Origin of the sequence: Nocardia sp. 2TAF39 (genome assembly GCF_052114905.1) — a bacterium.
GTDB lineage: Bacteria > Actinomycetota > Actinomycetes > Mycobacteriales > Mycobacteriaceae > Nocardia.
Genome location: NZ_JBFRFQ010000034.1, coordinates 1 through 56,958, shown reverse-complemented (window position 1 = coordinate 56,958; position 56,958 = coordinate 1). Strand labels below are relative to the sequence as shown.

Below are 56,958 nucleotides of genomic sequence, written 5' to 3'. Positions count from 1 at the left end.
AGTAGCTGAGGGTATTTCGCACGAATGGCCCCGACGAAGGGGATCACGCGCCTGGTCTCCTCGACCGCGTCGACCAGCGCACCCGGCCCTGCCTTCACGCCACCGATGTCGACCAGGTCGGCTCCCTCGTCCACCGCGCGGGCCACAGCGTCCATGGCCGCGGCGTCGGTGAAGGTGGCGCCCCGGTCGTAAAAGGAGTCCGGCGTGCGATTCACGATCGCCATCACCAGCGCACGATCCGTCGCCACCGGCTTGCCGCACAGCGTGGAAAGCGGCACCGCGGTCGAGCTGAACATGTCCACGACTGTAGCCAGTCCTCTCCCCCGCCTCTGCGCGCACTTCGGCCGTACTAGTCGGGTGACGCGAGAATTGCGTTCAGGTCCTGCGCTTAATGCCCCTTCAGTTCTGGCGTGCCCGACGAGTTACCCATGTGCTCACGAAATCCGTTGTTGCTCTCCGGCGGCGTCTGACCGAATCGTCGCAGGTTGGCTTCACCGCCGCCGGGCTGTCGAATTCGGCGCCCGACTCACCGTCGAGCGGGTGTCGGTGCTCCCGTCTTCAGCTCTCCGCATCAGGCGGTACGCGGCGCCTCCAGGGCCGCGAACGCGGACGCGAGATCGGTCACCACCGTAATCCGGGACAAGGCTGTCCGGGGCACGAACTTTCGGTCGTACAGCTCGTCCAGCCAGGAGAACAACCCGGCGAAGAATCCATGGGGATCCAGCACGACAACGGGCTTCTCGTGCTGTCCCAGATAGCCACCGGTCCAGGTCTCGAAGAACTCCTCGAGGGTGCCGATACCGCCCGGCAGCGTGAGGAAGGCGTCGGCGCGATCCTCCATGACCTGCTTGCGCTGGCGCATGGTGTCGGTGACCACCAGCTCGTCGGCGTCGACGTCGGCGACCTCCCGGTGCACCAGGTGTTTCGGGATCACGCCGATGGTGTTCGCGCCGCCGGCGCGGGCCGCGGTCGCCACCGCCCCCATCATCGAGACGTGACCACCGCCGGAGACCAATTGCCAACCGCGCCGGGCGATTTCGGTACCGACCCGGGCGGCCAGCGAGAGGTAATCGGGGTGCATGGTGCTCGCCGAGCAGTAAACGCAGACGGCAAAGGGCTGTTCGCTCACCACTGGTCCTCCGTGCCGATCGCGTCCTCGGCGGCGCCCGCCTCCGCGTTGGCCTGGATGATGCCGACAACGTCTTCGACGCTGTCGGTCACGTACAGCAGGCTGAGATCACCCGCGGAGATCTTGCCGGAGCCGCCGAGCGAATCGCGCAGCCAGTCGACCAGCCCGGACCAGTACCTGCTGCCGAACAGAATGATCGGGAAGCGGGTGATCTTGCGGGTCTGCACCAGGGTGAGCGCCTCGAACAATTCGTCGAGCGTGCCGAAACCGCCGGGCAGACAGACGAATGCTTGTGAATACTTCACGAACATCGTCTTACGGACGAAGAAGTAGCGGAAGTTGATGCCCAGATCGACCCACTCGTTGAGGCTCTGCTCGAACGGCAGCTCGATACCGAGGCCGATCGAGTAGCCGCCCGCCTCGCAGGCGCCGCGGTTGGCCGCCTCCATCGCGCCGGGCCCGCCACCGGTGATCACCGCGAACCCCGCCCGAGCCAGCGCCGCGCCGATAGCCCGGCCCGCCTGATACTCGGGGTGGTCGGCGGATGTGCGCGCGGAACCGAAGACGGTCACCGCGCGCGGCACCTCGGCGAGCGCGCCGAAACCCTCGACGAACTCGGCTTGGATGCGCAGCACGCGCCACGGGTCGGTGTGTACCCAATCGGTGTCGCCGCGCTGGTCCAGCAGATGCCGGTCGGCGGTACCGAGGCCGTCCTTGCGGTCGCGGCGGAACATTATCGGTCCGCGGAACTTCGCTGTCGACTTCGGCTTGTTGGCGACCTCACGGTCGGCGGCGTCGGTGGACATACGCTCCACGCTACCGTCCGGCGGCGCGCACACCGGGTTGACGCGAGAAGTCGTCCGATGTTCAGCCCGCGGCGCCGGTGAGATAGTTGCGCAGTATCGCGGTGACGTCGGTGATCTGGTCGACCGGGACGTGCTCGTCGCGCTTGTGGGCGAGGTTGGGGTCGCCGGGTCCGAAGTTGACAGCGGGGATACCGCGGGCGGCGAAACGGGAGACGTCCGTCCAGCCGTACTTGGCACGCACACCGCCGCCGCCGTGACGGTGTACCGAGGCGACGAGGTCCTTGGCGGCCGGGGCGGTCAGGCCGGGGAGTGCGCCGGGCGCGAAGTCGAATACCTCGAAGGAGATGTCGAGGCCGGCGAAGACTTCGCGGACGTGATCGATGGCCTGGTCCACGGTGCGGTCGGGCGCGAAGCGGAAGTTGACGTCGACCTCGGCCAGGTCCGGCACCACATTGCCCGCCACGCCGCCCGAGACGCGGACGCCGGACAGCCCCTCGCGATAGACACAGCCGTCTATGTCGACCTCGCGCGCCCGGTAATCCGCCAGCCGCTGCAGGATCGGGGCCAGTCGGTGAATCGCGTTGTCGCCCAGCCACGCTCGCGCCGAATGCGCACGGACGCCGGATGTGCTCAGCCGAACCCGCAACGTTCCTTGGCAACCTGCCTCGATCCAGCCGCCGGACGGTTCGCCGAGCACAGCGAGATCACCGGCCAGCCAGCCGGGGTGGTCGCGTTCGATGTGGCCGAGCCCGTTGAACTCCGCGGCGATCTCCTCGCAGTCGTAGAAGATCAACGTCAGATCGTGCACCGGCTCGGCGATGGTCGCGGCCAAGTGCAGGAACACCGCGTCACCGGATTTCATGTCCACCGAGCCGCATCCGTAGAGCACCCGCTCGCCCGCCGGACCGACAGCGAAGTGGCCCGGCACATTATCGGCGATCGGTACGGTGTCCAGGTGCCCGGCCAGGATCACCCGGGTCGGCAATCCGCGATTCGTCCGCGCCAACACCACGTTCCCGTGCCGCAGCACCTCGAACCCGGTCGTCTGCTCCCGCAGTGCCCGCTCGATCCTGTCAGTGATCGCCGCCTCACCCTGGGAGACGCTCGGGATGTCGACGAGCGCGGCGGTCAGCGTGATCGGGTCGGCATGCAGGTCGATGGTCACGCCCTTCACCCTACGACCGCCGCCACCCGCACCCGCGCACCCCAACCGCGACGAACAAACTTCGAGTCGACGACATCCAGGAAACGCCGCTCGGCACACCCACGCACGGTCCGCCGACCGCACTCAGTAATCTTTTGTGACGTGAGCATCGAGGGAGCAGCAGCAGTCGGTATCGCCAACGTGACCGCGGACGGGACCGTACTGGACACGTGGTATCCGAATCCGCGGCTGGGCGAGTTCGCCGAGACCGGCACCAAGCGGTTGGATGAGGCGCCCGCCGAGTACGCGGCGCTGCTCGGGTTCGACGAGGCGCGCGGGGTCGACGTGGTCGCCGTGCGCACGACGATCGCCGACCTGTCCGCTGCCCCGGTCGACGCGCACGACGTCTACCTGCGCCTGCACCTGCTGTCCCACCGCCTGGTCAAGCCGCACGAAGTGAGCCTGGAGGGCCAGTTCGGGTTGCTGAGCAATGTCGTGTGGACCAACCACGGCCCCGCCGCGGTGGAGGGGTTCGAGATCACCCGAGCGAAGCTGCGCGCCCGCGGACCCGTCACGGTGTACAGCATCGACAAATTCCCGCGCATGGTCGACTACGTGATTCCCTCGGGTGTGCGCATCGGCGACGCTGACCGGGTTCGCCTCGGCGCGCACCTGGCCTCGGGCACCACGGTCATGCACGAGGGCTTCGTGAACTTCGACGCGGGCACCCTCGGTTCGTCCATGGTCGAGGGCCGTATCTCCGCGGGTGTCGTGGTCGGCGACGGCTCCGACATCGGCGGCGGCGCGTCCATCATGGGCACGCTGTCCGGCGGCGGCACGACGGTGGTCGCTATCGGCGAACGCTCGCTGCTCGGCGCCAACTCCGGGCTCGGCATCCCACTCGGCGACGATTGCGTCCTGGAGGCCGGCCTCTACCTGACCGCGGGCACCAAGGTCACCACCCCCGACGGCGCCGTGGTCAAAGCCGCCGAATTCAGCAGCCGCGACAACCTGCTGTTCCGCCGAAACTCCACCACCGGCGCGGTCGAGGTCGTCCCCCGCAAGGGCACCGGCATCGAACTCAACGCCGCCCTGCACGCCAACGACTGAGCTGTTCCGCCTCTCCGGGGCTTCAGGCCGTACTAGTCGAGTGGGGCGGGATTTGCGTTCAGGTCCGGCGTTGGGTGCCGCTCGGGTTCTGGGCGTTCCCGGTGAGTTACCCATGTGCTTACGAAATCAGTTGGTGCGTTGGGATTGCCGATCGATCCGCGCACGAGACGGTGCTTCATCACAGATCCGCGCCAACCGCACGCCGGTGCCAGGTGAATCGGACGGCTACCTCGCGTTCACCTGGCCCGGCGCAGGTGGGGACGGGCTAACAACTTGTGCCCACTATGCGGCGTCGGGGACGAGGCCGAAAGCGATGATGCGGTGGGGGTGGATGCGGATCATTTCGCGGGAGACGCCGGTGATGTAGGGGTCTACGTCGGTGAGCGCTTCGGCGCTGCCGCGGATTTCGAGACAGCGGACGCGCCAGGGTTGGATCGAGGCGACGTCGTCGACGACGAAGGCGACATGGTCATTGGTGGCGAGATTGCGAAACTTCCAAGAGGAGCCCCTATTCCAGCCCGCGATGTCGATGGTTCCGAGCTCTGCGCTGTAGCGGAAACCGACCGGGTTGTTCTGCGGTGTGCCGTCGGTCCTGACGGTGGCCAGGCGGCCGAGGCGCTGGGTGTGCAGGTAATCGATCTGTTCGGGCGTGAAGGTCGATGTCATACCGCAACCGTAGAACCTCGACCTAACTCGAGGTCAATCCCGCGGTGAATGCTCAGCCGAGCAGCTTCTTCTGCACCTTGCCCATCGCGTTGCGCGGCAGCGCGTCGACCATCCGAATCTCGCGCGGACGCTTGTGTACCGAAAGCTGTTCGGCGACATGGTCGATCAGTTCGCGTTCGGTGGCGCCGTCGCGCAGCACGACGAAGGCGGTGATGCGCTGGCCGAGGTCGTCGTCGGGCAGCCCCACCACCGCGACCTCCGCGACCGCGGGGTGTCCGAGCAGCACCGTCTCCACCTCGCCCGCGCCGACGCGATAGCCGCCGGACTTGATGAGGTCCACCGATTCCCGGCCGACAATGCGATGAAAGCCGTCCGGATCGATGGTGGCGACGTCACCGGTCTTGAACCAGCCGTCGTCGGTCCAACTATCAGCAGTAGCCTCCGGCCGGTTCAGATAGCCGTCGAACAGCATGGGGCCGTGCACCTGGAGGCCGCCGATGCTCTGGCCGTCGTGCGGCACCGCAGCGCCGGCCTCGTCTCTGAGCCGGGTCCGCACGCCGTGCACCGGCGTGCCGACCCATCCGGGTCTGCGCTCGCCGTCGGCCCGGGTGGACAGCGTGATCATGGTTTCGCTCATGCCGTAGCGCTCGATCGGCGCGTGCCCGGTGAGTTCGCGCAGCCGCTCGAAGACCGGCACCGGCAGCGGTGCGCTGCCGGAGACCAGCAGCCTGGCGCCGGCCAATTGCTTTGCCGCGTCCGGGTCGTCGACCATCCGCGACCACACGGTGGGCACGCCGAAGTAGAGCGATCCCTTGGCGGCGGCGTAGGCCGCCGGGGTCGGTTTGCCGGTGTGCACCAGCGGGCTGCCCACGCGCAGCGGGCCGAGCACGCCGAGAATCAACCCGTGCACGTGAAACAACGGAAGACCATGCACCAGAACGTCTTTCGCAGTCCACGCCCAGGCGTCGGCGAGCGCGTCCAGACCCGCTGCGACGGCGCCGCGATTGAGCACGACCCCCTTGGGAAGGCCGGTGGTTCCCGAGGTGTAGAGCACGAAAGCCGGTGTGGCGGGATCAGGTTCGAGGTAAGTGTGCCAAGACCTGGCATGCCGCCGCACCGGAACCACGGGCAGCTCGGTGTTCTCCGGCCCCTTTCCGAGCCATACCTGCGCGCCCGAGTCGGCGAGAATGTGCGCCAACTCGGCGGTGCCCGAGTCCGGCGGCACCGGTACCACCGGCACGCCCGCGATCAGGCAGCCGACCACCGCGAGCACGGTGGTGACGGTCGGCTCGGCCAGCACCGCCACCCGCTCCGCCCTGGCGACGCGCTCGGCCACCGAGGTCGCCGCGCCGAGCAGGTCGCTGCGCGACAGTGTCGTCCCGTCGATCGTCACGGCGTCGGGGATGTCCGCTCCGCCTGCGACGGCGAGCGGATTCAGGGAACTGAGCAGCAGCGGCGGACCGAACGACATTCGACCACGCTACTTCGCCGGGCCGCGCGTGCCGTCGCGACATCCGGCCGAGCACCACGCGCGACCTACAACTGTGACGGTTGACACATCACCCTGCGCATGTTGCCACGCCCCGCGCACGTTCGGCTGCCCACACCGCTTCTTCGTTGCCGGCCTGCTCCCCCAGCATCTGGGCGACCAAACGGGCCTCTATCTGGACCGAGCGCGACGACCGCGCCCTCGACCGCATCCTGCGCCTGCTCGGCGTGCCGAGGCCAGGCTGCCCCGCCCGTCCGCCTGTTCCCGTTCAACGCCTATCTGCTGGACATGCGCATCCGGCGACGACTCGGCCCGCACCCGGTCTGACGGCCCGGCCGCAGCGCACCCCACGGGGCGCCACCCCAGACATTCGTTCGACATCCGCGTGTCGCGCCTCAGATTGTGCCTGCACCGGTGTTATCTCGAATCACACCGACCGGTACCGCACCGAAACGAGCCAGGAGGTAACGATGGGCTGTCGATTGACGGCGACTGCGCTTTTGGCGGTAGGCACTTGCCTCGCATTTGTCGCGCCGGTCGCGAGCGCGGAACCCAACGAGGTCGCCATGCCGACCCGCACGGCGATCTCCGTGCGTACGATCGTCGGCGTCGGATGGGGTAGCGCGAACGAGCACGAGCCGCGTTCGGCCCTGTCCCTGGTCAAGCTCTTTCTGGCGGACTACGCGTTGCGCCACGGCGACGGATCGGCGGGCGACCGCGACCTCGCCGAACGGATGATCCGCTATTCCGATGACAGCGCGGCGAGCCTGATGGCCGCCAAGTATCCGGATGCAGTCGGCGCCATCGCGGACGAATACCGCCTCACCGCGACCCGGCCCGGTGCGGACTGGGGCGCCGCGACGACAAGCGCCGCGGACGTGTCCGACTTCCTCGCGGCCAAACTGCGCACCGATCCCGGCTCGCCGATCTTCGACTGGATGGCGGCCGCGGGCTCGACCGCACACGACGGCACCCAACAGGGGTGGGGCACGGCACAATTCCCATTCGTGCTCGGGACCAAGTGGGGCTGGTCCGATGCCGGTGAGCCCGAGGTCGCTTCGGCGTCCTATGGTCCAGGTTTCTCGGTTACTGCGCACACGCACGGCACCGCGGCCGAGCAGAACGCCGACGTCCTCGCCGCACTGCCAGCAATCGCCGTTGGGCTGATGGGCTTCCGCTGAGCGGATCGACCTGCAAGGCGCAGTCCGCGACGACAGCGGCCGAGCCCCTAGGAGCCGCTAGCGGACCCGGAACGACACCACGATATGGTCCCGAGCGAACTGCCGGATCGCCGCGTCGTCGCCGAGCGGGATCACGGTCTGCGGCGTCAACGCCAGCGAAAGCGCTGTGCGGGCGATCATTTCGGCCAAGGGCTCCGGATCGTATTCCGGCAGCTTGCCTTCCCGCTGCAGACGCGCGATGAATTCGGCGACATAGTCCCGGCCGAGTTCGATGACCGGGGCGCCCTCGGTGGTCAGGTAGGGCAGCACGAGTTCGGGCTCAGTCGCCAGCAGCCGGTGGATCAGCTGGTTGCCGCGCAGCCCGGTGATGAACGCGGCGAACAGCTCGACGATCTGATCCTCCGCTCTGGCATCCCTATCGACCTGACGTTGCAGCGCGGCGTCGACCTCGTCGATGAACTCGCGGGTCTGTCGCAGCCCGAGGGCCTTGATCAGATCGGACTTGCTTGCGAAGCGCCGGTACAGCGTGGCCAGTGACAACCCGCAGCGGCGGGCGACCTCGACCATGCTGGTGCGCTTGATGCCGAAATCCAGAAATGCCAGCAGCGCCGCATCCAGCACCCGTGCCTGATTGCGGTCCTCCGGAGCCGCGCTGCGCACCAGCGGCAGCAGTCTGGTCAGCCTCGCCATGCCTCCACCCTATCCGCATCGGCGAAGCGATGATATGACGAGCATCGCATACCATCACCGCGGTTGACACCCCTTCGAAGCAATGAGAAGGTGGCTTAGCAATCTTCTCACCGTCCACTCCGCGGCGAGCGGGCGGATACAGAAAGACGAGGTCGACGATGACCGCCCCGCTGCCCGCATCCGAGAACGACCCGGATCAGAGCCAGACCCTCACCCCGGAAACCGTTCGAGAGTATGTGGACGGAATCGCCTCCTTCCTCGGCGGCACCGCCAATGTGATCCTGCAGCTGAGTCTGCGGCCGGTCGGACGCGGCGTCCTGGAGAGCACCGTCGACAGCGGCAAGGTCACCCTGCACCCGATCAAGCGGCTGCGCACCACGCTGACCTACATCGCGGTCGCGCTGATGGGTTCGGACGAGGAACGCGCCGCCTACCGCGACGCGGTCAACATGTCGCACCGCCCGGTGCACTCCACCGCTGCGAGCCCGGTGAAATACAACGCCTTCGACCCGGACTTGCAACTGTGGGTCGCCGCCTGCCTGTACTGGGGCATCGACGACCTCTACACCCGAATGCACGGCCCGATGGACCCCACCACCGCCGACGCCTTCTACCACTATTGCGCGCGGTTCGGGACAACGCTGCAAATGCGGCCCGAGATGTGGCCCGCGAATCGTGCTGAGTTCCAGCGGTATTGGGACGAGAACCTGGCACAGCGCAGCATCGAGCCCGCGCTCCGGGACTACTTCGACGGTCTGATCGATCTGAAGATGGTGCCGCGCCCGGTCCGGTTCGCCTTCGCGAGGCTGCAGCGCTTCTTCGTCACCGGCCTTCTCCCACAACACTTGCGCGACGAGATGGGCATGTCCTGGACCGAACGCGACCAGCACCGATTCGATCGGGCGCTGCGGGCAATCACTGCCATACAGACCCGTTTGCCCAAACAGGCACGGATGTTCCCGCTGAACGCGTATCTTTTCGACCTACGAAGGCGTCTGCGCCTAGGTAGACCACTGGTGTAGAAAATTCGGATACGTTACACCAGAGGGTAGGTGGGCAGGGCACGCGCCCTGCCCACTTTCCGGTGCTGTCACGAATTGCGAATCACGGCGCGCAGGAAGAACCTGAGATTCGCGGGCCGTTCCGCCAGCCGTCGAGTCAGATGGCCATACCACCGCCGACCGCGCCTGCGTCCGATCAGTGGTGTTCTCGCCGAGAAGGTCCACGCTGGCCATCCGGCCACCGGCCAGCAATGCGGCAGCGACACCGAGAAGTTCACTCCTCGTCTCACCCGCCACGAAGCGGCGCACGATCTCCGCGGTGACCGGGAATCCGGTGAGCAGCCGTTTCCTCCGCGGCGCTGACGACGCGGCCAGGATCACCGGCCGCAACGGATTCACCGCGCGGCCCGCCGACGCGCCGCGCATCAGGTCCGCATGTGCGGGTAGCGGTAGTCCACCGCAGGAACGAAGGTTTCCTTGATCGTGCGCGGCGCGACCCAGCGCAGTAGGTTCAGCGGCGAGCCGGCCTTGTCGTCGGTGCCGGAGGCGCGCGCACCGCCGAACGGCTGCTGACCCACCACCGCACCGGTCGGCTTGTCGTTGACGTAGAAATTGCCCGCCGCGAATCGCAGTGCGGCGTCGGCCTGTTCGATCGCGTACCGGTCCTGCGCGAACACCGCGCCGGTCAGCGCGTACGGCGCCGCCGACTCGACCTCGGCGAGAATTGCGCTATAAGAGCCGGGTTCGGCGTCGTCGTAGACGTATACCGCGAGGATCGGTCCAAAATACTCGGTGGCGAACGACTCATCGTGCGGATCGTCGACCACCAGCACAGTCGGCCGGACGAACCAGCCTTCGCTGTCATCGTAGGTGCCACCGATCGGGATGGTGATGCCCGCATCCCTGGCCCGCCGGATGGCCGCCGCATTCTTGTCGAACGCGCGCCGATCGATCAGGGCCCCACCGAAATTGGACAGATCTGCGACGTCGCCATAGCGCAGCTGGTCGGTCTGGTGCAGGAAGTCGTCACCGATCTCGCGCCAGACCGAACGTGCGATGTAGGCGCGCGAGGCCGCCGAACACTTCTGGCCCTGATACTCGTAAGCCCCGCGAATCAAGGCGGTGCGCAACGCGTCCGGGTCGGCGGAGGAGTGGGCGACGATGAAGTCCTTGCCACCGGTCTCCCCGACCAAGCGCGGATAACCACGGTAGCGGCCGATATTCGCGCCGACCTGCTGCCACAGGTACTGGAATGTCCTGGTGGAACCAGTGAAGTGGATGCCTGCCAGCCGGGGGTCGGCCAGCGCCACCTCGGACAGCTGCACACCGTCGCCGGTCACCATGTTGATCACGCCGGGAGGCAGGCCCGCAGCCTCCAGCAACCGCATCGTGTAGAACGCCGACAACGTCTGCGTGGGCGAAGGTTTCCACACCACCGTGTTACCCATCAGCGCGGGTGCGGTCGGCAGGTTCCCGGCGATCGCGGTGAAGTTGAACGGCGTGATGGCGTAGACGAACCCCTCGAGCGGCCGATAGTCCATGCGGTTCCACACCCCGGCGCTGGACTGCGGCTGCTGCTCCAAGATTCCGCGCGCGAAAGCGACATTGAATCGCCAGAAGTCGACCAGCTCACAGGGCGCGTCGATCTCGGCCTGCTGGATTGATTTCGACTGGCCGAGCATGGTGGCCGCGGCGACGGTCTCCCGCCACGGTCCGGCCAGCAGGTCGGCCGCACGCAACAGGACCGCGGCGCGTTCCTCGAACGGCATCGTCCGCCAACCGGGTGCGGCCGCCATCGCGGCATCGATGGCTCCATGGGCCTCCGAGTGTGTGGTGTCGGTGTAGGTCCCCAGCACATGCCTGCGGCGATGCGGCGCGACGATGTCGTGCCGTTCGCCGATCCCCGGCCGGTGCTTGCCGCCGATCACCAGCGGCACATCGACGGTTTCGGCGGACAGCTCGGCTAGTTTGCCGAGCAATAGCTCCCGCTCGGGGCTTCCCGGCGCGTAGGAGTGCACCGGCTCGTTGCCGGGCGTGGGGACAACCGTGACAGCGTCCATACTTCAGGCTAACTCTCCCGAAGCGGCGTGGGGGGGAGTCAGTGGCTGTTCGTGTGCTCGGCCTTCAGCCCGCGGTGAGCCGCTCGGCGGCCGTGGCGATACGCTCGTCGGTCGCGGTCAGCGCGATCCGCACGTGCGCGCCTGAGCTGGGGCCGTAGAAGTCGCCGGGTGCGGCGAGGATACCGCGGTCGGCCAGCCAATCCAGCGTGGTCCGGCACGGCTCGCCGCGGGTCGACCACAGATACAGGCCCGCCTCCGAGTGATCGATCTGGAAACCGGCCTCCACCAGCGCCTTTCGCAACACGTCGCGGCGTGCCCGATACCGCTCGCGCTGCTGCGCCTCGTGCGCGTCGTCACTGAGCGCGGCCGTCATCGCCGCCTGGATCGGGAACGGCATCATCATGCCTGCGTGTTTGCGCACCTCGAGCAGTTCGGCGACCAGGGCGGGATCGCCCGCCACGAAACCGGCGCGGTAGCTGGCCAGGTTGGAGGTCTTGGACAGCGAATGCACCGCGAGCAGGTTGGTGTGGTCGCCGTCGGACACCTCGGGGTCCAGGAGGGATACGGCACGGCCCTCCCAGGCCAGGCCCAGGTAGCACTCGTCGGATGCCACGATCGCGCCGCGCTCACGGGCGAAGGCCACTACTTTGCGTAGGTGGTCGACACCGAGCACGCGGCCGGTCGGGTTGGACGGGGAGTTCACGAAGATCAGCGCGGGCGTCTGCGGTCCGAGCCGGGTCAGTCCGTCGGCGCGCAGCACCTGCGCGCCCGCCAGCAGCGCACCCACCTCGTAGGTGGGGTAGGCGACCTCGGGGATGACCACCAGGTCGCCCGCGCCGAAACCGAGCAGCCGGGGCATTCCCGCGATCAGCTCCTTGGTGCCGATCACGGGCAGCACCGCCGCCGGGTCGAGACCGGTGATCCCGAAACGCCGCTTCAGGGCGTCGACCGCGGCCGCCCGGAGTTCGGGTGTGCCGTGCGTGGTCGGATACCCGGGCACCTCGGCGACCGAACTCAATGCCGCCCGGATCACCGGGGCGACGGGGTCGACGGGGGTACCGACGGACAGATCGACGATCCCGCCGGGATGAGCCGCCGCCTTCACCTTCACCGAAGCGATGGTGTCCCAGGGAAAATCGGGCAGCAGACTGCTGACCCGGCCACGCGGTGACACGTCAGGTCTCATTCACTCGCCATCGGAGGCAGTTCCTTGATGAACGGCGGGTCGTAATCCACCTTGCCGACCTTCGTCGCGCCGCCCGGCGAGCCCAGCTCGTCGAAGAAGTCGACGTTGGCGTTCACGTATCCGCTCCACTGGTCGGGGGTGTCGTCTTCATAGAAGATTGCCTCCACCGGGCACACCGGCTCACATGCACCACAGTCCACGCACTCGTCGGGATGGATGTACAGCATGCGACCGCCCTCGTAGATGCAATCCACAGGGCATTCCTCGATGCATGCCTTGTCCTTCACGTCAACGCACGGTTCAGCGATGATGTACGGCACTGCCGCTCTCCTAGTCTGTCCTCGCCTGCGGGATAGTCCGCCCGCCCAAACCCTATCCCGGCACCTCACGCTACTACTGGTCGGCCTGCCCTAGTCGGTTCAGCCTGCCCTAATCGGGGTGGACCGCCATCATCGACGGGGGGCACTCCAAGGGCTCCCAGCGCAACAAGTGATTTCGTGAGCACATGGGTAACTCACCGGGTACGCCCAGAACTCGAGCGACGCTCAACGCAGGACCTGAACGCAAATCCCGCGCCACCCAACTAGTACGGCCTGAAGACCCGGAGAGGCGGAACAGCCTGTTCGCGCTATCCCACGGTCAACGGTAGTGCCGACATCTTGTGCTTCGGCACGCCATAGGTGGTGGTCCGCTCGCGGGCCGGACGCCCGATACCCGAGGCGATCTCGACCAGGTCGGCGACGGTCTTTGCCGACCCATGCTGCGAGCCGGCCATCCTGGAGATGGTTTCCTCCATCAGCGTACCGCCGAGATCGTTGGCGCCGCTGTTGAGCATGACCCTGGTACCGGTCGTGCCGAGCTTGACCCAACTGGTCTGGATGTTGTGGATTCGACCGTGCAGCATGATCCGCGAGAGTGCGTGCGCTGCCCGATTGTCCCGGTTCGTCGGCCCTGGCCGCGCGGCGCCCGCCAGATATAGCGGCGCACTCTGGTGCACGAACGGCAGCAGCACGAACTCGGTGAAACCGCCGGTCTCGTCCTGGATTCCGCACAGTACACGCAGGTGGCCGACCCAGTGCTTCGGGTTGTCCACGTGGCCGTACATCATCGTGGAGCTGGAGCGCAGACCCACCTGGTGGGCGGTGGTGATCACCTCGATCCAGGCCGAGGAGGGCAGTTTGCCCTTGGTGAGCACCCAGCGCACCTCGTCGTCCAGGATCTCCGCGGCGGTGCCGGGGATGGTGTCCAGTCCGGCTTCCTTCAGCGCGACCAACCAGTCGCGGATACTCTGCCCGCCGCGGGCGGCGCCGTTCACGATCTCCATCGGGCTGAACGCGTGCACGTGCATCGACGGCACCCGCCGCTTGACCGCCCGCACCAGATCGGCATACCCGGTGACCGGCAGGTCCGGGTCGATGCCACCCTGCATGCACACCTCGGTGGCACCGTCGACATGCGCCTCCCATGCTCGATCGGCGACTTCGTCCATGCTGAGGGTGAATGCGTCCGCATCGCCCTTGCGCTGGGCGAACGCGCAGAACCGGCAGCCGGTGTAGCAGATGTTGGTGAAGTTGATGTTCCGGTTCACCACGTAAGTGACCTCGTCACCCACGGTGTCGCGACGCAGCTGATCGGCCAGCGCGGCCACCGCGTCGAGTTCGCGACCCTCGGCCGTGGCCAAAGCCAGATACTGGGCGTCGGTCAGTCCCGCCGGATCCCGCTCGGCCGCACGCAGCGCGGCGAGCACATCGGCGTCCAGCCGCTGCGGCGTCGCGGCCGCGAGATCACGCGCCTGCTCGCGGATCGTGTCCCAGTCACCGAAAGCGCCGACGACGTCAGTTTCCGATCGGCGGTCTGCACGGGTCCCTTCGTGGTTACGCAGGCTGCCGCCTCCGGGCCCGTCGCTCACACCGCTGTGTCGATCAGCGGCGTTCGCGGGCCCTCCGTGGTCACGCAGGCTGCCGCCTCCGGGCCCGTCGCTCACACCGCTGTGACCGAGCGCGGAATCACTGCGGCTTTCGGTACTGCGGCCCTCGGTGTCGATCGAGGTGTTCAGGTCGACGCGTCCGGCCGACTCCCAGGACTCGTCCGGCTCCTGCCAGGGCAGGCCGACCGGCATCGCCTCCGGGTTCGCCAGCCCGGTCGCCGGATCGGTCAGCGCCGCGACGTGCGCGCCGATGCGCGGATCGACCCATGGGTTGCCCGCGCGCACATACTTCGGATGCGCTGAGGTCCGCTCGACCAGCTGATAGCCCGCCGCCTCGGTGATCTCGCGCAGCGTGTCCAGATTCGGCCACGGCCGCTCCGGGTTCACGTGATCCGGCGTCACCGGCGACACACCACCCCAGTCATCGATGCCCGCATCGATCAGCGCACGGCACTCGGCGTGCGATACGAGATTCGGCGGCGCCTGCACCGGCACATCTGGGCCCAGCAGGATTCGGGTGACGGCGACGGTGGCCAAGAACTCGTCGATGCCCGCGTCCGGCACGTCCCGCATCGCGGTGTCGTCCTTGGCGCGGAAGTTCTGGATGATGACTTCCTGGATGTGCCCGAAAGCCTTGTGCTGCTTACGGATCGCCATGATCGACTCGGCCCGCTCCGCCATCGTCTCGCCGATGCCGACGAGGATGCCGGTGGTGTAGGGCACGGAAAGCCGGCCCGCATCGGTGATGGCGCGCAACCGCACCGCGGGATCCTTGTCCGGGCTGCCGTAATGGCAGTTGCCCTTCTCGGTGAACAGCCGGGTGGCGGTGGTCTCGAGCATCATGCCCATCGACTGCGCCACCGGCTTGAGCCGCGAGATCTCCTCCCACGACAGCACGCCCGGGTTCAGATGCGGCAGCAGGCCGGTCTCCTCCAGCACCATGATCGACACGGCGCGCAGGTAGTCCAGCGTGGAGTCGTACCCGCGCTCGTCCAGCCACTGCGCGGCCTCCGGCCAGCGATCCTCGGGCCGGTCACCGAGCGTGAACAGCGCCTCCTTGCAACCCAATGCCGCACCTCGGCGCGCGATGTCGAGGACCTCCTCGGGCTCGAGGAACATGCCCTCGCCCGCGGCGCGCAACTTGCCCGGCACGGTGACGAACGTGCAGTAGTGACACTTGTCGCGGCAGAGGCGGGTCAGCGGGATGAAGACGTTGCGCGAATAGCTGATCGTCCTCGGACGACCCGCCGATGCCAGCCCCGCATCACGCACCCGCGCGGCGCTGTGGCACAGGTCCAACAGGTCATCGCCGGTCGCGTGCAGCAGCACCGCGGCCTCGTCCACGTTCAATGTGACACCGTCACGGGCTCGTCGCAGCGCCCGGCGCATGGCCGACGTAGTGGGCGGTGCGGACGGGACGCTCGGGTTCGGTAGGTCGGTCACGCCCTCGATCATGCGCTACACATCCGGAACTGTCTCCCTCCAGTGCTTGTGAGTGACGCGGAGCCGACGAACCACTGGGTCGACGGACCCGCTCACAACGGAGCCCGAGCGGGACGCGAGGCACCGTTGAGCGTTGACAACTGTGCGGCAGCGACGGCTATTCCGAGGGCCCCGCACCGGGTCGGCCGGAGGGCACGGTGCGGTCGGCCCTCGACACTCGGCTGGGCGAGCACTACTCCGGGGACCGTTGCCATACTGTGGCGTCGGTCGTCCGTGCCGTCCGAGGTGATCCATTCCATGCGACGAGCCCGCCTGTCAGGCAAATCCGTTGCCGTACAGCGAAACAGACATCGACGATGACGGGCAGCGCTCCCTCGCCGAGTGGGACGCACACCGCCGCGCTGACCTGTCGATGTTTGCGCGCGCCAACCAGCGCGTGGTCGTGCAACCATGGCAGTTATGTCGCAGTCGCGCACGATCATGGCCGATCCGGCCTGGCGCCCCAGCCCGAAGGCGAAGCTCCTGTGGACGGTGCAGGCCGCGCTGGCTTGGGCGGTTCCGTTCGCGGCGCAGATCATCTGGGCGTTGGTCGACTCCGGGCATCGGGGTTGGCAACTCGGGGTCTTGCTGGTAACCCTTGCGCTGGCCGCGCTGAATGTCGGCGTGGTGCCCTGGTGGCGGTACGCGGTGCACCGCTGGGAGGTCACCGACGAGGCCGTGTACACCCGGGTCGGCTGGCTCACCCAGGAGAACCGGGTTGCGCCGATCTCCCGGGTGCAGACCGTCGACACCGAACGCGGCCCGCTGGAACGCCTGCTCGGACTGGCGACGGTCACCGTGACCACCGCCTCCTCCGCGGGCGCCGTGCAGATCAGCGCCCTCGACCTCGCCGTCGCCGAGGAGACCGTGACGCGCCTGACCAGGATCGCCGCCCAGCACCGCGGGGATGCGACGTGAGCGAGGCGCAGACGTGAGCGAGCGTCAGCGAGCGAACCATGGGCACAGCCGAGCATCGCTCGGTCACGACGGAGCCGAGCGTCAGCGAGGCGCAGTCGTGACCGAGCGGACCAACCAGCCATGGCTGCGGCTGGACAAGCGGATGCTGCTGGTCCATCCGGTCACCGAGGTGGTGAAATTCATCCCGGTGCTGATCGGTTCGGTGATCCTTGGCACCAGCAGCGGCAATCACGTGTGGAGCATCATCCCGATAACGCTGATCGTGGGGTTCGCGCTCACCCGCTGGTTCACCACGACATATCGGGTCGGACCGACTCACGTCGAGCTGCGCACCGGGTTGGTGCAGCGCAAGAAGCTGTCCGTGCCGAGATCGCGGATCCGGTCGGTGGACATCGAGGCCGATCTGCTGCATCGGGTGTTGGGGCTGGCCGTGCTGGCGATCGGGACCGGGCAGCGGGCGGATTCGGGAGAGAAGTTCAAGCTCGACGCCCTCAACGCGCGGGTGGTCCCGCAGCTGCGCACAGCTCTGCTCGCGCACACCGCGGAGTCGGCGGTGCAGGGGGAGGAACGAAGCGAACTGCCGGCGAACGCGGCCGGCGGTTTCGTGACGGCAAGGACCCGTGGGCGCGAGATCGGACACTGGAAGCCGGGATGGGTGCGGTACGCGCCGCTGTCACTGACCGGGTTCGCGATCATCGCGCCGATCGTGGGCGTAGCGTTCCAGTACGGGCTCGGCGAAATGGTGTTCCGGTCGGACGCGGTGCAGAACGTGGAGAACGGCAGCGCCCTCGTGCTGGCGATTGCCGGTGCCGCGCTGTTGCTCACCGTCGTCATCGTGGTCAGCGTCTCGTCCTGCGCGCACTATCTGGCCACCTATTTCGGGCTCCGCGTCACCGACAACGGAAAGACCATGCAACTACGCCACGGTCTGTTCACCACCCGGCAGATCACGCTCGACCTGGCCCGGCTGCGCGGCGCAACAGTGAAGGAGCCGCTGCTGCTGCGCTTGGCCGGGGCCGCCGAGCTGGAGGCGATCATGACCGGCGAGAACCCGCGGCAGAAGATCCTGCCCCAGGCCCCGCGCGGCGCCGTCGAGCACACCCTGAGCCACCTGCTCGCCCCGAATGAACTGCGGGACAATGATTTTCCGACCACGTCGCAAACAACAGCAAGCGGTACACGGCAGTTCGGCTCGCCTTCGTCCGATCCGGCCACCGACGCGGAGGCACGGTCGGATGCGGCGCCGAACGCCCCGACAACCGCAGGAACGCCATCAGACAAGGCACCCAACGGTCCGACAACCGGCACAGAAGCGCAATCGAATGCCGGACCGAAGAACCCGGCGGCCGGCACGGAAGCGCTATCCGAGGCAGCACTGGACATCCCCGCACAACCCCCTTTCACCACCCGAGACGCACAATCTCACAACGCGCCCGGTAGCGCGCCGCTGATGTCGCACGGCCCTGCCGCGCGGCGCCGGCGATATACCCGCGCGCTCCTTCCGGTCGTCGTAGCGGCACTCGTGCTGATCGGCTTTTCCCTTGCGGGAATCGGCTATTCACCCTGGTGGTGGCTGGTGCCCGGCCTGCCCCTTCCGATCGCCATCGCGCTGGCGGAGGACCGCTACCGTGGTCTCGGGCACACCGTCCTGCCCCGCACGGCGACCACCCCCACCTGGTTGATCACCCGCTCCGGATCGCTCGACCGGGATCGGGACTGCTTGGAGGCGCCCGGCGTGATCGGCTGGACCGTACGGCAGACCTTCTTCCAGCGGCGCACCGGACTCGCCACGGTGGTCGCGGCGACTGCCGCGGGCAAGAAGCGCTATTCGGTGGTCGACATTCCGTTCGACGCGGCATGGGAACTCATCGAGGCCGTCACGCCGGGACGGCTCGGCACGCGCTGACCCACCGGGACGGCTCGGCACCCGCGGATCCGCCGGGGCCATGGGCACGGCCGACGCCTGGGCGACTCGGTGTCGCTGATCGATTGCTGAACCGGGTCAGCGTTCAATGAAGGTCGTGGTGACAACGACCAAGACGCACCCGCCCGAGCCACGCATCGCGGATCGCCGGATCCGGCGGACCCAGCGCGGTGACAAGTTCCGATTGACCGCCGTCGGCGGGCTGGCGGCGCTCTCGCTGGACGCGCTGTCCAGCGTGGCGTACGGCCCCGAGGCGATCGTGCTTGTGCTCGTCGCGGCGGGAGCGGCGGCCGTTTCGTGGACGCTACCGGTGGCCTGTGCGATCACCACCCTCTTGCTGGTGCTGACGCTTTCCTACCGGCAGGTGATCGCGGTGCATCCAGACGGCGGCGGCGCGTACGCGGTAGCGAAGAAGCAGCTCGGCCGGTGGGCCTCACTGCTCGCGGCCGCGAGCCTGGTGGTGGACTACGTGCTGACCGTCGCCGTGAGCCTCGCCGCGGGCGCAGCCAGCCTGGCCAGCGCGTTCCCCACGCTGGCCGACGAGTTGCTGCCGATGACGCTGATCGGGCTCGCGGCGCTGACCGTGATCAACCTGATCGGCGTGGCGGAATCGGCGAAGGTCCTGATGGGCCCGACGATCGTGTTCGTCGTCCTGATCCTCGGCGTCATCGTCGTCGGACTGCTGCGACCCGACCCGGTCGCCGTGATCGGCGTCGATCGCGGTCCGATCGATCCGGTCGAGGCGATCAGCATAGTCCTGCTGCTCAAAGCGTTCGCCGCAGGGTGTTCGTCACTGACGGGTATCGAGGCGATCGCCAACGCGGTGCCGGCGTTCCGAACGCCGGCCGTGCGCCGCGCCCAGCACACCGAGGTCGCCCTCGGCGGCCTGCTCGGCACGATGTTGCTCGGGCTCGCGCTGCTGATCCGGGAGCACCATGTGGTGCCGCGTGGGGATGTGACGATCCTCGCGCAGCTGTCAGCGGCGGCGTTCGGCACCGGCTGGCTGTTCTACGTCACCAACCTCGCGGTGACCGCGGTGCTGGTGCTCGCGGCGAACACCAGCTTCGGCGGGCTCCCCGTCCTGCTCTCGCTGCTGGCCAAGGACCGAAGGGCCCCGTCGCTGTTCGCGCTGCGTTCCGAGCGCCCGGTGTTCCGCTACGGCGTCACCGCGCTGGCGGTGCTCGCGGCCATGGTGCTCATGCTGGTCGGCGCCGAAACCCACCGCCTGCTGCCGGTTTTCGCGATCGGCGTCTTCATCGGCTTCACCGTCAGCCAGACCGGGCTGGTCCTGCACTGGCTGCGGGAACGCGGTAAGGGCTGGCTTCCGCGCGCTCTGCTCAACGGGTTCGGCGCCGCGCTCACCGCGATCGCGGGCGTGGTTCTGCTCGCGGAGAAGTTCACCGAGGGCGCCTGGCTGCTGCTGATCATCGTCCCGATGCTGGTGATCAACTTCGCGCGGACCGAGGACCACTACCGCGACGTGGCGCGGCAGCTCCGGCTCGGCCAGATCCAGCCGCGACTGGAACCGCCACCGGAGACAGCGGCGTTGGTCGTCGTCCCGGTGGTCACCATGAGCACAGTGACCTATCGCGCCCTTGAAGCCGCCCTGCGCATGCGTGGCGAGATCGTCGCCGTCGCCGCGGAAATCGAACCCGCATCGGTCAAACGCCTGAGCGCCCAGTGGAAGGAGTGGGACCCAGGGGTTCCGCTCGTCGTCCTTCCCTGCCCGCACCACAGCCTGGTGTCCACGCTCGTCGGTTACGTCCGGAAACAGACCGCGAATGGACGGCTGGTCACCGTTCTGCTCGCGCACGTGGAAGTCAACCGCTGGTGGCATCGCCCCCTGCACAATCCCCGCGGACCGGTGCTGACCGCCGCCCTGCGCGCCCGCACCGACGCCGTAGTCGCCACCCTCGCGGTCCGGCTCGGCTGAATTCCCGGAAGCCGCTGCTCAGCTCTCACAAAATACGAAACAGACCCGAGTTCACCCGGAAGTAGATGTACGCCAGGGGCGGCACCAGCCCGCAGAACAGCAGAAGCACGGTGCGCCAGTCACTGCCGAGCATGATGTCGCCGCCGGGACCGGTGCTCGCGCATATCAGGAAGCCGAGCGTCCACGCGAGCAGCGGAAGGAACATGGCCGCGGTGCGGTGGGAGACCGAGCGTGCCCCCAGGACGAGCAGGAGGTTGACCACGCCGGCTAGGACGCCGGAGAGCGGAAAGGCGATGGCTCCGAGATAGGTCGGCAGGTACAAGACCTCGAGAAACAGGGTGATCAGGGCGTTCAGAGCCAGGAGAACCAGGACCACCGGCGTCAGCGCGACCAGGATTCGACCCGCACCTGATTCCACGGCGGCGTGATCACCTGCGAAATCGTCGACCTTCGCTGTCACGGTACCGGCGGGTAGCCGAGGAGGGTCAGTAGGTAGCTTTGCATGTCGACGAAGCCGTACAGCACTGTCATATACAGGTCGTGCTGCGCCGGCCAGTGCGGCTTCATGCTGTCGACGAACGCCACAATCGCGTCCTGGAGCTGCCAGTTGTACATAGGGCCGAGTCTATTCCGGCGTTTCCATGCGCACGATCAGTTCTCGCCGTCCACCGGGATGTTCGCGACGACCGGGAACTCTCCGGTGTAGCCGGCTCGCTGCTCGGCAATTGCCAACACCCGCTTGCGGGCAGCGAACCAGCCGACGATCAGTGCCGGGATGATCAGCGCCAGGGTCGCGACTGTCCAGGTCCCCACCGGATAGTCGAATCCGGTGAGCACGACGACGAGGAGCAGGAACAGCAGGGTGAGCAGGCCGGTGTAGGGCGCGCCGAACATCCGGAACGCGGGCCGCTCGATGCGTCCCTGTGTCGACCAGCGCCAGAGCTGCAGCTGACATAGCACGATGGTGGCCCAGGACGCGACGATGCCCAGCGAGGCCATGTTCAGCACGATCTCGAAAGCACTGTCCGGGACGACGCCGTTGAGTGCGATGCCGACCAACGCGATCAGACTGGTGAGCAGGATGCCGCCGTAGGGAACTCCGTTACGGCCCATCACGCCGGTGAACTTCGGCGCGCTGCCGTTCATCGACATCGAGCGCAGGATGCGTCCGGTCGAGTACAGGCCGGCGTTCAGACTGGAGAACGCGGCGGTCAGGACGACGAGGTTCATCACGCTGCCGATGCCGGGCACGCCGAGCATGGTGAAGAAGGTGACGAACGGGCTCTCCTTGGCGGTGTACTTCGTGTACGGCAGCAGCAGCGCGAGCAGCACCAGCGAACCGACGTAGAAGACCGCGATCCGGGCGATCACCGAGTTGATGGCACGCGGCATGATCTTGGCCGGGTTCTCCGTCTCACCCGCCGCGGTGCCGACCAGTTCGACGGCGGCATAGGCGAACACGACACCGGAGACCACTACGACCAGCGGCATGATGCCGGTCGGTAGCAGGCCGCCGTGGCCGGTGATCACGCTCGGGCCGGTCGGGTTGCCCTGCACGGTGAACCGGCCGAGCAGGAAGACCGTGCCGACGATCAGGAACGCGCTGAGCGCGAACACCTTCACCAGTGCGGCCCAGAACTCCATCTCGCCGAACCACTTCACCGAGATCAGGTTGACACCGAGCACGAGGACCAGCGCGATCAGCGCGAGCACCCACTGCGGGATGTGGCCGAACCCGGACCAGTAATGGAAGTACTGTGCGATCGCGGTGGTGTCGGCGATACCGGTCATCGACCAGTTCAAGAAGTACATCCAGCCAGCCACGAACGCGGCCTTCTCGCCGAAGAATTCGCGTGCGTAGGAGACGAACGAGCCGGAAGAAGGCCGGTGCAGCACCAGCTCACCGAGCGCCCGCAGAATGAGGAAAGCGAATAACCCGCACACTCCGTAGACCAGGAACAGTCCTGGTCCGGCATTGGCGAGCCGTCCACCCGCGCCGAGGAACAAGCCGGTGCCGATGGCGCCGCCGATCGCGATCATCTGTAGCTGCCGCGGCTTGAGACTCTTGTGGTATCCGTGATCCTCGATGCTGAGGTGAGCCTTGTCGCCGACCGCTGTCATGAAGTTGAACCTTCCACATCGATATCGCGAGATCACGGGAACGGTACCCGTCGCGTGGGTCCGCCGCGACAGCAACCCGCAAAGTGCGAATCCCGCGCAGGTCAGCGGTGCTTCAGAAAGCTAGGTGGATTATCCGGAGAGAAGGTGGAACTCACGCCACTCACTCGGCGGAATTCGGTCAGTCCAAGCCCGCGAACAGGTCGTGCTCACGACTGTCGGGCCCGACCGGACCACGCCGGCCGCGCACGAGGATGAAATGCTCTTCGGGCAGCACCGGCTGAGCGACCTGGTTGGACAGTGCGAACTCGCGCCCGGACGGCGCGACGGCGACCTGGGTGGCGTGCGCCCGCAGCGCGGCGCGTTTGGCCGCAAGCACATCGGAGACATCGATCGTCGTGGTCACGGTGTGGCTCGGCACGCTCGCGAGTTCCCCGTCCGCGGGCAGCCGCCAACCAGGCGGCAGGCCGCCGGGCAACCCGTCGACCGTGCGCTTGGCCAGCGCGGCGGTGTGCAGGCGCAGGATGTCGGCGTCGGTGACGGTCCAGTAGAACTTCGGGGTGTTCCAGCCCGCGTCCGCCGCGGCGAGCACGGCGGCCGTGGTGATCTCATGGGCCCGAATGTGGTCGGGGTGGCCGTAGCCGCCGTTCGGGTCGTAGCCGACCACCACCCGCGGCCGCACTTCCAGCACCACCTCCGTGAGGGCCCGCACCGCCTCGTCGCCGGACCGCACGAACACTCTCGGTTTGTTCGCTGCGGCGGTGCCTGCCATGCCGGAATCGCGCCAGCGCCCTGCACCGCCGAGGAACCGCGGGGGCGCAGCGTGCAGGGCGGACAGCGCACGGCTCAGCTCCAGGATCCGATATCCGCCGAGCTGATCGGCGTGCTCGGCGGCCAGCTGCACCCACTCGTCACCGATCACTTCGCCCTCTTCACCGAGGGTGCAGGTCACGACGGTGACCGGCACACCATGGCGGCGATAGTGCGCGATCGTGCCTCCGGTGGTGATGGATTCGTCGTCCGGGTGGGCGTGCACCAGCAGTAGCCCGCCCGTCGCCGCGGCGGTCATGGAATTCTGCGCCACATCGAGGCGTCGCCGAAGATGCCGACCTGGATGGCGCCGCTGAGCGAGGCGCCGTCCACCCGCGGCCCGGACACCGCGACGGCGTTGTCCTGCACGATCGGCAGTACCGTGGCCATGGCCCACAGCTTGGGCTCGGCATCGGCGAGCACCCGGCCCACCTCGACACCGCGCAGCGCTTCGTCGAACGCGGGCTGCAGGGTCGGATCGCACACACCGGAGAGGTTGCTCGGCGCTCGCGCGGCGGCCTCGGCGATGGCCTGCGCGATACCGGTGAGTTCCGGCAGCGCGGGCGGTGGACAGCCGTAGCGGGAGGCCAGGACGGTCGCCGGATCGGAACCGGCGACTTCCCAGCCGACGATCGCGTCGACCGTGCCATCGATCAATTCCTTGCCGTACAACTCGTCGGCGGCGACACTGCGCACCGTCGCATCGATTCCGGCGCTACGCAATTGGTCGGCGGCGGTATTGGCCACCGCGAGCGCGGTGGCGTCCTTGTCGGCGGCGCCGATCCGCACCGAGAGCGGCTTGCCGTCCTTGCCGATCGTTCTCGGCTGCGGGGCGGGCGAGGTCGGCGACATCACCGGTGGCGGCTCCGGCGCCCGCCCGAAACCCGCGGCAGCGAGCAAAGCGAAGGCCTCGTCCGCGGACGGCCTCGGCGGAGCGGTCGGGACGTACCCGGGGTCGGACGGTGCGAGCACCTGGGCGCGGGCCGGTTCCACCCAGTTACCGGTCTGCGCACCGACCGCCGCCAGCAGCGCGGGGTCCAGCAACGCGAGCACCCCGGTCCGGACCCGCGGATCGCCGAGCTCACCTCTGCGTCCGTTGAGCACCAGTTGCAGGACCCGCGACTGCGGCATGATGGCGGTCCGCACCGACGGAATCGCACCGAGTTGAGCTCGAGTCGCCACGCCGCCGTGGACCAGCGCCATCTGGACATCGCCGGTGCGGAGCGAGCCCGCCAGCTGAGCGGTCGTGCCGCCGCGGCGCAGCAGAATCTGGCCGGGCATGGCCGGGGTGCCCCAGAAGCGGTCGTTGCGCTCCAGCAGCATCTCGTCCCGTCCGGGGTCGGCGGTTCGGATCCCGAACGGCCCTCCGGACACTCGAACGCCGCTCACCTGGCCGTTCATCCCACGGGCGAACCCACCCGGAGCATCCTTCAACAGATGCGAGGGCAGCAGATCTGTGAACAGCTCGCGCCAGCCTGGATATGGTTGCGACATCACGACGGTCACCGTCTTGCCACCAGCCGACGAGTTCACATCCGAGATGAGCCGATAGGCCGCCGGATCGACGACCCCCGGTTCCGAGATCATCTCCTGCCACAGATATCGGAAGTCCTCGGCCGCGATCGGCGCCCCGTCGGACCAGGACGCTTCGTTGCGCAGCCGATAGGTGATCGTGAACGGTTCCTGCGCGGTGACATCGGCGGAAGCCAGCAAAGACGAGTCCGGCACCCACGCCGTCGTCCCCGGCGTGGTCGGACTGGGGACCGGCCGGAACGGGCTCGGCAGTACCAGCGAGGCGATCGCCGAGGTGGCGGCCGACTGGTCGGACCGCAGATGCGGATTGAAGGCTGTTCCGATGGTGTCCAGGGCGACGACCACCGTCGTCTCCGCGGGTTTCACCGGCGTGGTCTTCGGGCTGTCGGTGCTCTCGATGGGCGGCGGGGGGTTCGCCGCGCAGCTGCTGATCAGCATCAGCACTGCCACGGTCGGCAACAACGTGCGCCACGCTGTGCGTTTTCCTGCGCCCACTTTCACGCTCGGGAACTCTACCGCACGTTCGAGTCCACGCGCAGAATCACGGCTTCGCAGCCGACGGAACCGCGATACCGGTCCGATATATATCCTTTGCCGAACAGCGCACTCACCGCAGACCGGGTTCCGCCCGGCAACTATTGCACCTTAATCCTCGGGCAAATTTTCGGCTTACTATCCAGTGCCTCATACGTTATTCGACACCCATAGATTCGCGGGAACCAAGGAGCAATGGTGGAGCGGCGCGCGCACATACCAGGCCACGCGATGATATTCAGCATCGAGCGAGTACGTCCAGATTTGCCGAACTGGAGAGAAAGTATGCATACTCGCACAGGTCGACCTCCTCGGTGATCGTCATCGCGGCCTTGTCGCGATCGGATCCCCTGCGTGAGCACAGCATTTCCTTGTTGGAACATGCCACCACATCAACCGGTCGTCGCACAATGCAAACGAAGATCTTTCATCCTGAAGGCAGCATACTGCGGTCGACATCGGGAATTCGATTTCCGATCACGGATGAGAACCTCCGACAAATTTTTGCGAAAGCAAATTCTGACTGCGCATACACCGGGCTCGACTGCATTCATCGAAAGTTATCGCGCAGCATATTTCAGATTCATGCCCATGACCCGGAGCATCTGAAACCCTCCTGGATTGTGTTACCAACCGACTCATTCGTATTTGCATGTCATGGACCGGACCATCTATTCCTGATGTTTCGACCGCCGCCATCGGATCATTCTGTCCATCACCTTTTCGGCAACGTACGATGAGGATTCTCGGAGCGCAACAAATTCCGACCCGCAATCCATACGATGGATTCGAGACCGTCCGAGACGAGGGCTCGCCAACCGCGGATCCTCGTGATCCCCGCCCTGCCCCCATCCGTGATTCGGGCAGGAAGATCCGGCGCCTCACAATGACGCCGGATTCCTTATGCGACAAGCAATTACAGCGCCGCGCGATCTCTCGCCTTGCGCCGAGACGTTTCCCGCGCGCGCTCGTTCTGGCCGAGGATCACCTTGCGCACCCGGACCACCTCCGGGGTGACCTCCACGCATTCGTCGGCGGCGCAGAACTCCATCGCGCCTTCCAGATCCAGCTGCAGCGGCTTGGCCAGGGTCTCCATCACGTCGGCGGTGGAGCTGCGCATGTTGGTCAGCTTCTTCTCGCGGGTGACGTTGATGTCGAGATCCTCGGCGCGTGGGTTGATCCCGACGACCATGCCCTCGTAGGTGTCCGCGCCCGGCTCGACGAAGAACTGGCCGCGGTCGGCCAGCTGGATCATGGCGAACGGAGTCACCGAGCCCGCGCGGTCGGAAACCAGCGAGCCGGTGTGCCTGGCCCGGATCTCACCGGCCCACGGCGCGTAGCCGTGCGAGACCGCGTTGGCGATGCCGGTGCCTCGGGTCTCGGTGAGGAAGTCGGTACGGAAGCCGATCAGACCGCGCGAGGGGACGATGAACTCCATCCGAACCCAGCCCGCGGCGTGGTTGCTCATCTGCACCATCTTGCCCTTGCGCGCGGCGAGCAACTGGGTGATGGCGCCGAGGTACTCGTCGGGGCAGTCGATGGTCAGCTCTTCGTACGGCTCGTGCACCTTGCCGTCGACCTGCTTGGTGACCACCTGCGGCTTGCCGACAGTCAGCTCGAAGCCCTCGCGGCGCATGGTCTCGACCAGGATGGCCAGCGCCAGTTCGCCGCGGCCCTGCACCTCCCAGGCATCCGGTCGACCGATGTCGAGCACGCGCAGCGACACGTTGCCGACCAATTCCTGGTCCAGCCGTGCCTTCACCATGCGCGCGGTCAGCTTGTGGCCCTGCACCCTGCCGACCAGCGGCGAGGTATTGGTGCCGATGGTGACCGAGATGGCGGGCTCGTCGACCGTGATGCGCGGCAGCGCGGCGGGCTCGTCGATGTCCGCGAGGGTGTCACCGATCATGATGTCGGGGATCCCCGCGATGGCGACGATGTCGCCTGCCACCGCGACCTCGCCTGGCTGCCGCTCCACGCCGACGGTCTGCAGCAACTCGGTGATCTTCACCTGCTTGACGCCATCCGCGTGCATCCACGCGACATTCTGGCCTTTGCGCAGCTCGCCGTTGTGGATGCGGACCAGCGCGAGGCGGCCGAGAAACGCGGAGGCATCCAGGTTGGTGACGTGTGCCTGCAGCGGCGCGGCCGGATCGCCCTTCGGCGCCGGGATGTTCTCCAGCAGCACGTCGAACAACGCGTCGAGGTTCTCCGCGTCCGGCGCGTTGCCGTTCTCCGGGCGCTCCTTGGACGCCTTGCCCTCACGGCCCGACGCGTACAGCACCGGCAGGTCGAGCGCGAGCTCGGCGGCCTCGGCGGCGGCGTCGTCCAGATCGGAGGCCAGGTCGAGCAGCAGGTCGTGGCTCTCTTCGACGACCTCCTCGATGCGGGCATCGGGACGGTCGGTCTTGTTCACGACCAAGATCACCGGCAACGACGCGGCCAGCGCCTTGCGCAACACGAACCGGGTCTGTGGCAGCGGCCCTTCGGACGCGTCGACCAGGAGCACGACGCCGTCGACCATGGACAGGCCGCGCTCCACCTCACCACCGAAGTCGGCGTGGCCCGGGGTGTCGATCACGTTGATCACGGTGACCGAGCCGTCCTGGTGGTGGCGGTGCACCGCCGTGTTCTTGGCGAGAATGGTGATGCCCTTCTCGCGTTCCAGGTCGCCGGAGTCCATCACACGATCGACGGGCTCGGCCCGCTCGGCGAAGGCGCCGGACTGGCGCAGCATGGCGTCGACCAGGGTCGTCTTGCCGTGGTCGACGTGGGCCACGATGGCGACGTTGCGAAAATCGCGTGCAGACGACACGCCTGAATCCTCCTGCTGTTAGGTGTTGGTGCCGGCCGACCCCTGCAAACAGGTGGAGAATCGAAACTCACCGGGCATTGCGGCCGGCTCCACCCTACCGGCAGCCCGGTTCCCGCTGCGTTTCAGGCTTTGTACTTAGGGTAAGCTAACTGCCGTGGGCAAGGTCAAAGCCAAGAAGGTTTCGAGCCTGAAACCGAAGAAGAAGTGCTGTCGCAAGAAGACGCGCTGCTTGAAGTGCCCGGTCGTCATCATGCGTATGAAGAAGTGCGAAGCCGCTGGTATCTGCGGTAAAGATCTGAAGAAGGCACTCAAGCAGGCCCGCGCCGCCTGACCACATCCGGTTGCCCTTTTCGATGCGGTCGGAAGCGGGTAGTAAGGAGATATGGCGCAGCAGACACTGCTCTCCGACATCGAAATCGCCGACGCGCTCACCGAGCTGACGGGCTGGGCTCGATCGGGAGACAGCCTCACCCGCACCGTCAAGGCGCCCACTTTTCCGGCGGGCATCGAGCTGGTGCGGCAGGTCGCCGAGGTTGCCGAGGAGGCGAACCACCACCCGGACATCGATATCCGTTGGCGCAAGGTCACCTTCACGCTGTCCACCCACTCGGCGGGCGGGCTCACCGCCCTGGACGTCGCGCTGGCTCGCGAGATCGATCGTCTTGTGGCGCGATCCGGCTGAGCTGTGTTTTCGGCCGCGCGGGCACGGCGGGTTCGCGGCCCAGTGGCTCGTGTCCGGGCCGCGAACGGGCAATGCTCGGTCTCGCTACGCGCGGAAACGGGGGTTGAGCCGGGATGTTACGTTGAGCTGACCCGAATGTTTTCGCGGCCCCTGAAGCTCACGCCGGCTGACCGCATTGGGCTATGTCTATGCGCCGCGTGCGGCGCCCTCGACGGTCACGCGCGCCCCCTCCTCCTTGCCTGACCGCTGGCGCCCCGACCGGATCACCCACAGATAGAACACCACGACACCGAGCACGTCGACGGCGCCGAGCCAGGCGAGCACGCCAGGACGCGAGATGGTCCAGATCGAATCCTGGAAGAACGACAGCACCCACGGCACGCCGACGAGCATGGTCACCAGCCAGTATCCCGCCATGATCCGCGCGCAGGGCGCGGCACGCAGCGGCCCGTAGACCAGCCACAGCACCGTCGGCAGCAGCCACACCCAGTGGTGGGACCACGAGATGGGCGAAACCATCAGCCCGAACAGCTGCACCACGATCAGCGTGCCGAGCCGGTCGTCGGGTCCGAGCGCGCGCCATGCCAGAAACGCCAGCGCCGCGACCACCAGCACCGCCGCGATCCACCACGGTCCGGATTCCACGTCGTCGCCGAGGATCCGGCTCAGCGCGCCGCGCAGTGACTGATTCCACACCGAGCCCACCGGCCCGATCCGGTCGGCGTCCCCGAGCAGCGTTCCGAAGTACTGCCGCGCTTCGTTGGGCGCGATCAAGAAGCTCACGCCCACCGTCGCACCGAAAACCAGCGCCGAGGTGAGCACGGTCGTCCAGCGCCGCCGCGCGACGAAATACAGCCCGGTGATCGCGGGTGTCAGCTTGATCCCGGCGACGATGCCGACCAGCCCGCCGGAGATCCACCACCGCGAACTGCGCACCGCGAGCATTCCTCCGAGCACCAGGAACACATTGACCTGTCCGTAGTCGATCGTGGTCCGCACGGGTTCCAGCCACATACCCACCGCGGTCCACGCGACCGTCGCCGCCCGCCACTGCGGCGTGTGCAGCGCCTCCGTGCCGAGCATGAGCTCGAAACTGATGTGCACAACCGCATACAGCGCTGCGGCGATGGCCAGCAGCCACGCCACCGCGACCACGGTGAATGGCAGATAGTGCAGCGGAAAGAACACCAGCGCCGCGAACGGCGGGTAGGTGAACGGCAGCGGGAAGTCCGGGGTCTTCTCCGCATAGGTGAAGTCGTAGAGGTGATCGGTCAGCAGCGCGGCCGATCCGCCGACGTAGACGTGCAGGTCGACGAGGTTCATTCCGTTCTCGGACAGCAACATCCAGAGCAACCGCGCCAGCACGGAAAGTCCGAGCACCGACACAGCCCATCGAAGGTGACGATTCAAAGCGCTGGCTTTCGGCTAGGGTGCGGTGCGTCGGTTCGGCACGCCCGGAGTTCCGGGGTCCGGCGACAGGGCGGACGGCACGATTAGATTAACCGCAGCGCACATCATCCGTTCCACCCCCGAACCATTGATAACATTTGCATCAACTTTCACACGGGCAACTCCTCGGTGCGCTAACTTTCTGCTAACACTGATCGTCCACAGCGCCTTTCGGGCACCCAGCTGTACACACAGCCGTGATGTCCCTAGAGTGACCCCCGAAACGATGGCTTTTAGCAATCGGACCCAGATGTACCCGAGGTAAGGACGGCTAGACCAGTGCTTCGCACCCGAGGATCGCGGATCGCATTGTCCGCACTCGCCATCGCGGCGAGTGCCACGCTCGCCGCGCCGACGACCGCAGTCGCGGTCCCCGCGCCCGCATCCGCGGCGACTACGAATAGCGTTCCAATGGTCCCCGAGGGCGTTCCGGTGGATGTGCTGGCCGCGCTCGCCCCCGCCATCGTGGGCTCCATCGCTGGTCCCGCCGATATCGCCGGCCCGCAGTCGGCGATTCTGGACCAGGCGCGCAGGCTGCTCGCCACGCTGAATCTGCCGCCGCAGATCAAGTCGACGCTCGAGCGGATCATCACCTTCCTCGACGGCAGCGGCGGCGGTGGCCCCGAAGTGCCGAAGGACGGTCCGACAATCGCGCAGTTCCTGTACCCGACCATCGGCAAGGGCTGCATCGGCCCGACCGCCGACTCGGTCGGTACCGCGCTGGCCGTGCCCGGCCCGGCCACCCTGCCGCCACCGGGACCGAAGGCCGGTCAGACCGGATTCGTGTTCACCGCGCTCGGCACCAAGTCGCCGACACCGGTACAGAACCCGCCCATGACGGTGCAGTGGCTGAACCTGGACACCCGCCAGGGCGGTACCCTGCCGCTGACCGACGACGCCAAGATCAACCCGGGCGGCCCGGCCACGCTGTCCGCGATCGCCGACACCGGCTCGGGCCGCGTCGTCGCGGTCATCGGCGGCTCACTGACCACCAAGGCCGACGACGCCGACCCGCGGACCTGCTCGTTCCTGCCGACGCTCGGTTTCTTCGTCGTATAAGGAAAAAGGGTCTGCCGCGATGTCGCATGAGTCTACGAAGACTGTGGTACACCCCTAACTATGGCGACCATTGATCGTTCGACACAGCCAGGTCACTCGATTCGGAGCAGGCGTTCGCACCGCTCGATTCTGTCGATCCGCTCGGAGGGTTCCATCCTGTCGATCGGCTCGGCGTACTCGATCCTATCCATCGGCAGCGTCGGCTCGATTCTGTCGATCGGCTCTGTCGGGTCGTTCGGGTCGGCGATCTCGTCGTTCTCGTTCACCAGCCTCGGTTCGGCGTTCTCCGGTCTGTCCCGGTGGTCGCTGTTCTCCTGGCTCGGTGACCACGAGGCGCCGGACAGCCGTCCGACGCTGCGGGTCGTCCCGGACGACGAGCCCGACCTACGCGTGACACCGGCCAGCCACTGCCAAACCTAGCGCACCGTCGGGGTGAGCCGATCACCCTGCTGCTCGCATCTGACGAACGACCGCGAACACTCCACATCGGCCGCCTGACGCAACCCCCTGCCGGCTCAACTCCCGCTTCCGAGCGCAGCGAGACCTAGCATTCCCCGTTCGCGGCCCGGCTCGTGTCCGAGCGGCCGATGCGTCCGCGACGAAGTCGCCAGCGTCGGCCGCTCGGACACGAGCCACCAGGGGGCCGCGAACCCGCCGCGCCCGCGCGGCCAACAAACACAGCTCACCACTGTCCGTACTCGGCGGCGAGCACGTTGTTCAGGTCGATGGCTACCCCGTCGATGGACCGCTTGTCGATTTCGCATTGGTGCAGGTGCGCCGCGGGGTGCACGAAACCTGTCGGCGTGCCCCAATCATGCTGCCAGTACCAGGAACACAGTCCCGCCGCGGTAGCGAGCCCGATGGTCGGCGCGTTCGCGTAGACGCCGGTGTTCTCTTGGCCGAGCACGGACTGCCAGCCCAGAAGATATGGCGCGATCATGGTGGCGAAGTCGACCGGCGACGGGTTGTCATCGATGGACGCGTAGATCGGCACGTCATCCGGGCCGCCCGCCGCACGGTGCAACTCGAGCCCGCGCTCCGCGTGCCTCTTCCCCGCCTCCAGTCCACCGCGCCAGTCCGCGGTCGGCCCTTTGCCGAACTGGTAGCAGGAGACGATCTTCAGACCCGCCCCGTTCAGCTGCTCGACCTCACTGGCGCGCAGCGGCTTACCCGCCATCCACTCGGCGCCAGGCCTGCGATCGGAGACGTAGCGGATCACGCCGAGGTGGCCCGCGTCCTTGATCGCCGCGGCGGAGGGAACACCGCCCGCGTAATCGATCAAGGTGCCGTGCGAGGTTCTGGTAGCGGAAGCCGGGGTTGCCGCCGCGGTCACACCGAGCGCGGCCGCCGCGGCCGCGTAAGCGAAAAGCTCGCGCCGGGACACCGAATTGGAACGCATCGTGGACTCCTTCGCGCAACCCGACATGGATGGCAGCGTGCCCGGCGCACCTTCCCCTATCCGATGTGCGCCGGGAGCCTCGAACGTGGACTCATTTCACCATATTCACATTGGAACCGCTAGACCCACAGGACACACAGTTCACATTCGCCACAGCCGCTAGGCCACACCGTCGATACGCGCGGCGACATCGATGGTTCGGCCCGCAGGATCGGCGAGTTCCTTACCGACCACCCTGGCTACCTGCGCCACGACCTGCTTCTTGATACCCGCCAGCGCACCGAGGGCGGCCGCGCGCATGCCGTGCGCCGTGAACTCCATCCGAATGTCGACGAGGTCCGGCCGTGGCACGTCGATCACGAGCAGCAGCGGGTCGGCGGCCCGTGCGGTCAGCACCAGCGGCACCTCGACGTCGGCGCGGTAGTGGTTGGCCTTCAGCACGTCGACGGTGATGTCCAGACTCACCGGAAGCGTCAGATCGAACGCCACCAGTTCCGCCGATCGGTCCACCAGCCGCGGCACCCGGACGGATCCGCGGACCATCACCGTTGCGGCGTCGCGCGGGCCGGTCGACATCGGCCCGACCTCGATGGGCCGCCCCGCCAGCCGCTCCACCACCTCGAACACGCGGTCCCTCGTCACGACGCGCGAGAAAAACCGGTCGCCGAACTCGTCGTAGCCGATCCAGTCGAACTCGGCCTTGTCCCGATGCTGCGACCGGGTTCCGCCGACCATGGCTTCGACATCGAAGACCAGGCCGCGACGCGTATGCGGATCGGCAAGCATGGCGTTGACCCGGGACGCGACCTCGCGCTGCACCACGCCCGCGATCGGGTCGAGCAGCCACTCCCAGGCCGACTCCACTGCCTGGGCGCGCAGCACGAAGCTGATATCGCGCTGGGTGATCGGCGGAATATCGATGACGATGAGCAGCGGATCGGCAGTGTGGGCGTCCAGCGTCAGATCGATCTCGACCCTGGCCTCCAGCCGCAGCTTCTTGCCGCCGATCAGCACCTTCACTACGAGCGACACGGGAATGGTGACCTCGAACGTCAAGTGCGGTCCACTGTGCAGGACGACCGGTGCGCCCACCTTGCCCTCAGCGACGAAACCGGCGAGTCCGGCCGGACCGATCGAGACCGGACCGATCGCCATGCCACGGCCTGTCATGCCGGACACCGCGGCCTCGATTCGGGCAGCGGTCACGGCATGCCTGACGAAACGCTCGCCGAACTCGGCATAGTCGATCCAGGCCGGCTCACTACTCGATTCGTCGGTCGGCTGCATCAATAGTTCCGAAACCCCTCACCGTTCGATGGACAACCGACACGGTACGCGACAGATATGCGGCTGCCTCGCCTTCGCTCGGCCCGGCGCAGGCTGATGGCGGACAGAGCCCGACTGCGCCCGATATGCGGCTGCCTCGCCTTCGCTCGGCCCGGCGCAGGCTGATGGCGGACAGAGCCCGACTGCGCCCGATACGGCGTCGAATCCGGACGTGTCTCAGCTAGAGATCCCCGTCCTGCCGATGAGGGGGAGGCAGGGCGGGGACCGGCGACGGCGCTGCCGGGCGCCGCCGATTACATCGTAGGACTATCCGCCAGGCGGATTCACGCGCATATCGGGCCATCTGAGCAGCAACGGTCGTCACAGTCGCCCGAACCCGACCACACCGGGCACGTCGGTCAGCGTGAATCGGTGGATGCGGACGTCGCCGAATTCGTTGCCGCCGATCGTTGTCACCTCGCCGACGTCAGCCCGCAACACGATGTTCGTGTGCTGGCCGAACGGACTGGATTCCCGGTACAGCAGCACGTCACCGGTGCGCGGGCGGTAGCCGGACCCGATCGGGGCGAACCGGCCCTCGCCTTCGTAGTACTCCTGCAGCGTGTCCACGCCGGGGATCCGCCATGCGCCCGAGTTGGGATTGACCAGCGGCGTGCCCGCCTCGCGCATCACCCAGCTGACGAAGTCAGCGCACCACGCCTCGTCGATCCCCTCGGCATATTTCGTGCCCGCGCCCGGACTGCCGAACTCGCGCTCGGCCACCGCGACAATGCTGGCCTGTTTCGGATCGAGCGCCGCGCGATCGAGGGCCGGGAACTCGGTGCGGCGCTCGCCGGCAATGGCCTGGCCGTTCGATCGTTCCTCCCACCAGCGAACGCCTGCGATCCCGGAGACGGCGAAAGCGAACAGCACCAGGCCGAGCACGATCCACCGACCTGTTCGGCGCAAGCCGAGCTGCTCTCGAGTCATCGCTACTTCCCAATTCGTTCTCGCGGCGCCGACTTTCGGGCCTTATGGAGTTCGACGATAGAACGGAGTCAATGGTTCCTCGCCAGACCGAATGGTTTCGATCACCGAGCTGCGGGGCAACCATTACGAGCCGGGATCCCATCCGGCCGCGCGGAATCGCGTCAGTCTCCGAGGAAACCAGGCGATGGGGAGGTCCGGCCCTGGACACGCTGTGGACATTCGTCGTACACCGACGACACCAGTTGCTCGTCGACTCCTACCTGCACGTCTCGGCGGTGGTGCAATCGGTCCTGCTGGCCACGGCCGTGTCGGTGCTGATCGGAATTCTGGTGTACCGCAGCCCGCTCGGTTCCTCGATAGCGACCGCGGTGGCCAGCGCGGTGCTCACCGTTCCGTCGTTCGCACTGCTCGGCCTGCTGATCCCGGTCCTCGGTCTCGGCGTCGCACCGACAATCAGCGCACTCGTGGTCTACGCGTTGCTCCCGATCATGCGCAACACCATCCTCGGACTGGCCTCGGTGGATCCCGCCGTCACCGACGCGGCACGCGGCGTCGGGATGAATCGGCTCCGCATGCTCACCAGCATCGAGCTTCCGCTCGCCTGGCCCGCGATCCTGGCCGGAATGCGGGTGAGCACGCAGATGATCATGGGCATCCTCGCGATCGCCGCGTACGCCAAGGGCCCTGGTCTCGGCAACCTGATCTTCTCCGGACTCGCACGGCTCGGCAGCCCGAACGCCGTGCCGCAGGCCCTGGTCGGCACGATCCTCATCGTCGTGCTCGCACTCGTTCTCGACGGGATCTACGTCCTGGTCGGACGGCTCACCACCTCGAGGGGAATTCGTGACTGACACCGAAACTCACACCGACACTGCCGCATCGGCTGTGTCCGGCGTCGAGATCGTGCTCGACTCGGTCACCAAACACTATCCTGGCCAACGAGACCCCGCCGTGGACAGCGTCTCGCTGACCATCCCGGCGGGTGAGATCGTGGTCCTGGTCGGGCCGTCCGGCTGCGGCAAGACGACCACCATGCGGATGATCAACCGGCTGATCGAGCCCACCTCGGGCACCATCACGATCGGCGGACGCGACGCATCCTCGATGAATCCCGACCGGCTGCGGCGTGGCATCGGCTATTCGATTCAGCAAGCCGGGCTCTTCCCACACCTGACCGTGGCGAAGAACGTGGCGACCGTTCCCGGCCTGATCGGCTGGGACCGCAAGCGAATCGGAGCACGGGTCGACGAAATGCTCGAGCTGGTCGGCCTCGACCCGGACACCTACCGCGGCCGCTACCCGCGCCAGCTGTCCGGCGGCCAACAGCAGCGCGTCGGGGTAGCGCGGGCGCTGGCGGCCGACCCGCCCGTGCTGCTGATGGACGAGCCGTTCGGCGCTGTCGACCCGATCACCCGGGGTCTGCTGCAGGACGAGTTGCTGCGCCTCCAAAGCGAACTGGGGAAGACCATCGTGTTCGTGACCCACGATTTTACCGAGGCGGTCAAGCTCGGCGATCGAATCGCGGTGCTGGGCAACCAGTCCCGGATTCTGCAATACGACACACCTGCCGCGATCCTGGCTGATCCCGCCGGGGAGACGGTCGCCGGTTTCGTCGGCGCGGACGCCTCGCTCAAGCAGCTCACGCTGACCCGCGTCCGGGATGTCGAACTCGGCCAGTGCCCCACCGCCGCCGAGCAAGACCCGGCCGACGATCTGCGCAACATGCTCGCCAACCGGGACTGGCCGTGGGCGCTGGTGCTCGACGGCCACCACCGCCCGCAGCGTTGGGTGTCGGCCGAGCAGCTGACACACGCGAACTCGTTGCGCGACATCGGATCACCGATCGGCACGACGTTGTCGCTGAAGTCGACCCTGCAGGACGCTCTCGAAGCGCTGCTCGCCGAACAGACCGCGACCGCGGTGGTCACCGGAACGCGCGGCGAATACGTCGGGCTGATCACGATCGACACCCTCGTCGCACACCTGTCAGCCCTGCGCGCGGAACACGGAGCGGACCGCGTCGCAACGGACGGCACATCATGACGGCCACCACCGCCACGACGTCACCCGCCGCCCAGCGCCGGGCCGAGCGTATCCGGTTGTTCGTCCAGCCCGTGCTCGTTCTCGTGCTCGCCGCGGGCGTGCTGGTGTGGGCGTTCGCACGCGACCTCACCACCACACAGCAGGCCAGCCTCAACGCCGCCAATGTCGCGACCGTCACGTGGCAGCACGTATTGATCACCGCGACGGTGGTGCTGATCGTCATCGCGGTGGCGGTCCCGCTCGGCACGCTGCTCACGAGGCCCGGGTTTCGCCGTCTCGGACCGTTCTTCGTCGGCATCGCCAATATCGGCGCGGCCGCGCCCGCTATCGGCCTGATCGTGCTGTGCTACCTCGCCACCCGCACGACCGGCTTCTGGATCGGCGTCGCGCCGATCGCGTTCTATTCACTGCTTCCGGTGCTGCGCAACACGATCTTGGGCTACGACCAGGTGGACCGGACACTGATCGATGCGGGGCGCGGGCAGGGGATGTCGGCGGCCACGGTGCTGCGTCGCATCGAATTCCCGCTTGCCGTGCCCTACATTCTGGCTGGATTGCGCACCTCGCTGGTGCTGGCGGTCGGCACCGCGACACTGTCGTTCCTGGTGAGCGCGGGTGGTCTCGGCATCCTGATCGATACCGGCTACAAGCTGCGCGACAACGTCACCCTGGTGGTCGGGGCCGTGCTCGCGGTATCGCTGGCGCTGCTGGTCGACTGGCTCGGCGCGCTCGCCGAAGAGTTTCTCGGGCCGAGGGGGCTGAGATGAGCCGGGTCTGGCGCACCGTCGCGCTCGCGCTCGGCCTGGCGCTGGTCGGCGCCTGCGGGCTGCAATCCGGCGGTGTGGTGCCGCTGCGGGTCGGCCCAGGCAGTATCGAGCCGGTGCCCGAACTCGAGGGCGTGCGCGTCATCGTCGGTTCCAAGGACTTCACCGAGCAGAACATCCTCGGGTATCTCATCGAGTTCGCCATGTCGGCGGCGGGCGCGGACGTGCGCGACCTGACGAACATCCAAGGTTCCAACAGCATGCGGGACGCCCAGCTGCACGGGCAGATCGACGTCGCCTACGACTACACCGGCACCGGCTGGGTCAACTATCTCGGCAACGAGACGCCGGTACCGGACGAGGTCGGCCAGTTCGAGACGGTCCGCGACGCCGACCTCGCCGCGCACGGCATGGTGTGGGCAGACATGGCGCCGATGAACAACACCTACGCGCTGGCCATGAGCTCCCGGACCGCGCAGGAGACCGGGGTGCGCACACTGTCGGACTACGCCAGGCTGGTCGACTCCGACCCAGCCACGGCCGCCATCTGCGTGGGCACCGAATTCAACGTCCGGCAGGACGGTTTCCCCGGCCTGACCCGCAAGTACGAGATCGACCCAGGCAAGGTGCGCAAGCAGATCGTCCAGGACGCTGTGGTCTACCAGGCCACCGCCGACGGAAAGCAGTGCCGCTTCGGTTCCGTCGCCGCCACCGACGGCCGCATATCCGCGTTGAATCTCGTTCTGCTGCAAGATGATCGCCGCTTCTTCCCGAAGTACAACGCGGCGCTGGTGATTCGCAAGGAGTTCGCCGACGCACATCCCCGGGTAGCCACCGTCATGGCGCCGATCTCCCAGCGCCTCACCAACGAAGCCATCACCGAACTCAACCGGCAGGTCGACGTCGACGGGCGCGAGCCCGCCGAGGTGGCGCGGGACTGGATGGTCGCCCAGGGATTCGTCACCGCGCGCTGAGTCGACGCGTCCTCAGATACCGTGGCCAGGCACGCGGAATCGCCGCCCAGGAGACGCGGCCCCCGCCCGGGTTCGCGACCTGGGCAGCGCACACAGACGCGTAAACCGCGCGGTCGGACCGATCGCGGCCGATGCCGCTGCCATCGCGATGAGGATGTGTACGTGACATATGGCGTGTATCCCGCACAATTTGATATCGACGTGATGCACGCGACATAGTGTCGCCATGTCCGATTCCGGTCTCGCCGACAGCACAGCGCTCACTCGCCTGGCCTTCGAGCTGTCGCTACTGGCCAGGCACTTCCCCGCCGCCCTGCCGCGCCGCCCCGGCTTCCAGCTGGACCGATCGGCCTATCTGATCCTGACCCGGCTCGAGCTCGACGCCCCGCTGAGCCTGCGCGAGCTGTCCGAGGCGTTTCAGCTCGACATCTCGACAATCAACCGCCAGGTCGGGGCAATGCTCAAACAAGGACTGGTCGACCGGGTGCCCGACCCCGACGGCGGCATCGCCCGCAAGATCCGCGCCAGCGCCAAGGGCCTGGAACTGCTGGCCGCGGATCGAGCACAGAGCCGCCAGGGCATCGGCTCGGTTGTGGCCGACTGGGCCGACGCCGACGTCGATCAATTGAGCAGGCTCATCGCGCGATTCAACCAATCAGTCGAGCACATTGAAGACAACCCCTGGCCGCGGCCGCCGGACCTGCGCTGACACTTCGGCCGTTGGCTCCACACCCGTCCGGCCTCCCAAGCGCTGGTGCGACTCAGGCGGTGGACCGTACTCGGTAAAGTTTGACCCGCAACCACGACGGCGCCAAGCCGCAGGCCAGAAGGAGAACAGCCACGACGGCGGCGGTCGCGACCGTCACGGGTGTAATCGCCTCAGTCCCTTCCTCGGTGAACGTCACCCAGGGGTACATGGCCACCCAGACCATCGCGAGCATGCCAACCAGTTGTGCGAGCAGAACGGCCACCGCCGTCCGTGCTCGCATCCCCTGCAGTGTGGCCGCCGGCGCGCTACCCGCGAACACCGCGCGCACCCGACGCCAGCCCGACCAATTCAGCAGCAGCGCGACGATGTCGAAACCCAACGAGACAAGCGCGATCACCATCGGCGCGGGCGGAGCGAGCAAGGACGGGTCAGGCATCACCGGGTTGCCGGTAGTGGCCAAGCCGACGGCCAGCACCACCCCGACCAACGCCGCCCCGAGCCAGAACACCGACCAGCGCAGCTTGGACTGCGCGAGAGAGAGGGTCGCTCGACGTTGCTCGGGTGACCACGCCTCGTACCAGCCGGGTGCACCAACGGGAATCGTCATGAGCTCCCTCTCGTCCCAGGGACCGGTGCAGTCAGAGTATCGAAAATCGTTGTGCGACGGATGAATCAGACCTACCCGCCACACTCTGTGCCGCGACCGGCGACATGTCGACGGCCCCGATTTCACCTGGTTTGCGCTGATCACCGTGGAGATGGCCGATTCGCACCCTTCCCAGCGCTGGGTTGATCGACCCCAGCGCTCGAGCGAGTTCACCGATAGGCACGACCTCTTACGGCCTATCCGCGACCGCGTCGACGTCGACGTCGATCATCCACCCCTCGACCACCAAGGTGTGCACTGTGGGCCAGCCCGATGCCCACCGCACCCATCCACCGACGGCCAGAACCGGGCGGTCATGCCGACCCCCCTACTACTCGAACCGCGTTCTCCGCCGCCGCACCGTCGAGCAGTTTTCGCCGAAGGAAATGCAGTTGGTGCTCAACGACCGGTTCGAAGAATTCTCTACCGGCGAAAACGTCGAAATGGTCGCAGGGATAGTGACGGACCTCGGCACGCGCCTTGAACGCCGCTTTCGCCGCCGCCTGCGGTGGCGCCGCTCGATCGAAATCGGCGATCTGGACCAGCACCGGTGCGCCGATACGGTCCACCCGCCGGTCGGCGCGGTAACTGCCGAGTTCGACGCCGACGGAAGCATCGACCTCGTTGCGCCAGGACGGACCAGCCAGCGAGAGATAGCTCTCGTAGTAACCGTCGGCCGTCAGCGCGGCCTGCTCACCCGGCAGGCCGATCAGTGGGGTCATGGTCCGAGGTCGGCCCACCCGACCGGCGAGCGCACTGCGCACACTCGCGACCGTCGACCTCGCGACCGCACCCACACCGACCTGCGTCAGCGCGTACCGCCCAGCCACCAAGCCGTTGACCAGCGGGACAACGGCGATGACCGCGCACACATCCGTACGGTCGGCGGCGACCATCATGGCGTGCCCCCCGGATAGCGAAATACCCCACAAAACAATGCGATTCGGGTCGACCCCTGGCTGCCGCGCGGCCGCTGCGACAGCGGCTCGATAGTCCTCGACCTGCCCGGACATCGACACCTTCTGCCGCACCTCTCCCGCCGAGGTGCCGAATCCGCGGTAGTCGAAGGCGAAGACGGCCAGACCGGCATCGGAGAAGCGTTGAGCGAAGGGCTCGAGACCGGAATCCTTTGTGCCGCCGAAACCGTGGGCCATGACTACCACGGGTCGGCCCGTCGACCGCTCGAACCGGCTCACCGATTGGTCGGTGAAATACCATGCGTCACAATTGGTCCCGTTCGAATCGAAGCTCAACTGCCGATAGCTCGTATTCACTGCCGAACCCCCGTATTCACGTCGAGCGCTTCAGCCACCCGCGCCCACTCCGGTGGACCTTGGGTGCGGGCACGGTGCGCCCCGGCCGGTATCTCACGCACCCGCATGTCGTGTTCATAGAGGAAGTAGTCGACCTGTTGGGTGTGCCGAGGCCGATCCAGCATGTGCCCGGTGTAGCGCTGCTGGTCGGCGACTATGACGCGGTGCATCTCGTCCGGTGCCGGCAACCGGTACCGGCCGACGGCGTAGGCGCCGATCAGGCGGGCTTGACATTCCACGAACGGGAACAGGGTCGGCGTCGCCTGGGCGAAGCCGGCGAAGACCAGATCGTCGATCCCGGGCGCGAACATCCGCTTATACAGGTCGATTCGGTTGTTCGGGGCGCTGATGAAGTCCGGGTCGAAGAACGGGAAGCTGATGTTGTATCCGGTGGCGTAGATGATGACGTCGAAGTCGTCGGAGGTCCCGTCTGCGAAGTGCACGGTTTCCCCGTCCAGCCGGGCAATATCGGGCTTGGGGATCACGTCGCCCGAGCCGAGCCGTAGCGGAAGTTCCACCGATTGCGTCGGATGCGCCTCGAAAAACTTGTGATTGGGCGTGGGTAGTCCGTACATCTCCGGCCGTCCCGCGGTGAGTGGCTGACCCCATTGCGCGATCTTGCGCTGCCAGGAGAACGGAATGTAGGGACTGGTGCGGTAGTACTTGTCGGCCGGGCGGCCCGCGATGTACTTCGGCACGATCCAGGCGCCGGACCGGGTCGATAGCGTCAGCTTGGTACCGAGCGCCTTCGACGAGAGTTCGACCGCGATATCGGCGGCACTGTTACCGAGTCCCACCACGAGGATTCGCTGGTCGGTGAAGTCCAGCGGAGTCCGCGGATCGATGTAGTGGTGCGCGTGGAGCGTCTCGCCGGTGAACTCACCCGGGAAGTCGGGATAGCGCGGGTCCCAGTGGTGGCCGTTGGCAACCACCAGCAGGTCGAAGCGCCGGACCTCGCCGCGCTCGGTCTCGAGTTCCCACCCACCGCGGGGAAGGCGACGGGCCTGCTCGACACTGTTCTCGAATTCGATGGCCCTCGTGAGATCGAACGCCGAGCAGTAGTCGTCGAGGTACTGCTTTATCTGTGTATGGTGCGGGAAGTCCGGATAGTCCGCTGGCATCGGGAAGTCCCGGAAAGACAACTGATGCTTGGAGGTGTCGATGTGCAGCGAGCGGTAGGCGCTGCTGCGCCCATTCGGGTTTCCGAATGCCCAGTTGCCGCCGACCCGGTCGGACGATTCGAAGCACACATATGGCACGCCGTAGTCGTTGAGCATCTTGCCCGCGGTCAAACCGCTGATGCCGGCCCCGATGACCGCGGTCCGCGGTTGATACATCCTCAATCCCTTCGCGCCGGTGTAGACAGATTGCACATTCTGTCTACGAATAGTCAGATTCTCAGATCTGTCCACTATTTGCTACGGTTTTCGCAAAACCCGGTGGTTCCGACGCTCTACCGAAAGCGAGGCGCGTGACCGAGGCACCGACGGCCACAGTGGTGGATCGACTACTCGACGCCGCCCAGAAGCTACTGGCCGGCAAGGGAATCCGCGCCACCACCGTCGTCGAGGTCGCCGAGGAGGCGGGCGTCTCACGCGCATGGCTGTACCGGCATTTCCCGGACAAGGTGTCACTGCTCGGTGCGGCGATCGTGCGGCTGACCGACACGTTCTGGAGCGACGCGAGGGCCGAACTCGACACCATCGGCACGTTCGCCGAGCAAGTCGCCGCAGGCGTCCGCATCGGGCGCGGCGCCTACGACGACCCCGGCGCGCTGCTCATGCGGCTGCGCATCTCCGAACCGGAGGAGTTCGCGGCGTGCGCGGGCGCCGGTGTCTCCGGCCTCGTGCCCGATCTCGCCGCCTTCTGGCGACCCTACGTCGAAGCCGCGGCGGCCCGCGGCGAGATCCACCCCGGCCATGACCTCGCCGAGGCCTCCGAGTGGGTGGCTCGGTTCCTGATCAGCCTCGGCACGGTGCCTGGCGAGACGATCGACCCCGACGACACCGCGGCAGTCCTGCGCTACGTGCGGCGTTACGTTCTACCTGCGCTGCAGGCAAACCCGACGCTGCCAGACAATCCGTCGACCGACCGACCTGAGACCGGATAACGGACCGAATCGCCGTCGGTTCGGATGGCAACCGCCACGCAATGGCTGCCCGTTCCCACCGCATCAGCAACAATGGCTATCCGGCCTGCCCCTCGATGATCACCAGTGGGATGTCGGGGCTGGTTTTCGCCTCGTAGGAATCATAGAGCGGGAAGATCGATGTCATCCGTGGCCACAGTGGAAATGACCGGCGATCCCGCCCGGGTGCGGCTCGGTCTCTTCCTCCATCGCCTCGAATACCGTGTCGACCCACTGTCTTTGTCGCTGCCTGTCGATGCCGTCGAACTCGACGCCGACCACGACGATGCACCCGGGATCGACGAATCCTCGCGCATATTGCTGCGATACAGCCGATACTCGGTCGGCTCGACGCCGGTGACGCCAGCGACGTACTTCCGGTCCGCACGGGCACTCGACCATTGCGTGTAGGTCAGTACGGTCGTGTCATCGGTGCTGACGAAGGCGCTGATCGAGATCAGCCCGCTCGGCCACGGGACACGTTCCAACTCGGCGAACTTCTCCGCCAACGCATCCGGGTGGCGTGCGGATGATTCGGTGATCAGGACGTCGAGACCGTTGTTCGCCGGCCGGCGGGCGAGGCCAGGTTCCCGAGCGACGTCCGACTTCGGGACCTCGCGCACTGCCCTCGGCTGCGGGCAGGTCGGGTGACCGTCCGAAGCAGCCTTGCCGCCTCGTTCACACGCGGCGCGCAGTGCTTCCGCGCATGAGGTTGGTGAGCCAGACAGGAGAGACCGCGGAGGGCGTGGCAGGCTCGTCATCCGTGATCGGGACATGGTTGTCGCCGACGTAGTCCACGTGGTGCGCGGCGAGCCGCCCGTGGTCGCTTCCCTGCTCAGGCAATTCGTGATCGGCGATCGGATGCGCGGGTTCGGGCTCGTCGGCCGGGTGCTGCGCGGGCGCGGCGGGGGTGGGGTCTCCGGTTTCGCGCCCGATCGGTGAGGTGTCTTCGGCCGCGATCGGTGCGGCCTGCTCCGCACGCGGCACGCGATCGGTTTCGCTCGCGGTCAGTGCGCGTTCGTCGGCCGCGCGCGTCGGCTCTCGCACGGCGCGCGCGATCGGCTCGGGGTGCAGCTCTGCTGTCTCCGCGCGCACGACATGCTCGTCTTCTGCCGCTGAGGAAGCAGGCGCACTGCGTTCGTGCTCTACAGAATCGGAGCGCTCCGCCGGATGCACGATCGGCGCCGGCGGCGCCTGCCCACTGATCTGTATATGGGCGAGCGTCTGGCGTAACGCCGCCTCCAAACGCGCATCCAGCTGAGCCTCACCCGCATCGGCGACAGACGCTTCCCGACCGCTCGGGCTCGCCCCGGGAACCGGCTCGGCCGCTGAGGTCGGCGTTGTGGCCAGCACCAGCTCGGTGATCATCTGCTCGGACATCGCGGCAGCGGGATCGGCGGTGGGGTGCTCCGCGGTGGCAGCTGGAGTGCTCCGTTCGCGCCCGACAGCATCGGCGGGCTGCCGCACCAGAAGCGCCTGTTCCGCGGAGACCTCCGTAGCGTCGGCGGGGTGCTCTGCAGCACCAGCGGCGTGCTCCGTAGCGCGGCGAGCGGTCGTGGGCTGCGGGGTGAGGATACTCGGCAGGATCTGGTTCCCGGCGCCGCCGACCTGTGTGAGCGCCGCGAGCCGGGCCTGGAGGTCTTCATGGTCGGGCACGGCAGCAGTCGCCTGCTCGATCGCGCGTCCGTATCGCTCGGCGACGAGCCGGTGGGTGACGAGCGCGACGCCGATCATGATCGGCGCGATCGCGTGGATCCCGATACCGGTCACGTCGCCTATCTTGATGTAGGGGAAGGTATTCAGCGCGATGCTCGCTGTCAGCAGAACGCCCTCGACGGTGTAGATCTGCCATAGTCTGTCGATCACACCCCACTCGGCGGTATCGCCGGTGGACAGCATCAGCGCGACAAGTACCGCGCTGATCAAGGCTTCCAGGCCGTAGGACAACCACCACATCGGGTTGGTCATGCCGCCGGTCGGCGCGATGTTCTGCTGCACGGTGACCGCGGAGAACAGCATCGAAAACGCCACGACACCGGCGAGCAGGCCCAGCACACGCGGTTTACGCTGGTGCAGACGGGCCACTTTCGCGTGCGGACTGCTGCTGCGTCGCTGCTCCCCGATCGCCTCAGCGGCGCGCAGTAGGTCCGCGGCTTCGCGTTCGGCCAAGGCGGCCGCCGTGCGGCGCACTCGCTCCGCGGCATCAGCGGCCGCCTGGATACGTGCCCGGTGCTCGTAGCGTTCGTGGTCACGCACGAGCTCGGCCAACTCGCGGGAGGCGGCGAGCTCACGCTCCGACAACGCTTCCAGCAGCGCCGGATCGTCCTGGTGCGCCAACCGCTCATGCGCGATCTGCACCCGGTCCGGCAGCGCGCCGGCCACCAAATCGTCCACCGGCGGCGCCGCGGCGGACGCGAGGGTCGTGAAACGACGGATCATCAGCAAGAACCTTTCCGATGATGGAGTGTTCCAGACTCAGCGAGCCAGAACGACATCCGGCCGTCGACGTCTATCCATCGAGCGCAACGACCCACCTCAGCCGCGACCGAGGATGCCGCTCAATTAGAACAGCGCCGCCGGGGAAGAGCACGCCGACCGCGAATCCGGCGGCGATGACAACAGAAGCTGTTGGCGACGGAGCGGACCGGATCCCCTTCCCGGTCGCGGTGGTGTCGATCGAACCGGCAGGGCTATGCGGTGTTATGCGGTGTAGTGGGAGGCTCGCGCGTCGATATCTACCGTTCCATGTGGCCAGGCTCACACCGACCTCGACGATTGCGCACAAGTGTCAGAGCGGACTACGCGACGAGTGCGAGGGAAGTGTCCTCGCCGGTACCGCTTGCTCGTGTCACCAGGCGAGCGATGGCCTCGGCAACCTGACTCGGCTGCTCGAGTATCACCGAGTGACCGGCGCCTTCGACCATCACGAAATCCGCGTACTCGACGGCGGCGGCCATCGCAACGGATTGTGATGGGGGCGTCATCAGGTCGGCGGAGCCGCACAGCACCAACGTCGGGATCTTCGAGAGAACAGCAAGCGCGTCGGTTTGGTCATAGACCATGAAGGCACTCAAGAAGCTCGCCATCGTCACGATCGGCGTCTCGTTGTGCATCGCGTTGGCCAGGGCGAGCACGCGAGCGCTGACCTTGCGGTCGCCGAATTCGGCGGTATGGACGATTGGGGCGAAGACCTTGCAGGCCACGAGCTTTGCGTGGTGCATAACACCCGGAGCACGTCGGACGGCAGCCTGGAATACCGAAACGACCGGGTTGCGCAGGAGGCGGCCGAAGCCGGTGTCGGCGAGCCCGCTCGCGGCGGTCGCGATGAGTGCGACGCCGACGATGCGAGTGCCGATCTCGTGCGGGTTCTGGCTGGCGTAGGTCAGCGCGGTCATGCCGCCCATCGAGTGGCCGACGAGGACGACCGGTCCGGTGGGTGCGACAGCGTCGAGAACATCGCGCAGGTCGTAGCCGAGCTGCTCGAGGTTGTAGGTTTGCCGGGACGCTGCGGAGGAGTCGCCGTGGCCGCGGTGGTCATAGCAGACAACCCGGGCGCCGTCGTAGCGGCGCAGCAGCGCGTCGCGGACGTAGATCCAGGACTCGGTGCGCAGGCAGTGTCCGTGCAAGAGCACGACGGTGAGGTCGGCATTTAGTGGGCCGTATTCGCGAACCGCAAGTGCCACACCGTCTTCGGTCGAGACCGTGGCACGACGTTCTGCCGAGGTGACGGTGGTGCTGGAGATCGACATCGGAGGCTCCGGTTCGCTGGCGGTGACTTGTCCAACTATCCGCCGTATTCGTCGCCGGTATCAGGCCCCCGAGTGCTGAGGTCGGCTCCCCAAGGGGTGAGCAAAACACCACCAAGGGTGAGACCTGTCTGCCGATGTCGCACACGACCGCATGACACGTTCGAGTCCTCTCGCGCGACAGTTGCGACCACTGACATGACAGGATTCGGACGAAGATGGAATCACATTCGGGCGGTGCGAGTGGGCTGCGGTCGTCTGAAACTTCCACGTGCAGCCAGGGAAAATGGGGAAATCTCACAACAGCGTGAACCATCGTGTGGTGCAGAGCGTGACTCTTGGTAAGCCCTCACCAGTAGGGATTCGGCGTAGACGTTGGTTTGTAGCGTCGAGCGTCGTTCGAAGATCTTGTGCTACCCGCGTAGCGCGAGACTGCACGTCAAGAGGAAGAGGTCTCTCATGATCAATGTCAAGAAGGCAGTTGCTTTGTGCGCGAGCGTAATCGGAATCACTGCCGGGTTGACGGTATTCCTCCCCGCGACCGCGTCCGCGGCAACCTACGGTGGGCAGTGCGGCAAGGGATATGAGGTGATCGATTCGCACGCCCTCGACGGCGCCACCGCGTTCCTCACCTACAACGGTAAGACGAATTGCGTTGTCACCGTCCGGAACCAGCCAGGGCAACCCGTGCGGATGGGCGCCGGGCTGCGGCCGTCACGGGATCATAGCGACGTGGTCATCGACGACGCCAAATACACCGAGTTCGCGGGTCCGGTGAAAGTCGAGGCAAAGGGCGAATGCATCGACTGGGGCGGCCTCATCGGTAACGACAAGTGGCAGGTATTCAAAGTGCACTGCGGCTGAATGGCGTACTCACGCGCCGGATCGGGCTGAGCTACGAGGTGGGCAGCTGGTCTCGCTGTTTCGCGAGGCCATGACCTGCCGCCCACGGCACGCGAGCGAATTCCGACGCTCACTCGTTCGCCCAGCGAATACTCCCCCTGCGCCCGGCGAAAGCGCAAGGGGGAGTATTCCAAGCTCAGAACCTCTGTAGAACAGCGACTCTGATCTCCGACCAGGAGCACGGCACCAATACGCCCCATTCCGAACGATAGGCTGCTACTCCCCGGTAGAAGGTATCCCGCTCCGAGACACCGACAGCGCGGCAGCAATGGACGCGGGCGTCCCTCGGCCAGCGGCGAGAAATCGGTCGAGTCCGGCGTCCACAGTGGCGAACCTTCGGAGTTCTGTGCGGGACGCGTCGGCATCGATCACAATCGAGCGATGCCGAGGAGGGTGAGAGCTGTCGGCGCGAAAGCGCGCAAGACAACGACCGCGCTGCGTGCGCGGATAGGTAAGAGCAACAAGACAATCAGCCGACGCGCGGGACGGCTCGGACTGTTCCCGGCCGTCGGCTCGGCGCTCGGCGCCGGCCTGGCTGTCGCCGTCGCAGCCTACGGGTTCCTGCACCGGATCGTGCCCGCTAGCGAAGCAGAGGCCGCGCCGATCGATATCACCCGTGTCTCGTTGACCATCGTTGCCGGGATCGGCGGAGTCGTCGCGCTGGTGATCGCCTACCGCCGCCAGCGTGACATCGAGCAGAGCAGGTTCGTAAGACGCTTCGGTGCCGCGGCCGGCCAGCTCGGGGCGACCGATGTCGCGGTCCGGATCGCCGGGGTGTACGCGATGGCCGGTGCCGCCGACGAATGCGACGGCCTGCGCCGCCAGCAATGCATCGACGTCCTTTGCGGCTATCTACGCCTGCCCTACGACCCCGGCCATGGCAGCAGCGGCCGCACCAAACTCGTGACCACCATCCCCGATGTTGACGGCGGCGAAACCGAAGAGCACATCGAGTACCGGCAGAACGACCGCGAAGTCCGTCGAACCATTGTCCGCGTCATCGCCGATCGTCTGCAGCCTGAGGTCGAATACTGCTGGTCGACAAGCAATTTCGACTTTCGCGGCGCTCAATTGGAGGAGACCACCTTCACCGCCGCTACCTTTTCCGGCCTCACCTGGTTCGACCAGGCAACATTCAACGACACTGCGGGGTTCGACAAAGCGACGTTCAACGGACCCGTCGGGTTCGACGGGGCAACGTTCAACGGCCCCGCCGCATTCGATGACGCGGCCTTCAACGGCCGCGCTCGGTTCAGCGAGATCACGTTCAACGACAGCGCCGCGTTCCAAGGAACCACATTCAATGGCGACGCTGGATTCTACCGGGCGACGTTCAACGGCCACGCCGGGTTCGAAGGAGCGACGTTCAACGATGCCGGGTTCTACCGGGCGACGTTCAACGGCCACGCCCGATTCGACAACGCGACTTTCAATGGCGACATCGTATTCCGCGGGGCGACATTCAACGGCCGCGCCGAGTTCCAAGAGGCGACGTTCAACGACGTCGCTGGGTTCGGCAAGGCGACGTTCAACGGCCACGCCGGGTTCCAAGAAGTGACGTTCAACGGCGACGCGCGGTTCGCCGAGGCGACGTTCAACGGCCCCACTGGGTTCAGCAGAGTGACGTTCACCAGTCCGGCCACTTTCGCGAACACCGACTTCGGTTCCGAGCGCGTCGTTTTCGACGGCCCCCTACGGTGGGGCCCACCTGCACCGGAATTCGACTGGGATCAGAACGTCGCGGAGAGGCCGGCGAATGTCGAGCCGCAGAACTGGCCACCTGCCCCAGTATCAGCATGAAGTCGCCCACAGCTGAGCCCTGTCCGGCACCCGGATGAGTTCTGCCGGTCCACGAGCTGGTGGGGCACCTCGCGCTATTCTTCCCTGCGCGGCACACTGGATCACCGGATTCACCGCGATGCGTAAGGCTCGCGCGATCACCGCAATTCAGCCTGCTTTCCAAGGCCGTAGTTTCTCCGGGTTGCGGATTGCCCAGATGCGAGTGATCCGACCGTCGGCGATGTCGAAGGCGTAGACCGACACGATGGTGTCGGCGAGCTGTGCCACCAGGCCGGGTTGGCCGTTTACCGTGCGCTCGACCAGCGTCACCTCGGGGGCTCGGGCGGCGATTTCGATCCAGGCGCGGGCAATCTGCTCGCCGCCGGTGATCGGGTGGCGGAAAGCCGGAGCAAGGCCGCCGCTGTCGGCGGTCGCGGTCGCCTTCGGATCGAGCAGACCGATCAGCGCCTCGATATTTCCTGTCTCCCAGGCCAGTTTGAAGTCCCTGACCACGTCGGCCCGCTGGGTGCGCGACGGACCCTGCGATGTGCGGATGCGGCGGCGGGCAGAGGAGGCGAGCTGGCGGCAGGCCGCAGGGGTACGCCCGACTACGTCGGCGATCTCGGCGAAGGAGTAGCGGAAGACGTCGTGCAGGACGAATGCCACCCGCTCGGCCGGCGTCATGGAATCCAGCACGACGAGGAAGGCCATACTGATCGACTCGTCGAGGGTGACCCGATCGGCGGGATCGGCGGGGGCGGGACCACCGAGCCATTCGGAACGGTCGGGTACCGGCTCCGGAATCCATTCGCCCACGTAGCGTTCCCGCCTGGCTCGCGCCGAGCCGAGCAGATCGAAGCAGATGCGGCCCGCGACCGTCGTCAGCCAAGCGCCGGGCGCCGCCACATCCTGCCGCTGCCGCTCGGATAGCGCGTACCAGCGCGCGTAGGTCTCCTGCACCACATCCTCGGCTTCGGCCAGCGAGCCGAGCAGCCGGTAGGCGAGATTGATCAGCTGCCGGCGTTCGCTGACCATCGAGCGCAGTTGCGGGTCGGTCATGATGTTCGACTCCTTCGATCGATGAGACACCTCACTTGATTGACGAAACAGCGACCCGAACTGTGAGACGGCCTGACATTCCGGCCGGCTGCGTCGTCGGAAGGTCGTGACACTTTCAGCAGAGCAGGAGTCCCGGACATGATCAGAATCGGCATCATCCTCGGCAGTACCCGACCCAACCGCAACGGCCCGCAGGTCGCCCGGTGGGTTCTGGACACGGCATCACGTCGCGGCGACGCCGAGTTCGAACTGATCGACCTGCGCGACCACCCGCTACCGCACCTCGACGAGCCGGTGGCGCCGATGCACGGCCCGTCGGTGCATGCGCACACCCGCGCCTGGGCCGAGCGGATCGCCCCGTTCGACGGCTTCGTGGTGGTGACCCCGGAGTACAACGGCGGCGCCCCCGGGGTGCTGAAGAACGCCATCGACCACCTGTGCGCGGAATGGACCGACAAGGCGGTCGGATTCGTCTCCTACGGCGCGGGCGGCGGCGCCCGCGCGGTGGTGCAGCTACGGATGGTCTGCAGCACGCTGGGTATGGCCGACGTGAGCCGTCAGGTGGAGATCTCAGTGCTCACCGATTTCGAGAACTACACCGTCTTCCAACCCGGCGACCGCCACGCCACAGCCCTGAACACGCTGCTGGAGCAGGTTGTCGCATGGAGCACCGCACTCGCGCCGCTGCGGCAGGCCGGCGCCGAAATCACTCTCATCAATTCCTGAGGAGCCAATCATGCTGACACCACATGACTTTCGTTCACTCGCCGACCGTGTCGAGATCGAAGCGCTCGGCGGTGAATTCACCGACGCGGTGATGATGCGCGACTTCGACCGCCTGGCATCACTGTTCACCGACGACGCCGTACTACGCATCCCCGACGCAGGTATCGAACTCGCCGGCCGCACCGAATTCCAGACCAAAATGCGGCTGATGCAGGACGCCTGGGACTATTTCGTTCAGCACACCCATCCCGGCGCGATCGAAATCGACGGCGACGCCGCCACCGGCCGCGCCCACATCTGTGAACTCGGGCGGTTGAAAAGCGGCAGTTCGCATGTGAACTACGCGATCTACCACGATCGCTACCGGCGAACAGCCGACGGCTGGAAGTTCACCGAACGGGTCTACGAGATCCGATACCTCGACAACTCGCCGCTGGCGGGCTCGCCGCCGGGAGAGAACGGACTGGGTGTGGACGTATCCGCTGTGCAGCTACACGGGTGATCGTGCGCTGCCCACGGGGCCGCGCAACCACAAGCAGCCCCGTGAGCAGCATCGCGTCCCGCCAGCCGCGTCGGCGGTAACTCGACCCGGTCTCCCCTCCGCGGCGACCTCCGGCCTTCCAGATGAGCCGGAAGCCCCGAGGACCCGGCAGCGCGACCGATCACAATCGCTACGCATGTGCCGGACTCGGGGCTTCTTTCCGAGCCCGACAGCCATTCGCGGCACGCTGTGGTTCGCGAGTCAACGCACTGCTCGACCCGTCCTCAGCATGTTCTCTATAGGACTGTCCCAAGTAGAACAGGAAGACATGCCCACGTGATATCAAGCCCTGATAAGGACTTATGCTGAGAGGGGCACGCGAGGATAGGCGGCCAAATGCCGGCGAAGTACGAGCTGATCGCAGATCAGCTGAGAGAGCACATTCAACGCGGAGAGCTACAACCCGGAGACCGCGTGCCCGGAGAGGCCGCGCTGACCGAGCAATTCAAAGTGAGCGTCCCAACCGTTCGGCAGGCATTGGCGGTACTACGGCATGAGGGTCTCATCGAAGCGCGGCATGGTGTCGGCACGTACGTCAGAACGCCACGCGTCAAGGTCCGCCGGACCGATGAGCGGTACCAGTGGGAGAAGAACCGAGTCCGTGAGCCGGAGTCAGTTCGCAGGTCAACGGGCGCGACGGAGCACGACACAGGGTTCTCGATGCCGGATCTCGTGTTCAGTGCGCGCTACACGACCATTGAAGCTAGCGACGATCTCGCGGACGCATTTGCTGTACCGCCAGGTACCACGCTGCTTCAGCGCACATATCGAACCCGGCACCGCTCCGAGGACTTGCCGTTCAGCCTCATCCATTCGTACCTTGTCTACGAGATAGTAGAGGCGAACCCGGATTTGCTCGACGACTCCCATGAGCCGTGGCCCGGCGGCACACAGCACCAGCTCGCCACAATCGGCATTGAACTTGCGTCCATCACCGAGGAGGTAGAGGCGCGCGCACCAACTGCCGCCGAGGCTCGGGAGCTCGGAATCCCATCGGAGGGTGTCGCGGTATTCGACCTGCGTAAGCTCTCGATCGATACGACAGGCAGAGTCGTGGAAGTGGCGGACGTTATTCTGCCGGGAGACCGCACGCAGCTGGTCTTCACGAAGAACCTCGCACGTTGGAGCTGACATGGACCGGACCATCTCCGTGATCACACCGGTTTACCGGCCGGTCCCAGAGCACCTGAAAGCCGCGTGCGAGTCTGTCCTGACACAGGATCTCCCGCCGGGCTGGCGACTGGAGTGGGTGATTCAGGAAGACGGTGACACCGGCATCGCCAGGGAAATACTGGGACAGCTCGACGACCGAATCTTCTTCCACACCGGCCGAAAGGGAGGCGTCGCGCTCACTCGAAATCTGGCGCTGGCCAACTCCCGCGGAGAGCTGATCAAGAACCTCGACGCGGACGACATCCTCACGCCGAACGTTCTGATCCGCGATATTCGAAACCTCGCGTCACCCGAAATCGGATGGACGACTTCACGTCTACTCGACCTCATGCCAGATGGCTCAACTGTGGGATTCGACCACGATCCACCGCACGGCAAGCTGAACCCGGGCGTCGTTTTGGATCACTGGCGTGCGCACAACTTCCGCCTACCCGTCCATCCGACAACCGTATGTATCCGTCGACCACTCGTGACAGCCGTCGGAGGGTGGATGGGCGTCCCAGGGTCGGACGACACAGGAATGTTGATCGCCGCAAGCATTCTCTCGACCGGATTCTTCGATGCAGAGGTCGGACTCCTCTATCGAAAGTGGCCCGGCCAGGAGACAGCCAAGACGGATCACAACCGCGCCGAGGAGTGGCAGGCCCGTATGAGCCTCATCGACGAGCGCGCGAATGCGATGGCAGCCCTTCAGCTGACGTGGCACCCGGAGCGGCTAGCCGCTCACGCGGGACAAGCAGCCGATGCGTGACACCCTGGCGCGAGTAGTCAGGTTCGCAACTTCTCGCTACAACGTCGGCGGTCAGCCGCGCACGTGCAGCCCGAAACCCGTGCGGCCGGCGGCCTCCAGTCCCTCCTTCAGGTGCAGCGAGGGGATCTCGTAGTCACCGAAGTTCTGCCGCCGGAACGCGATCGGCTCGGTCGACTCCAGGGTGAGCAGGCGCTGCTCCCAGGCCTTGGCGACGTCCGGGTAGTCCTCGCCGGTCATCCGGTCGGTGCCGTACAACACAAACGGCGGCAGCACCTCGATGCCCGGGTAGTAGAGGATGCCGTGGTGGATCGGGAACAGCAGATCGTCGATGGGGCCGTTGATTCCGCGAGCGGCGTAATGCGCCTGGGGGCCACCGGCGGTCACCGACAGGAGAGCCTTCCTGCCCGCGAGGGTGCCTTCGCCGAAGCGCTCGCCGTACCTGGTGTCGCTGTGCTCGCCGACGCCGTACGCGAAGTGGTAGGTGAACACCCGGTCCACCCAGCCTTTGAGGATCGCGGGCATCGTGTACCACCACAGCGGGAACTGGAAGATGATCGTATCGGCCCACAGCAGCTTCTCCTGCTCGGCGAGGACGTCCGGGGTGAGCGTCCCGGCGTCGAAGGCCCGGCCCGAGTCCAGAACGACCTTCAGCGGACTCGAGGCGTCGGGGCCGTAGTCTGCGGCGTCCACGACCGCCTTCCAGTGCATCGCGTACAGATCGCTCACCTGTACCTCGTGCCCGGCAGTTTCCAATGTGGACACCGCGAGGTCCTTCAGCGAGCTGTTGAGCGACTTCGGCTCCGGGTGGGCGTAGACGATCAGCGTCTTCATCAGAACTCCTTCGGATCAGGTGCCTTCGATCCTGGGCGCCGCAGTGCCCGGCGTTCAGGGGCGCCTCTTCCATCGGACCGGACTTCCTGGTAACGGCAGGACCACCTTCACCGGCACCACCGAGCCCATACTGGGGACATGGACGATCTTGCGGGCTTCCTGCGGACCCGGCGTTCCCGGGTCGACCCGGCGGCCGTCGGCATCCCCACCGACAGGCACCGCCGGGTCGAAGGGCTGCGCCGCGAAGAGGTCGCGCACCTGTCCGGAGTCAGTGTCGACTACTACGTACGCCTGGAGCAGGGCCGCGCGACCCAGCCCTCCGAGCAGGTCCTCGATGCGCTCGCCCGCGTCCTGGGCCTCGACGAGACCGAACGCGGGCACCTCTACCGGCTCGCCCGCCAGCGCCGCCGCCGCGCGAAGACGCCGGGCGGGCGGGTCCGACCGGAGCTGCTGCGTGTCCTCGACCTGGTCGCCGACGCACCCGCGCTGATCATGGACCACCGCCTGGACGTGCTCGCCGGGAACCGCCTCGCCGGGCTCCTCTACGGCGCGGCGATGCCGGGCCTGAACACCGCCCGGCACATCTTCCTCGAGGAGGCCGAGCGCGGACTTTACGCGGACTGGGAGAACTGCACCCTCGACGTGGTCGGGCACCTGCGTCTGGCCGCCGGCAAATACCCCGAGGATCCCCGCCTGGCCTCGCTCATCGGCGAGCTGGCGATGGGCAGCGAGCGGTTCCGCCGCCTCTGGGCCCGTGCGGACGTGCGCGCCCGCACACATGGACGCAAGGCGTACCGGCACCCGCTGGTCGGACTGCTGGAACTGCACCAGGAGAACTTCGCACTACCGGACGAATCAGGCATGGAGCTGCTGGTGCTGTCCGCGGCCCCCGGCAGCCCCACCGAGGACGGGCTGCGCCTGCTCGCGGGCCTGGGCGCGGATAGCGGGGACACGCATCCCACGATGAACGCTCAGGTCCGCGAGTAACTCGACGACGCCCACCCACCGTCGGGAAAGCCGCACAGTGCCGCTCGGGACGTCGGCAGTGCGCGCTCATGCCGATGTGCGAGCGGTCGTAGCTCACCTGATAGCTATGCCGAGGCACGGGCTTGATGCGGTACTTTCCGTGGGAACTGCGCGGGCAGCTGGACTATACGGCGGTGTGTTCGGAAGGTTGTGCAGCACGTTATCGCCGGCTGTGGAAGGCCCGATTGCTCCCGCGCAAGCCTGCGGCGTGGAGTTCCGAAGCCGAATAACCTCTGCTCGAGGAAATCGGGACAACAGCGGCAGTCGAATATCCGCTTGCCGATGATCGGGACTTCTGGGCTTCGCTTGTCAGCATCCGCTGCGAACATGGACAGTGGGTCATCGCCGAAGGTGGAGTCAGCATGGCCGGGCTCGATCGTGAGCCCTACTTCGGTGTCTGGAAGCCGCCGATCTTCTGCTCGAGCAGTTCGGCCAGCCGCAGCGGGGTGCGGTCCTCGAACATCGGACCGATGAGCTGCACTCCCACCGGCAGACCCTCGGGGGAGCGGCCAGTAGGTATCGCGGTGGCGGGCAGGCCGGGCATG

Annotated in this window: 52 protein-coding genes and 1 pseudogene (1 of these 53 only partly in view); 24 read left to right on the top strand and 29 right to left on the bottom strand. The window is 66.7% G+C overall.

Annotated elements, in window-relative coordinates:
- From folP to dapE, 4 genes are all read right to left on the bottom strand, one after another.
- Positions 1-296, bottom strand: the 5' portion of a protein-coding gene (gene folP / locus AB4Z47_RS20630; RefSeq protein WP_441952938.1) for a dihydropteroate synthase. The gene continues 589 nt to the left of window position 1, outside the view; the window shows 296 of its 885 coding nt (coding positions 1-296); it begins with the start codon at positions 294-296; its stop codon lies beyond the left edge, outside the window.
- Between the two features lie 275 nt (positions 297-571).
- Positions 572-1,129, bottom strand: a complete 558-nt coding sequence (locus AB4Z47_RS20625; protein WP_441952937.1) for a TIGR00730 family Rossman fold protein — start codon at positions 1,127-1,129, stop codon at positions 572-574.
- Complete coding sequence (locus AB4Z47_RS20620; protein ID WP_441952936.1) at positions 1,126-1,935, bottom strand: TIGR00730 family Rossman fold protein; 810 nt, start codon at positions 1,933-1,935, stop codon at positions 1,126-1,128. The genes AB4Z47_RS20625 and AB4Z47_RS20620 overlap by 4 nt, the downstream gene beginning before the upstream one ends.
- Before the next feature lie 61 nt (positions 1,936-1,996).
- Positions 1,997-3,100: a succinyl-diaminopimelate desuccinylase gene (gene dapE, locus AB4Z47_RS20615; protein WP_441952935.1), complete on the bottom strand. Its 1,104-nt coding sequence runs from the start codon at positions 3,098-3,100 to the stop codon at positions 1,997-1,999.
- 141 nt (positions 3,101-3,241) lie between these two features.
- Between dapE and dapD the strand changes: the two genes are divergently transcribed.
- Entirely contained in the window at positions 3,242-4,189 is a 948-nt protein-coding gene (gene dapD / locus AB4Z47_RS20610) for a 2,3,4,5-tetrahydropyridine-2,6-dicarboxylate N-succinyltransferase (RefSeq protein WP_441952934.1), read from the top strand.
- Between the two features lie 282 nt (positions 4,190-4,471).
- Here dapD and AB4Z47_RS20605 read toward each other — a convergent pair whose 3' ends face one another.
- Positions 4,472-4,855, bottom strand: coding sequence for a PPOX class F420-dependent oxidoreductase (locus AB4Z47_RS20605; RefSeq protein WP_441952933.1), 384 nt, complete (start codon positions 4,853-4,855; stop codon positions 4,472-4,474).
- A gap of 52 nt (positions 4,856-4,907) precedes the next feature.
- Positions 4,908-6,326, bottom strand: a complete 1,419-nt coding sequence (locus AB4Z47_RS20600) for an acyl-CoA synthetase (protein WP_441952932.1) — start codon at positions 6,324-6,326, stop codon at positions 4,908-4,910.
- A gap of 584 nt (positions 6,327-6,910) precedes the next feature.
- On the opposite strand from AB4Z47_RS20600, the gene AB4Z47_RS20595 reads away from it, so the two are divergent.
- The gene (locus AB4Z47_RS20595; RefSeq protein WP_441952931.1) at positions 6,911-7,525 is read left to right on the top strand and encodes a hypothetical protein; all 615 of its coding nucleotides are present in this window, start codon (positions 6,911-6,913) and stop codon (positions 7,523-7,525) included.
- 57 nt (positions 7,526-7,582) lie between these two features.
- Here AB4Z47_RS20595 and AB4Z47_RS20590 read toward each other — a convergent pair whose 3' ends face one another.
- Positions 7,583-8,215, bottom strand: a complete 633-nt coding sequence (locus AB4Z47_RS20590) for a TetR/AcrR family transcriptional regulator (protein ID WP_441952930.1) — start codon at positions 8,213-8,215, stop codon at positions 7,583-7,585.
- Positions 8,216-8,373: 158 nt separating this feature from the next.
- Between AB4Z47_RS20590 and AB4Z47_RS20585 the strand changes: the two genes are divergently transcribed.
- Positions 8,374-9,237, top strand: coding sequence for an oxygenase MpaB family protein (locus AB4Z47_RS20585; protein WP_441952929.1), 864 nt, complete (start codon positions 8,374-8,376; stop codon positions 9,235-9,237).
- Positions 9,238-9,305: 68 nt separating this feature from the next.
- Here the strand turns inward: AB4Z47_RS20585 and AB4Z47_RS20580 are convergent.
- The 5 genes and pseudogenes from AB4Z47_RS20580 to cofH all read right to left on the bottom strand — a co-directional run.
- A pseudogene (locus AB4Z47_RS20580) lies at positions 9,306-9,398 on the bottom strand (hypothetical protein); the annotation flags it as partial.
- A gap of 243 nt (positions 9,399-9,641) precedes the next feature.
- Positions 9,642-11,276 carry an L-glutamate gamma-semialdehyde dehydrogenase gene (gene pruA, locus AB4Z47_RS20575; RefSeq protein ID WP_441952928.1) on the bottom strand — a complete coding sequence of 545 codons (1,635 nt, stop codon included), beginning with the start codon at positions 11,274-11,276 and terminating at the stop codon, positions 9,642-9,644.
- A 64-nt stretch (positions 11,277-11,340) separates the two neighbouring features.
- Positions 11,341-12,462, bottom strand: coding sequence for a succinyldiaminopimelate transaminase (gene dapC, locus AB4Z47_RS20570; RefSeq protein ID WP_441952927.1), 1,122 nt, complete (start codon positions 12,460-12,462; stop codon positions 11,341-11,343).
- Complete coding sequence (gene fdxA / locus AB4Z47_RS20565; RefSeq protein WP_014987978.1) at positions 12,459-12,782, bottom strand: ferredoxin; 324 nt, start codon at positions 12,780-12,782, stop codon at positions 12,459-12,461. The genes dapC and fdxA overlap by 4 nt, the downstream gene beginning before the upstream one ends.
- A 308-nt stretch (positions 12,783-13,090) precedes the next feature.
- The gene (gene cofH / locus AB4Z47_RS20560; protein ID WP_441952926.1) at positions 13,091-15,844 is read right to left on the bottom strand and encodes a 5-amino-6-(D-ribitylamino)uracil--L-tyrosine 4-hydroxyphenyl transferase CofH; all 2,754 of its coding nucleotides are present in this window, start codon (positions 15,842-15,844) and stop codon (positions 13,091-13,093) included.
- Between the two features lie 447 nt (positions 15,845-16,291).
- Here cofH and AB4Z47_RS20555 point away from each other — a divergent pair, with 447 nt between their 5' ends.
- The 3 genes from AB4Z47_RS20555 to AB4Z47_RS20545 all read left to right on the top strand — a co-directional run bounded on the left by AB4Z47_RS20555 (position 16,292) and on the right by AB4Z47_RS20545 (position 20,646).
- Entirely contained in the window at positions 16,292-16,789 is a 498-nt protein-coding gene (locus AB4Z47_RS20555; RefSeq protein ID WP_441952925.1) for a PH domain-containing protein, read from the top strand.
- A 142-nt stretch (positions 16,790-16,931) separates the two neighbouring features.
- On the top strand, positions 16,932-18,695 hold the full coding sequence (locus AB4Z47_RS20550) for a PH domain-containing protein (RefSeq protein ID WP_441952958.1): 1,764 nt from the start codon (positions 16,932-16,934) through the stop codon (positions 18,693-18,695).
- 115 nt (positions 18,696-18,810) lie between these two features.
- Positions 18,811-20,646 (top strand): APC family permease, encoded by a 1,836-nt coding sequence (locus AB4Z47_RS20545; protein ID WP_441952924.1) that lies wholly within the window; start codon positions 18,811-18,813, stop codon positions 20,644-20,646.
- Positions 20,647-20,671: 25 nt separating this feature from the next.
- Here the strand turns inward: AB4Z47_RS20545 and AB4Z47_RS20540 are convergent, their stop codons facing one another.
- The 6 genes from AB4Z47_RS20540 to typA form a co-directional block, all read right to left on the bottom strand.
- A complete protein-coding gene (locus tag AB4Z47_RS20540; RefSeq protein ID WP_441952923.1) occupies positions 20,672-21,106 on the bottom strand; it encodes a hypothetical protein in 435 nt (144 codons plus the stop codon).
- Complete coding sequence (locus AB4Z47_RS20535; RefSeq protein WP_441952922.1) at positions 21,103-21,261, bottom strand: hypothetical protein; 159 nt, start codon at positions 21,259-21,261, stop codon at positions 21,103-21,105. The genes AB4Z47_RS20540 and AB4Z47_RS20535 overlap by 4 nt, the downstream gene beginning before the upstream one ends.
- A gap of 36 nt (positions 21,262-21,297) precedes the next feature.
- Positions 21,298-22,767 carry an amino acid permease gene (locus AB4Z47_RS20530; RefSeq protein WP_441952921.1) on the bottom strand — a complete coding sequence of 490 codons (1,470 nt, stop codon included), beginning with the start codon at positions 22,765-22,767 and terminating at the stop codon, positions 21,298-21,300.
- A 178-nt stretch (positions 22,768-22,945) separates the two neighbouring features.
- The gene (gene mshB / locus AB4Z47_RS20525) at positions 22,946-23,833 is read right to left on the bottom strand and encodes an N-acetyl-1-D-myo-inositol-2-amino-2-deoxy-alpha-D-glucopyranoside deacetylase (protein WP_441952920.1); all 888 of its coding nucleotides are present in this window, start codon (positions 23,831-23,833) and stop codon (positions 22,946-22,948) included.
- Complete coding sequence (locus AB4Z47_RS20520) at positions 23,830-25,545, bottom strand: ABC transporter family substrate-binding protein (RefSeq protein WP_441952957.1); 1,716 nt, start codon at positions 25,543-25,545, stop codon at positions 23,830-23,832. The genes mshB and AB4Z47_RS20520 overlap by 4 nt, the downstream gene beginning before the upstream one ends.
- A gap of 1,012 nt (positions 25,546-26,557) precedes the next feature.
- On the bottom strand, positions 26,558-28,456 hold the full coding sequence (gene typA / locus AB4Z47_RS20515) for a translational GTPase TypA (protein ID WP_441952919.1): 1,899 nt from the start codon (positions 28,454-28,456) through the stop codon (positions 26,558-26,560).
- Between the two features lie 154 nt (positions 28,457-28,610).
- Between typA and AB4Z47_RS20510 the strand changes: the two genes are divergently transcribed.
- Positions 28,611-28,787, top strand: a complete 177-nt coding sequence (locus AB4Z47_RS20510; RefSeq protein ID WP_169811008.1) for a hypothetical protein — start codon at positions 28,611-28,613, stop codon at positions 28,785-28,787.
- 51 nt (positions 28,788-28,838) lie between these two features.
- The gene (locus AB4Z47_RS20505; RefSeq protein ID WP_441952918.1) at positions 28,839-29,138 is read left to right on the top strand and encodes a 4a-hydroxytetrahydrobiopterin dehydratase; all 300 of its coding nucleotides are present in this window, start codon (positions 28,839-28,841) and stop codon (positions 29,136-29,138) included.
- Positions 29,139-29,324: 186 nt separating this feature from the next.
- Here the strand turns inward: AB4Z47_RS20505 and AB4Z47_RS20500 are convergent, their stop codons facing one another.
- Positions 29,325-30,548, bottom strand: coding sequence for a mannosyltransferase (locus AB4Z47_RS20500; protein WP_441952917.1), 1,224 nt, complete (start codon positions 30,546-30,548; stop codon positions 29,325-29,327).
- 318 nt (positions 30,549-30,866) lie between these two features.
- Between AB4Z47_RS20500 and AB4Z47_RS20495 the strand changes: the two genes are divergently transcribed.
- Together AB4Z47_RS20495 and AB4Z47_RS20490 are read left to right on the top strand one after the other, a co-directional pair.
- Positions 30,867-31,646: an Rv1157c family protein gene (locus AB4Z47_RS20495; protein WP_441952916.1), complete on the top strand. Its 780-nt coding sequence runs from the start codon at positions 30,867-30,869 to the stop codon at positions 31,644-31,646.
- Positions 31,647-31,706: 60 nt separating this feature from the next.
- Entirely contained in the window at positions 31,707-32,066 is a 360-nt protein-coding gene (locus tag AB4Z47_RS20490; RefSeq protein ID WP_441952915.1) for a hypothetical protein, read from the top strand.
- A gap of 262 nt (positions 32,067-32,328) precedes the next feature.
- On the opposite strand, the gene AB4Z47_RS20485 is transcribed toward AB4Z47_RS20490, so the two are convergent.
- The 3 genes from AB4Z47_RS20485 to AB4Z47_RS20475 form a co-directional block, all read right to left on the bottom strand.
- Positions 32,329-33,045 (bottom strand): DUF1906 domain-containing protein, encoded by a 717-nt coding sequence (locus AB4Z47_RS20485; protein WP_441952914.1) that lies wholly within the window; start codon positions 33,043-33,045, stop codon positions 32,329-32,331.
- A 159-nt stretch (positions 33,046-33,204) separates the two neighbouring features.
- Positions 33,205-34,332: a hypothetical protein gene (locus AB4Z47_RS20480; protein ID WP_441952913.1), complete on the bottom strand. Its 1,128-nt coding sequence runs from the start codon at positions 34,330-34,332 to the stop codon at positions 33,205-33,207.
- 360 nt (positions 34,333-34,692) lie between these two features.
- Positions 34,693-35,301 (bottom strand): CHAP domain-containing protein, encoded by a 609-nt coding sequence (locus tag AB4Z47_RS20475; RefSeq protein WP_441952912.1) that lies wholly within the window; start codon positions 35,299-35,301, stop codon positions 34,693-34,695.
- Positions 35,302-35,501: 200 nt separating this feature from the next.
- Here AB4Z47_RS20475 and AB4Z47_RS20470 point away from each other — a divergent pair, with 200 nt between their 5' ends.
- From AB4Z47_RS20470 to AB4Z47_RS20450, 5 genes are all read left to right on the top strand, one after another.
- Positions 35,502-36,152, top strand: coding sequence for an ABC transporter permease (locus AB4Z47_RS20470; protein WP_441952956.1), 651 nt, complete (start codon positions 35,502-35,504; stop codon positions 36,150-36,152).
- Complete coding sequence (locus tag AB4Z47_RS20465) at positions 36,145-37,344, top strand: ABC transporter ATP-binding protein (protein ID WP_441952911.1); 1,200 nt, start codon at positions 36,145-36,147, stop codon at positions 37,342-37,344. The genes AB4Z47_RS20470 and AB4Z47_RS20465 overlap by 8 nt, the downstream gene beginning before the upstream one ends.
- On the top strand, positions 37,341-38,111 hold the full coding sequence (locus AB4Z47_RS20460; RefSeq protein ID WP_441952910.1) for an ABC transporter permease: 771 nt from the start codon (positions 37,341-37,343) through the stop codon (positions 38,109-38,111). The genes AB4Z47_RS20465 and AB4Z47_RS20460 overlap by 4 nt, the downstream gene beginning before the upstream one ends.
- Positions 38,108-39,082: a glycine betaine ABC transporter substrate-binding protein gene (locus AB4Z47_RS20455; protein WP_441952909.1), complete on the top strand. Its 975-nt coding sequence runs from the start codon at positions 38,108-38,110 to the stop codon at positions 39,080-39,082. The genes AB4Z47_RS20460 and AB4Z47_RS20455 overlap by 4 nt, the downstream gene beginning before the upstream one ends.
- 226 nt (positions 39,083-39,308) lie before the next feature.
- Complete coding sequence (locus AB4Z47_RS20450; RefSeq protein ID WP_441952908.1) at positions 39,309-39,791, top strand: MarR family winged helix-turn-helix transcriptional regulator; 483 nt, start codon at positions 39,309-39,311, stop codon at positions 39,789-39,791.
- Between the two features lie 52 nt (positions 39,792-39,843).
- Here AB4Z47_RS20450 and AB4Z47_RS20445 read toward each other — a convergent pair whose 3' ends face one another.
- From AB4Z47_RS20445 to AB4Z47_RS20435, 3 genes are all read right to left on the bottom strand, one after another.
- Complete coding sequence (locus AB4Z47_RS20445; RefSeq protein ID WP_441952907.1) at positions 39,844-40,398, bottom strand: hypothetical protein; 555 nt, start codon at positions 40,396-40,398, stop codon at positions 39,844-39,846.
- 353 nt (positions 40,399-40,751) lie between these two features.
- A complete protein-coding gene (locus tag AB4Z47_RS20440; RefSeq protein WP_441952906.1) occupies positions 40,752-41,711 on the bottom strand; it encodes an alpha/beta hydrolase in 960 nt (319 codons plus the stop codon).
- Positions 41,708-43,087 carry a flavin-containing monooxygenase gene (locus AB4Z47_RS20435; RefSeq protein ID WP_441952905.1) on the bottom strand — a complete coding sequence of 460 codons (1,380 nt, stop codon included), beginning with the start codon at positions 43,085-43,087 and terminating at the stop codon, positions 41,708-41,710. The genes AB4Z47_RS20440 and AB4Z47_RS20435 overlap by 4 nt, the downstream gene beginning before the upstream one ends.
- A 134-nt stretch (positions 43,088-43,221) precedes the next feature.
- On the opposite strand from AB4Z47_RS20435, the gene AB4Z47_RS20430 reads away from it, so the two are divergent.
- Positions 43,222-43,860, top strand: a complete 639-nt coding sequence (locus AB4Z47_RS20430; RefSeq protein WP_441952904.1) for a TetR/AcrR family transcriptional regulator — start codon at positions 43,222-43,224, stop codon at positions 43,858-43,860.
- A gap of 168 nt (positions 43,861-44,028) precedes the next feature.
- The gene (locus tag AB4Z47_RS20425) at positions 44,029-44,289 is read left to right on the top strand and encodes a hypothetical protein (protein ID WP_441952903.1); all 261 of its coding nucleotides are present in this window, start codon (positions 44,029-44,031) and stop codon (positions 44,287-44,289) included.
- 267 nt (positions 44,290-44,556) lie between these two features.
- Here AB4Z47_RS20425 and AB4Z47_RS20420 read toward each other — a convergent pair whose 3' ends face one another.
- On the bottom strand, positions 44,557-46,317 hold the full coding sequence (locus AB4Z47_RS20420) for a hypothetical protein (protein ID WP_441952902.1): 1,761 nt from the start codon (positions 46,315-46,317) through the stop codon (positions 44,557-44,559).
- A 359-nt stretch (positions 46,318-46,676) separates the two neighbouring features.
- Entirely contained in the window at positions 46,677-47,627 is a 951-nt protein-coding gene (locus AB4Z47_RS20415) for an alpha/beta fold hydrolase (protein ID WP_441952901.1), read from the bottom strand.
- A 456-nt stretch (positions 47,628-48,083) separates the two neighbouring features.
- On the opposite strand from AB4Z47_RS20415, the gene AB4Z47_RS20410 reads away from it, so the two are divergent.
- Positions 48,084-48,488 carry a hypothetical protein gene (locus AB4Z47_RS20410; protein WP_441952900.1) on the top strand — a complete coding sequence of 135 codons (405 nt, stop codon included), beginning with the start codon at positions 48,084-48,086 and terminating at the stop codon, positions 48,486-48,488.
- A 420-nt stretch (positions 48,489-48,908) separates the two neighbouring features.
- Entirely contained in the window at positions 48,909-50,327 is a 1,419-nt protein-coding gene (locus AB4Z47_RS20405) for a pentapeptide repeat-containing protein (protein WP_441952899.1), read from the top strand.
- A gap of 147 nt (positions 50,328-50,474) precedes the next feature.
- On the opposite strand, the gene sigJ is transcribed toward AB4Z47_RS20405, so the two are convergent.
- Positions 50,475-51,365: an RNA polymerase sigma factor SigJ gene (gene sigJ / locus AB4Z47_RS20400; RefSeq protein ID WP_441952898.1), complete on the bottom strand. Its 891-nt coding sequence runs from the start codon at positions 51,363-51,365 to the stop codon at positions 50,475-50,477.
- A gap of 138 nt (positions 51,366-51,503) precedes the next feature.
- On the opposite strand from sigJ, the gene AB4Z47_RS20395 reads away from it, so the two are divergent.
- The 4 genes from AB4Z47_RS20395 to AB4Z47_RS20380 all read left to right on the top strand — a co-directional run bounded on the left by AB4Z47_RS20395 (position 51,504) and on the right by AB4Z47_RS20380 (position 54,556).
- Positions 51,504-52,091: an NADPH-dependent FMN reductase gene (locus tag AB4Z47_RS20395; protein WP_441952897.1), complete on the top strand. Its 588-nt coding sequence runs from the start codon at positions 51,504-51,506 to the stop codon at positions 52,089-52,091.
- Positions 52,092-52,101: 10 nt separating this feature from the next.
- Entirely contained in the window at positions 52,102-52,593 is a 492-nt protein-coding gene (locus AB4Z47_RS20390) for a nuclear transport factor 2 family protein (RefSeq protein ID WP_441952896.1), read from the top strand.
- Positions 52,594-52,968: 375 nt separating this feature from the next.
- Entirely contained in the window at positions 52,969-53,763 is a 795-nt protein-coding gene (locus AB4Z47_RS20385) for a GntR family transcriptional regulator (RefSeq protein ID WP_441952895.1), read from the top strand.
- A 1-nt stretch (position 53,764) separates the two neighbouring features.
- Positions 53,765-54,556, top strand: coding sequence for a glycosyltransferase family 2 protein (locus AB4Z47_RS20380; protein WP_441952894.1), 792 nt, complete (start codon positions 53,765-53,767; stop codon positions 54,554-54,556).
- Between the two features lie 51 nt (positions 54,557-54,607).
- Here the strand turns inward: AB4Z47_RS20380 and AB4Z47_RS20375 are convergent, their stop codons facing one another.
- Positions 54,608-55,387 carry an NAD(P)H-dependent oxidoreductase gene (locus AB4Z47_RS20375; protein WP_441952893.1) on the bottom strand — a complete coding sequence of 260 codons (780 nt, stop codon included), beginning with the start codon at positions 55,385-55,387 and terminating at the stop codon, positions 54,608-54,610.
- A gap of 138 nt (positions 55,388-55,525) precedes the next feature.
- Here AB4Z47_RS20375 and AB4Z47_RS20370 point away from each other — a divergent pair, with 138 nt between their 5' ends.
- A complete protein-coding gene (locus tag AB4Z47_RS20370) occupies positions 55,526-56,374 on the top strand; it encodes a helix-turn-helix transcriptional regulator (RefSeq protein ID WP_441952892.1) in 849 nt (282 codons plus the stop codon).
- Positions 56,375-56,958: the final 584 nt, after the last annotated feature.

What these genes read in the sequence shown, in the direction of transcription:
- AB4Z47_RS20410 (WP_441952900.1), top strand. Translation starts at nt 48,084, where the DNA reads ATGATCAATGTCAAGAAGGCAGTTGCTTTGTGCGCGAGCGTAATCGGA.
- AB4Z47_RS20435 (WP_441952905.1), bottom strand. Translation starts at nt 43,087, where the DNA reads ATGTATCAACCGCGGACCGCGGTCATCGGGGCCGGCATCAGCGGTTTG.
- AB4Z47_RS20550 (WP_441952958.1), top strand. Translation starts at nt 16,932, where the DNA reads ATGCTGCTGGTCCATCCGGTCACCGAGGTGGTGAAATTCATCCCGGTG.
- AB4Z47_RS20600 (WP_441952932.1), bottom strand. Translation starts at nt 6,326, where the DNA reads ATGTCGTTCGGTCCGCCGCTGCTGCTCAGTTCCCTGAATCCGCTCGCC.
- AB4Z47_RS20595 (WP_441952931.1), top strand. Translation starts at nt 6,911, where the DNA reads ATGCCGACCCGCACGGCGATCTCCGTGCGTACGATCGTCGGCGTCGGA.
- cofH (WP_441952926.1), bottom strand. Translation starts at nt 15,844, where the DNA reads ATGATCGAGGGCGTGACCGACCTACCGAACCCGAGCGTCCCGTCCGCA.
- AB4Z47_RS20380 (WP_441952894.1), top strand. Translation starts at nt 53,765, where the DNA reads ATGGACCGGACCATCTCCGTGATCACACCGGTTTACCGGCCGGTCCCA.
- AB4Z47_RS20455 (WP_441952909.1), top strand. Translation starts at nt 38,108, where the DNA reads ATGAGCCGGGTCTGGCGCACCGTCGCGCTCGCGCTCGGCCTGGCGCTG.
- AB4Z47_RS20555 (WP_441952925.1), top strand. Translation starts at nt 16,292, where the DNA reads ATGTCGCAGTCGCGCACGATCATGGCCGATCCGGCCTGGCGCCCCAGC.
- AB4Z47_RS20520 (WP_441952957.1), bottom strand. Translation starts at nt 25,545, where the DNA reads ATGCTGATCAGCAGCTGCGCGGCGAACCCCCCGCCGCCCATCGAGAGC.
- AB4Z47_RS20475 (WP_441952912.1), bottom strand. Translation starts at nt 35,301, where the DNA reads ATGACTCGAGAGCAGCTCGGCTTGCGCCGAACAGGTCGGTGGATCGTG.
- AB4Z47_RS20585 (WP_441952929.1), top strand. Translation starts at nt 8,374, where the DNA reads ATGACCGCCCCGCTGCCCGCATCCGAGAACGACCCGGATCAGAGCCAG.
- AB4Z47_RS20420 (WP_441952902.1), bottom strand. Translation starts at nt 46,317, where the DNA reads ATGATCCGTCGTTTCACGACCCTCGCGTCCGCCGCGGCGCCGCCGGTG.
- AB4Z47_RS20375 (WP_441952893.1), bottom strand. Translation starts at nt 55,387, where the DNA reads ATGAAGACGCTGATCGTCTACGCCCACCCGGAGCCGAAGTCGCTCAAC.
- AB4Z47_RS20445 (WP_441952907.1), bottom strand. Translation starts at nt 40,398, where the DNA reads ATGACGATTCCCGTTGGTGCACCCGGCTGGTACGAGGCGTGGTCACCC.
- AB4Z47_RS20395 (WP_441952897.1), top strand. Translation starts at nt 51,504, where the DNA reads ATGATCAGAATCGGCATCATCCTCGGCAGTACCCGACCCAACCGCAAC.
- AB4Z47_RS20385 (WP_441952895.1), top strand. Translation starts at nt 52,969, where the DNA reads ATGCCGGCGAAGTACGAGCTGATCGCAGATCAGCTGAGAGAGCACATT.
- AB4Z47_RS20415 (WP_441952901.1), bottom strand. Translation starts at nt 47,627, where the DNA reads ATGTCGATCTCCAGCACCACCGTCACCTCGGCAGAACGTCGTGCCACG.
- pruA (WP_441952928.1), bottom strand. Translation starts at nt 11,276, where the DNA reads ATGGACGCTGTCACGGTTGTCCCCACGCCCGGCAACGAGCCGGTGCAC.
- AB4Z47_RS20620 (WP_441952936.1), bottom strand. Translation starts at nt 1,935, where the DNA reads ATGTCCACCGACGCCGCCGACCGTGAGGTCGCCAACAAGCCGAAGTCG.
- AB4Z47_RS20480 (WP_441952913.1), bottom strand. Translation starts at nt 34,332, where the DNA reads ATGCAGCCGACCGACGAATCGAGTAGTGAGCCGGCCTGGATCGACTAT.
- AB4Z47_RS20405 (WP_441952899.1), top strand. Translation starts at nt 48,909, where the DNA reads ATGCCGAGGAGGGTGAGAGCTGTCGGCGCGAAAGCGCGCAAGACAACG.
- AB4Z47_RS20485 (WP_441952914.1), bottom strand. Translation starts at nt 33,045, where the DNA reads ATGCGTTCCAATTCGGTGTCCCGGCGCGAGCTTTTCGCTTACGCGGCC.
- AB4Z47_RS20450 (WP_441952908.1), top strand. Translation starts at nt 39,309, where the DNA reads ATGTCCGATTCCGGTCTCGCCGACAGCACAGCGCTCACTCGCCTGGCC.
- AB4Z47_RS20505 (WP_441952918.1), top strand. Translation starts at nt 28,839, where the DNA reads ATGGCGCAGCAGACACTGCTCTCCGACATCGAAATCGCCGACGCGCTC.
- AB4Z47_RS20370 (WP_441952892.1), top strand. Translation starts at nt 55,526, where the DNA reads ATGGACGATCTTGCGGGCTTCCTGCGGACCCGGCGTTCCCGGGTCGAC.
- sigJ (WP_441952898.1), bottom strand. Translation starts at nt 51,365, where the DNA reads ATGACCGACCCGCAACTGCGCTCGATGGTCAGCGAACGCCGGCAGCTG.
- AB4Z47_RS20460 (WP_441952910.1), top strand. Translation starts at nt 37,341, where the DNA reads ATGACGGCCACCACCGCCACGACGTCACCCGCCGCCCAGCGCCGGGCC.
- AB4Z47_RS20590 (WP_441952930.1), bottom strand. Translation starts at nt 8,215, where the DNA reads ATGGCGAGGCTGACCAGACTGCTGCCGCTGGTGCGCAGCGCGGCTCCG.
- AB4Z47_RS20605 (WP_441952933.1), bottom strand. Translation starts at nt 4,855, where the DNA reads ATGACATCGACCTTCACGCCCGAACAGATCGATTACCTGCACACCCAG.
- mshB (WP_441952920.1), bottom strand. Translation starts at nt 23,833, where the DNA reads ATGACCGCCGCGGCGACGGGCGGGCTACTGCTGGTGCACGCCCACCCG.
- AB4Z47_RS20535 (WP_441952922.1), bottom strand. Translation starts at nt 21,261, where the DNA reads ATGTACAACTGGCAGCTCCAGGACGCGATTGTGGCGTTCGTCGACAGC.
- AB4Z47_RS20390 (WP_441952896.1), top strand. Translation starts at nt 52,102, where the DNA reads ATGCTGACACCACATGACTTTCGTTCACTCGCCGACCGTGTCGAGATC.
- dapC (WP_441952927.1), bottom strand. Translation starts at nt 12,462, where the DNA reads ATGAGACCTGACGTGTCACCGCGTGGCCGGGTCAGCAGTCTGCTGCCC.
- AB4Z47_RS20490 (WP_441952915.1), top strand. Translation starts at nt 31,707, where the DNA reads ATGGCGACCATTGATCGTTCGACACAGCCAGGTCACTCGATTCGGAGC.
- AB4Z47_RS20530 (WP_441952921.1), bottom strand. Translation starts at nt 22,767, where the DNA reads ATGACAGCGGTCGGCGACAAGGCTCACCTCAGCATCGAGGATCACGGA.